53 protein-coding genes and 6 tRNA genes (2 of these 59 cut by a window edge) are annotated in these 57671 nt (G+C 59.2%); 18 read left to right on the forward strand and 41 right to left on the reverse strand.

Annotated features, from left to right (window positions below; all coding sequences use genetic code 11):
- Nucleotides 1–279, reverse strand: partial view of an AEC family transporter gene (locus ASG68_RS22300; RefSeq protein WP_062585734.1) — the 5' portion only. The gene continues 699 nt to the left of window position 1, outside the view; only the first 279 of its 978 coding nucleotides appear in the window; the start codon lies at nucleotides 277–279; its stop codon lies off the left edge, out of view.
- A gap of 33 nt (nucleotides 280–312) precedes the next feature.
- Entirely contained in the window at nucleotides 313–1062 is a 750-nt protein-coding gene (locus ASG68_RS22305; RefSeq protein WP_062585870.1) for a cytochrome c biogenesis CcdA family protein, read from the reverse strand.
- A gap of 191 nt (nucleotides 1063–1253) precedes the next feature.
- Between ASG68_RS22305 and ASG68_RS22310 the strand changes: the two genes are divergently transcribed.
- Nucleotides 1254–1329: transfer RNA gene (locus tag ASG68_RS22310), tRNA-Lys, on the forward strand.
- Nucleotides 1330–1570: 241 nt separating this feature from the next.
- On the opposite strand, the gene ASG68_RS22315 is transcribed toward ASG68_RS22310, so the two are convergent.
- A complete protein-coding gene (locus ASG68_RS22315) occupies nucleotides 1571–2344 on the reverse strand; it encodes an ABC transporter permease (RefSeq protein ID WP_062585732.1) in 774 nt (257 codons plus the stop codon).
- Nucleotides 2345–2539: 195 nt separating this feature from the next.
- The gene (locus tag ASG68_RS22320; RefSeq protein WP_062585730.1) at nucleotides 2540–3517 is read right to left on the reverse strand and encodes a GlxA family transcriptional regulator; all 978 of its coding nucleotides are present in this window, start codon (nucleotides 3515–3517) and stop codon (nucleotides 2540–2542) included.
- Here ASG68_RS22320 and ASG68_RS31760 point away from each other — a divergent pair.
- Nucleotides 3447–3698, forward strand: a complete 252-nt coding sequence (locus tag ASG68_RS31760) for a hypothetical protein (protein ID WP_162243549.1) — start codon at nucleotides 3447–3449, stop codon at nucleotides 3696–3698. The genes ASG68_RS22320 and ASG68_RS31760 overlap by 71 nt on opposite strands.
- Here the strand turns inward: ASG68_RS31760 and ASG68_RS22325 are convergent.
- On the reverse strand, nucleotides 3695–4231 hold the full coding sequence (locus ASG68_RS22325) for an MgtC/SapB family protein (RefSeq protein ID WP_062585727.1): 537 nt from the start codon (nucleotides 4229–4231) through the stop codon (nucleotides 3695–3697). The genes ASG68_RS31760 and ASG68_RS22325 overlap by 4 nt on opposite strands.
- A 214-nt stretch (nucleotides 4232–4445) precedes the next feature.
- On the opposite strand from ASG68_RS22325, the gene ASG68_RS31590 reads away from it, so the two are divergent.
- Nucleotides 4446–4592 (forward strand): hypothetical protein, encoded by a 147-nt coding sequence (locus tag ASG68_RS31590; RefSeq protein WP_156373670.1) that lies wholly within the window; start codon nucleotides 4446–4448, stop codon nucleotides 4590–4592.
- Between the two features lie 28 nt (nucleotides 4593–4620).
- On the opposite strand, the gene ASG68_RS22330 is transcribed toward ASG68_RS31590, so the two are convergent.
- The 5 genes from ASG68_RS22330 to ASG68_RS22350 all read right to left on the reverse strand — a co-directional run bounded on the left by ASG68_RS22330 (nucleotide 4621) and on the right by ASG68_RS22350 (nucleotide 6514).
- Nucleotides 4621–4697: transfer RNA gene (locus ASG68_RS22330), tRNA-Arg, on the reverse strand.
- A gap of 43 nt (nucleotides 4698–4740) precedes the next feature.
- On the reverse strand, nucleotides 4741–5046 hold the full coding sequence (locus ASG68_RS22335) for an ETC complex I subunit (protein WP_062585725.1): 306 nt from the start codon (nucleotides 5044–5046) through the stop codon (nucleotides 4741–4743).
- A gap of 233 nt (nucleotides 5047–5279) precedes the next feature.
- Nucleotides 5280–5356, reverse strand: a tRNA-Pro gene (locus tag ASG68_RS22340).
- Between the two features lie 85 nt (nucleotides 5357–5441).
- Nucleotides 5442–5936, reverse strand: coding sequence for a DUF192 domain-containing protein (locus ASG68_RS22345; RefSeq protein ID WP_062585724.1), 495 nt, complete (start codon nucleotides 5934–5936; stop codon nucleotides 5442–5444).
- Complete coding sequence (locus tag ASG68_RS22350; protein ID WP_062585722.1) at nucleotides 5936–6514, reverse strand: cold-shock protein; 579 nt, start codon at nucleotides 6512–6514, stop codon at nucleotides 5936–5938. The genes ASG68_RS22345 and ASG68_RS22350 overlap by 1 nt, the downstream gene beginning before the upstream one ends.
- 196 nt (nucleotides 6515–6710) lie before the next feature.
- On the opposite strand from ASG68_RS22350, the gene ASG68_RS22355 reads away from it, so the two are divergent.
- The 4 genes from ASG68_RS22355 (at nucleotide 6711) to ASG68_RS22370 (ending at nucleotide 9409) form a co-directional block, all read left to right on the forward strand.
- The gene (locus ASG68_RS22355) at nucleotides 6711–7151 is read left to right on the forward strand and encodes a VOC family protein (protein ID WP_062585720.1); all 441 of its coding nucleotides are present in this window, start codon (nucleotides 6711–6713) and stop codon (nucleotides 7149–7151) included.
- Between the two features lie 321 nt (nucleotides 7152–7472).
- A complete protein-coding gene (locus ASG68_RS22360; protein WP_244484311.1) occupies nucleotides 7473–8933 on the forward strand; it encodes a D-Ala-D-Ala carboxypeptidase family metallohydrolase in 1461 nt (486 codons plus the stop codon).
- A gap of 138 nt (nucleotides 8934–9071) precedes the next feature.
- A tRNA-Glu gene (locus ASG68_RS22365) sits at nucleotides 9072–9146 on the forward strand.
- 188 nt (nucleotides 9147–9334) lie between these two features.
- Nucleotides 9335–9409, forward strand: a tRNA-Lys gene (locus tag ASG68_RS22370).
- 57 nt (nucleotides 9410–9466) lie between these two features.
- Here ASG68_RS22370 and recJ read toward each other — a convergent pair.
- The 4 genes from recJ to ASG68_RS22390 form a co-directional block, all read right to left on the reverse strand.
- The gene (gene recJ / locus ASG68_RS22375; protein ID WP_062585716.1) at nucleotides 9467–11269 is read right to left on the reverse strand and encodes a single-stranded-DNA-specific exonuclease RecJ; all 1803 of its coding nucleotides are present in this window, start codon (nucleotides 11267–11269) and stop codon (nucleotides 9467–9469) included.
- Between the two features lie 128 nt (nucleotides 11270–11397).
- On the reverse strand, nucleotides 11398–12720 hold the full coding sequence (locus tag ASG68_RS22380) for a homoserine dehydrogenase (RefSeq protein WP_062585714.1): 1323 nt from the start codon (nucleotides 12718–12720) through the stop codon (nucleotides 11398–11400).
- 76 nt (nucleotides 12721–12796) lie between these two features.
- Complete coding sequence (locus tag ASG68_RS22385; protein ID WP_062585712.1) at nucleotides 12797–14014, reverse strand: LL-diaminopimelate aminotransferase; 1218 nt, start codon at nucleotides 14012–14014, stop codon at nucleotides 12797–12799.
- A 125-nt stretch (nucleotides 14015–14139) separates the two neighbouring features.
- Nucleotides 14140–14499, reverse strand: a complete 360-nt coding sequence (locus ASG68_RS22390) for an SHOCT domain-containing protein (RefSeq protein WP_244484316.1) — start codon at nucleotides 14497–14499, stop codon at nucleotides 14140–14142.
- A gap of 150 nt (nucleotides 14500–14649) precedes the next feature.
- Between ASG68_RS22390 and phaC the strand changes: the two genes are divergently transcribed.
- The 4 genes from phaC to radC are packed head-to-tail and all read left to right on the forward strand — an operon-like array spanning nucleotide 14650 to nucleotide 18900.
- The gene (gene phaC / locus ASG68_RS22395; RefSeq protein WP_062585710.1) at nucleotides 14650–16503 is read left to right on the forward strand and encodes a poly(3-hydroxyalkanoate) polymerase subunit PhaC; all 1854 of its coding nucleotides are present in this window, start codon (nucleotides 14650–14652) and stop codon (nucleotides 16501–16503) included.
- A 24-nt stretch (nucleotides 16504–16527) separates the two neighbouring features.
- Entirely contained in the window at nucleotides 16528–17247 is a 720-nt protein-coding gene (gene sfsA / locus ASG68_RS22400; protein WP_062585709.1) for a DNA/RNA nuclease SfsA, read from the forward strand.
- 28 nt (nucleotides 17248–17275) lie between these two features.
- Entirely contained in the window at nucleotides 17276–18103 is an 828-nt protein-coding gene (map, locus tag ASG68_RS22405) for a type I methionyl aminopeptidase (RefSeq protein ID WP_062585707.1), read from the forward strand.
- A gap of 8 nt (nucleotides 18104–18111) precedes the next feature.
- Nucleotides 18112–18900: a RadC family protein gene (gene radC / locus ASG68_RS22410; protein ID WP_062585705.1), complete on the forward strand. Its 789-nt coding sequence runs from the start codon at nucleotides 18112–18114 to the stop codon at nucleotides 18898–18900.
- A 12-nt stretch (nucleotides 18901–18912) separates the two neighbouring features.
- Here radC and ASG68_RS22415 read toward each other — a convergent pair whose 3' ends face one another.
- Nucleotides 18913–19977 carry a magnesium and cobalt transport protein CorA gene (locus ASG68_RS22415; RefSeq protein ID WP_082478034.1) on the reverse strand — a complete coding sequence of 355 codons (1065 nt, stop codon included), beginning with the start codon at nucleotides 19975–19977 and terminating at the stop codon, nucleotides 18913–18915.
- Nucleotides 19978–20219: 242 nt separating this feature from the next.
- On the opposite strand from ASG68_RS22415, the gene sthA reads away from it, so the two are divergent.
- Nucleotides 20220–21626 (forward strand): Si-specific NAD(P)(+) transhydrogenase, encoded by a 1407-nt coding sequence (sthA, locus tag ASG68_RS22420; protein WP_062585703.1) that lies wholly within the window; start codon nucleotides 20220–20222, stop codon nucleotides 21624–21626.
- Between the two features lie 188 nt (nucleotides 21627–21814).
- On the opposite strand, the gene ASG68_RS31595 is transcribed toward sthA, so the two are convergent.
- Nucleotides 21815–22087, reverse strand: coding sequence for a hypothetical protein (locus tag ASG68_RS31595; RefSeq protein WP_156373661.1), 273 nt, complete (start codon nucleotides 22085–22087; stop codon nucleotides 21815–21817).
- Nucleotides 22088–22602: 515 nt separating this feature from the next.
- Here ASG68_RS31595 and ASG68_RS22425 point away from each other — a divergent pair.
- Nucleotides 22603–25683, forward strand: a complete 3081-nt coding sequence (locus ASG68_RS22425) for a M10 family metallopeptidase (protein WP_062585701.1) — start codon at nucleotides 22603–22605, stop codon at nucleotides 25681–25683.
- Between the two features lie 155 nt (nucleotides 25684–25838).
- Here ASG68_RS22425 and tig read toward each other — a convergent pair whose 3' ends face one another.
- From tig to ASG68_RS22445, 4 genes are all read right to left on the reverse strand, one after another.
- Entirely contained in the window at nucleotides 25839–27308 is a 1470-nt protein-coding gene (tig, locus tag ASG68_RS22430; protein ID WP_062585699.1) for a trigger factor, read from the reverse strand.
- Between the two features lie 173 nt (nucleotides 27309–27481).
- A tRNA-Leu gene (locus ASG68_RS22435) sits at nucleotides 27482–27566 on the reverse strand.
- Nucleotides 27567–27757: 191 nt separating this feature from the next.
- Entirely contained in the window at nucleotides 27758–28339 is a 582-nt protein-coding gene (locus ASG68_RS22440) for a GDYXXLXY domain-containing protein (protein ID WP_062585697.1), read from the reverse strand.
- 1 nt (nucleotide 28340) lies between these two features.
- On the reverse strand, nucleotides 28341–29462 hold the full coding sequence (locus tag ASG68_RS22445) for a DUF2157 domain-containing protein (protein WP_062585696.1): 1122 nt from the start codon (nucleotides 29460–29462) through the stop codon (nucleotides 28341–28343).
- A gap of 998 nt (nucleotides 29463–30460) precedes the next feature.
- On the opposite strand from ASG68_RS22445, the gene ASG68_RS30890 reads away from it, so the two are divergent.
- From ASG68_RS30890 to trmFO, 3 genes are all read left to right on the forward strand, one after another.
- On the forward strand, nucleotides 30461–30604 hold the full coding sequence (locus tag ASG68_RS30890; protein ID WP_082478033.1) for a DUF1127 domain-containing protein: 144 nt from the start codon (nucleotides 30461–30463) through the stop codon (nucleotides 30602–30604).
- A gap of 483 nt (nucleotides 30605–31087) precedes the next feature.
- On the forward strand, nucleotides 31088–31231 hold the full coding sequence (locus ASG68_RS30895) for a DUF1127 domain-containing protein (protein WP_081927849.1): 144 nt from the start codon (nucleotides 31088–31090) through the stop codon (nucleotides 31229–31231).
- A 129-nt stretch (nucleotides 31232–31360) separates the two neighbouring features.
- Nucleotides 31361–32773, forward strand: coding sequence for a methylenetetrahydrofolate--tRNA-(uracil(54)-C(5))-methyltransferase (FADH(2)-oxidizing) TrmFO (trmFO, locus tag ASG68_RS22450; protein ID WP_062585694.1), 1413 nt, complete (start codon nucleotides 31361–31363; stop codon nucleotides 32771–32773).
- 7 nt (nucleotides 32774–32780) lie between these two features.
- Here the strand turns inward: trmFO and ASG68_RS22455 are convergent, their stop codons facing one another.
- The 5 genes from ASG68_RS22455 to yajC all read right to left on the reverse strand — a co-directional run bounded on the left by ASG68_RS22455 (nucleotide 32781) and on the right by yajC (nucleotide 37564).
- Nucleotides 32781–33221: a hypothetical protein gene (locus ASG68_RS22455; protein ID WP_062585692.1), complete on the reverse strand. Its 441-nt coding sequence runs from the start codon at nucleotides 33219–33221 to the stop codon at nucleotides 32781–32783.
- Nucleotides 33222–33350: 129 nt separating this feature from the next.
- Entirely contained in the window at nucleotides 33351–34226 is an 876-nt protein-coding gene (locus ASG68_RS22460) for a phytoene/squalene synthase family protein (protein ID WP_062585691.1), read from the reverse strand.
- Nucleotides 34227–34230: 4 nt separating this feature from the next.
- A complete protein-coding gene (locus tag ASG68_RS22465) occupies nucleotides 34231–34626 on the reverse strand; it encodes an Mth938-like domain-containing protein (protein ID WP_062585689.1) in 396 nt (131 codons plus the stop codon).
- A complete protein-coding gene (secDF, locus tag ASG68_RS22470; protein WP_062585688.1) occupies nucleotides 34623–37166 on the reverse strand; it encodes a protein translocase subunit SecDF in 2544 nt (847 codons plus the stop codon). The genes ASG68_RS22465 and secDF overlap by 4 nt, the downstream gene beginning before the upstream one ends.
- 59 nt (nucleotides 37167–37225) lie before the next feature.
- Nucleotides 37226–37564: a preprotein translocase subunit YajC gene (gene yajC / locus ASG68_RS22475; RefSeq protein ID WP_062585684.1), complete on the reverse strand. Its 339-nt coding sequence runs from the start codon at nucleotides 37562–37564 to the stop codon at nucleotides 37226–37228.
- Nucleotides 37565–37823: 259 nt separating this feature from the next.
- Here yajC and ASG68_RS22480 point away from each other — a divergent pair, with 259 nt between their 5' ends.
- A complete protein-coding gene (locus ASG68_RS22480) occupies nucleotides 37824–38696 on the forward strand; it encodes an ATP-binding protein (RefSeq protein ID WP_062585682.1) in 873 nt (290 codons plus the stop codon).
- A gap of 60 nt (nucleotides 38697–38756) precedes the next feature.
- Here the strand turns inward: ASG68_RS22480 and ASG68_RS22485 are convergent, their stop codons facing one another.
- The 15 genes from ASG68_RS22485 to ASG68_RS22555 form a co-directional block, all read right to left on the reverse strand.
- The gene (locus ASG68_RS22485; protein WP_062585679.1) at nucleotides 38757–40289 is read right to left on the reverse strand and encodes a LysM peptidoglycan-binding domain-containing M23 family metallopeptidase; all 1533 of its coding nucleotides are present in this window, start codon (nucleotides 40287–40289) and stop codon (nucleotides 38757–38759) included.
- A 283-nt stretch (nucleotides 40290–40572) separates the two neighbouring features.
- A complete protein-coding gene (locus tag ASG68_RS22490) occupies nucleotides 40573–41229 on the reverse strand; it encodes a hypothetical protein (RefSeq protein WP_062585677.1) in 657 nt (218 codons plus the stop codon).
- Nucleotides 41230–41463: 234 nt separating this feature from the next.
- Nucleotides 41464–42195, reverse strand: coding sequence for a class I SAM-dependent methyltransferase (locus ASG68_RS22495; protein WP_062585675.1), 732 nt, complete (start codon nucleotides 42193–42195; stop codon nucleotides 41464–41466).
- 5 nt (nucleotides 42196–42200) lie between these two features.
- On the reverse strand, nucleotides 42201–42854 hold the full coding sequence (locus ASG68_RS22500) for a protein-L-isoaspartate(D-aspartate) O-methyltransferase (protein WP_062585673.1): 654 nt from the start codon (nucleotides 42852–42854) through the stop codon (nucleotides 42201–42203).
- Nucleotides 42851–43621: a 5'/3'-nucleotidase SurE gene (surE, locus tag ASG68_RS22505; RefSeq protein WP_062585671.1), complete on the reverse strand. Its 771-nt coding sequence runs from the start codon at nucleotides 43619–43621 to the stop codon at nucleotides 42851–42853. The genes ASG68_RS22500 and surE overlap by 4 nt, the downstream gene beginning before the upstream one ends.
- A 25-nt stretch (nucleotides 43622–43646) precedes the next feature.
- On the reverse strand, nucleotides 43647–44930 hold the full coding sequence (serS, locus tag ASG68_RS22510) for a serine--tRNA ligase (protein ID WP_062585669.1): 1284 nt from the start codon (nucleotides 44928–44930) through the stop codon (nucleotides 43647–43649).
- A 70-nt stretch (nucleotides 44931–45000) separates the two neighbouring features.
- A complete protein-coding gene (tatC, locus tag ASG68_RS22515) occupies nucleotides 45001–45819 on the reverse strand; it encodes a twin-arginine translocase subunit TatC (protein ID WP_062585666.1) in 819 nt (272 codons plus the stop codon).
- Entirely contained in the window at nucleotides 45816–46472 is a 657-nt protein-coding gene (gene tatB / locus ASG68_RS22520) for a Sec-independent protein translocase protein TatB (RefSeq protein ID WP_062585664.1), read from the reverse strand. Before tatB ends, tatC begins: the two co-directional genes overlap by 4 nt.
- 74 nt (nucleotides 46473–46546) lie before the next feature.
- Nucleotides 46547–46753 (reverse strand): twin-arginine translocase TatA/TatE family subunit, encoded by a 207-nt coding sequence (locus ASG68_RS22525; RefSeq protein ID WP_062585662.1) that lies wholly within the window; start codon nucleotides 46751–46753, stop codon nucleotides 46547–46549.
- Between the two features lie 251 nt (nucleotides 46754–47004).
- Complete coding sequence (gene scpB, locus ASG68_RS22530; protein ID WP_244484317.1) at nucleotides 47005–47655, reverse strand: SMC-Scp complex subunit ScpB; 651 nt, start codon at nucleotides 47653–47655, stop codon at nucleotides 47005–47007.
- A gap of 76 nt (nucleotides 47656–47731) precedes the next feature.
- Nucleotides 47732–48550: a segregation and condensation protein A gene (locus ASG68_RS22535; RefSeq protein WP_062585861.1), complete on the reverse strand. Its 819-nt coding sequence runs from the start codon at nucleotides 48548–48550 to the stop codon at nucleotides 47732–47734.
- Nucleotides 48551–48630: 80 nt separating this feature from the next.
- The gene (gene nagZ, locus ASG68_RS22540) at nucleotides 48631–49647 is read right to left on the reverse strand and encodes a beta-N-acetylhexosaminidase (protein WP_062585859.1); all 1017 of its coding nucleotides are present in this window, start codon (nucleotides 49645–49647) and stop codon (nucleotides 48631–48633) included.
- A 149-nt stretch (nucleotides 49648–49796) separates the two neighbouring features.
- On the reverse strand, nucleotides 49797–52742 hold the full coding sequence (locus ASG68_RS22545) for an SPOR domain-containing protein (protein WP_062602163.1): 2946 nt from the start codon (nucleotides 52740–52742) through the stop codon (nucleotides 49797–49799).
- Between the two features lie 63 nt (nucleotides 52743–52805).
- Nucleotides 52806–54566 (reverse strand): arginine--tRNA ligase, encoded by a 1761-nt coding sequence (gene argS / locus ASG68_RS22550; RefSeq protein WP_062585857.1) that lies wholly within the window; start codon nucleotides 54564–54566, stop codon nucleotides 52806–52808.
- A 106-nt stretch (nucleotides 54567–54672) separates the two neighbouring features.
- Nucleotides 54673–55890: a deoxyguanosinetriphosphate triphosphohydrolase gene (locus tag ASG68_RS22555; protein WP_062585657.1), complete on the reverse strand. Its 1218-nt coding sequence runs from the start codon at nucleotides 55888–55890 to the stop codon at nucleotides 54673–54675.
- Nucleotides 55891–56099: 209 nt separating this feature from the next.
- Here ASG68_RS22555 and erpA point away from each other — a divergent pair, with 209 nt between their 5' ends.
- A complete protein-coding gene (gene erpA, locus ASG68_RS22560) occupies nucleotides 56100–56432 on the forward strand; it encodes an iron-sulfur cluster insertion protein ErpA (RefSeq protein ID WP_062585655.1) in 333 nt (110 codons plus the stop codon).
- A gap of 22 nt (nucleotides 56433–56454) precedes the next feature.
- Here the strand turns inward: erpA and ASG68_RS22565 are convergent, their stop codons facing one another.
- Nucleotides 56455–57671, reverse strand: partial view of a phospholipase D-like domain-containing protein gene (locus ASG68_RS22565; protein ID WP_062585654.1) — the 3' portion only. Its footprint extends 241 nt past the window's final position; the window shows 1217 of its 1458 coding nt (coding positions 242–1458); the start codon falls outside the window, past its right edge; it ends in the stop codon at nucleotides 56455–56457.

The raw sequence follows: 57671 nt of genomic DNA on the forward strand, positions 1-57671 counted from the left end.
GCGAATGACATAGCCGGCTGCGAAAACGAGACCGAAGATCGTGTAGGTTACGCCCATTGAAGTGAAGACGAAATCAAATCGGGTCAGTTGCTCGATCGGCGTCTTCGATACCAGTTTGAAGAACAAGGCCGGCAGGGCGAGGTAGATGATGAAGGTATTGAGCCAGCCCATCGCATCGCCGGCGCCCTCGCCGGCCGCGTGCGGCCTCAGCCGGGCCGTCAGGTAACCGAGGAAGATCAGGCCGAAGAACGGCAGCACCAATCCGGATATTTCAGCCATTTTTTACGCGCGAGCCTCTGATGAAGCCCGTGCTTAACCGATTTGCATCAGCACGGGAAAGGTTTCCTGAAACCAGATCGCCATTGAACTGATGAAACCGAAGACGAAAGCGAGCCCGGCCAACACCAGAAAAACGCCCATCAGCTTTTCCACAAGGCCAAGATGACGTCGGAAACGGGACAGGAAGGCCATGAAGGCGCCGGAGAAACCGGCTGCGATCCAGAAGGGGATGGCGAGCCCCAGCGAATAGACCGCAAGCAGCAGAGCGCCATCGGTCACGGTATCGCGGGCTGCCGCGACGCCGAGGATCGTGCCGAGCACCGGGCCGATGCAGGGCGTCCAGCCGAAGGCAAAGGCAAGGCCCATGATGTAGGCGCCCGAAAGCGTCGCCGGCTTGCCGCCGCCCTGGAACCGCGCTTCGCGGCCGAGAATGCCGATCCGGAAGACGCCAAGGAAATGCAGCCCCATGATGATGATGATGATGCCGCCGACGCGGGAGAGAATGTCGATATGCTGGCGCAGCACCAGTCCGATGGACGACGCACCCGCCCCCAGCGCTACGAAGACCGTGGCGAAACCAAGCGTGAAGAAAAAGGCCGCTCCAAAAACTGCGCGGCGCGTTCCCGCCACAGCAACCTGAGCCTCGCCGCCCCGAAACTGATCGACCGAGATACCCGCCATGTAACAAAGATAGGGCGGCACAAGTGGCAAAACGCAGGGCGACAGGAACGACAAGGCACCGGCCAGGACAGCGGTCCAGATGGAAATATCAGCGATCGACACCCGTTCAAAACTCCAGCTTGCACCAAGCCGCGTCGTCTTAGCGCCGATGTATCCGCCGATACCAATCACCTTTTGGCGATCATCACGTCAATCGCTGAATTTCTGTTTTCATCCGATTTTTGGGTTGACCGGAACGAAACCACTGTGCATATGTCCGCCCACTTCCGCCGGGCAAGATTACCCGGTTCTGGGAGAGCGTAGCTCAGCCGGTAGAGCAACTGACTTTTAATCAGTAGGTCCAGGGTTCGAATCCCTGCGCTCTCACCACATAACTTCTGTCCATACCTAGACATAGGTAGCATTTCGTACCTAAGACATGGGTGACAACCTCGTGCCGAACGGATTATCGACGGCTTGCAAAGTCTCCTCCGCCGGATCGATATATCCGAGATCATATCGTGCAAGAGGCTAAAGGGCCAAATACGTCAGCCGCGTCCTTGAGGCCGAGTTTCTGCCTCACCAGAACGACGTTTGATCTTCTTTCGGCGAATGCAAAGCCTTCCGCAGCCTAGATCCTGTCTTCCCGCAGCGACCGCGACATCGTGAACAGCGTCAGCCCAATCATCACCAGGGCGATGGCGAATTCGATGACATAGGTCTTGTCGAGGCCGGTGGCCGTGTATTCCGGATAAATGGCAGTGCGGAACCACATTGTGACATGCGACAGCGGATTCCAAAGGAGAATGTCGCTGTAGGGGCGCGGCATCATATCCGGCAGGAAGAGGACGCCCGACATCATGAAAATCGGCCGATTGAGAAGCGTGAAAATCTTCTCGTAAAGCGGAAAATCGTTGAAAAGGGCGACATTGGCCATGCCGACGCCGACACCCAGCATGGATGCGAGCATAACCACGAGCACTGCATTTCCTGCATCCAGTTGACCCAAACGCTGAGGTTCGGACGTGCAGATCGCAAAAACCACGATCATCACCAGAACCGAGGTGACCAGTTGAAGGATGTAACGGCCAACCACTGCATCAAAGGGGGAAACGACCGGATAGGAGAACAGGTTCTTGTTCGCCCGGATCGCGCTCGAGACAAATGAGGACATCTGCTGGTAGACAGAAAACGGAAGATATCCCGAAGCGAAGAACAGCGAAAAGTCCGTTCCCAGGGCCGGTGTCCTTGCCAGCGTCTGATAGATCGTCGTCATCATCAGGACATGCGCGAGCGGATCGAGCAGCGCCCAGATGTAGCCCCCCGGCTTACTGCCGTAGCGGGCGGCTGTTTCTCGAATCACAAGTGCTGCACTAACGCGGGCATGCTGTATGAACCAGTACAATCAAACTCTCCCCGCGCAACACCGTGCAACCGACAGCCGAATCCTAACGCGCGCAGCCTTCCGCAGGCTTGAAACCAAGATTGTGGCAAATTTCGAACGCCATTAGCAAATTCGCGACGAACTGGAAATCGCGAAGTGGCGATGTCGCGCATTCGCCTCCGTTCGGGGCGTATAGCCGAATCCGCGTCGGCAGGCTCACGTTGTCCGGCTGTGACCTACGCGCAGTTTCAAGGGGCTTTGGCCATAGTGATTTTTGAAGGCACGCGAAAAGGACGACAGACTGTCGAAGCCGCAGCGAAGAGCGATGTCACGCATGGTCAGGCGGGTATCGCTGACCATGCGGTGTGCCGCCTGCAGGCGCAGCCGCAGATAATAGATGCCGGGGCTGATCCCCAGGGTCTTGGCAAAGCGCATTTCGAGCCGGCGCTGCGACTGGCCCGCCCGCACCGCAAGAGCAGCAATCGAAAGTGGCCGGTCGAGTGTCCGCTCCATCAGGCGGATAGCCCGCGCCAGATCCGGATCCAGTGTTTCCACACGCCCAAGTGACACAAGCGGCTGTGCATCCGTTGCGGCATGTGTTTCGTCATAAACAAAGATACTGGCGACATCCAGCGCGATTGTGGAGCCGAATCGCTGCCGGATCATGTGCAGCATCATGTCGAATGTTGGAGACGCGCCACCGGAGGTCCAGAATTTTCCGTCGGTGACAAACCGGTCCGCCCGCACCGAAACGTCCGGAAATGCCATTGCGAAATCTTCGAGCTCCTCCCAATGCGCCGTCGCGGTGCGACCATTGACGAGGCCTGAACGCGCCAGAAGCCAGCAACCCGATTCGATACCGGCCACAACGGCAAAATTGCGCGCTGCGGCCTGTAGGCTGGCAGTGAAGGCCTTGCCGGCGTAACGCTCCAGATTGAAGCCGCCGATGACAAGCAGGAAATCGCCCCCCTCCCGCGCGGAGAATGTTCCATCGACGGCAATGGAGAGTCCACAAGTCAAGGGAACAGCCTGACCGTCTGGGGACCGGATCGTCCAGCGGAACAACGTTCTCCCAGCCACGCGGTTGGCGGCGCGCATGGGATCGAGCACGGAGGCCAGCGACATGATCGATGATTCCGGCAAAACAACAATAACGACATCGACCGGCGCGTCCGCACTCAACTTCGTTGGCATTCGATATATGTCAAATTTCCTGCGCATCATGTCAAATCGTTTATCTTCGATCAGGCATGATGAGGCCGTAAGAGACCTCCCGTTCGCAGCGCTCATCTATCTGCGGATGTCTGGAAATTCCCCTAGCCGACCTTTACCGGACGGGCCGATTGGCAATCATGCCATCGGCCCGTTTTTTTAGTCACCGGATTTGCCGTGCTTGTCCGCTTTCTTTGCCGTAAGGGTCTTCTGTTGCGGTGTTTTTCGCCAGAGTGCCTCCTGAGCCTTGGCGACGGCGTAAAGCACGGTCAATCCCGCAGCGAGAGCGAAAGCCGCTATCAGCCAGTGTCCGAAACCGAGGGCAAGGCCGATTGCGCCGGCCAGCCACATTCCCGCCCCCGTTGTCAGGCCGCGAACCTGCCCACCCGACAGCACGATCGTACCAGCTGCAAGAAATGCAACACCGGCCGTGACGGCTTCGACAACCCGAAGCGGGTCGATTCGTACCTGATCATCCGACAGTCCGGGCATATGTACGCTTTCGATCGAGATGATGGCAAAGACCGCAGCAGCGAGGCTGATCAGGATATGGGTGCGCAGTCCGGCTGCCTTATCCTGCGCCTCTCGCTCGAAACCGATGAGCCCACCGAAAAAGATTGCCCCGCAAAATCGCGCGACGATCACGGGATAGGGAATTTGCGTCGAGGGAAACATGTCGGCGAAAATCTGGTCCATGCCCCCGAACGCAACAGGTGGAGCTTGGTTCCGTCATTTCTTTTCCCGCGTTTATTCATCGGCCCACGACTGGAACGAAAATGCGAACCCGGCGTTAGAGCAGCGATCTTAAAGGATTGACGATCTTCGCGTCGGTGCGTGTTCCGTTTCACAGGCCCTTCGCAAATCGTTGTCATCCTGCCGTTGGATGTTCGTTTCAGCCCTGGAGACTGCCGTGCCCACGCCAAGTTCCCCTATCTCAAATGCCCGCATGTCAACGGCGGATATCGAATATCGGCAGTTCATGATCCGAGAATTGCTGGTCTGGCTGGTCGGCGTCCCGGTGCCAATCGCGGCCGTGATCGGCTTTTTCGTGCTCTGACGTGCCGCGTCGAAACTTCAGGAAGAAATGGCGACCCCTGCTGGATTCGAACCAGCGACAACCTGCTTAGAAGGCAGGTGCTCTATCCAGCTGAGCTAAGGGGCCGTTTGGCGGAGAACACGTCTCCGACATGCTGGTTTTCAGATGATCAATGCGTCCAAGGCTGCGAGCGGGTGAAGCGGAAGTTGTCGCTGTAGGACACGTTCTTGCGGGTCGGCTCCTTCGGCGCGATGACCCGGTATTCGATACCGTTGCGCTCGGCATAGGCAACCGCCTGCTCCGCCGTCTCGAAGGTCAGCTTCACCTGCTGGCGGGTGTCTCCCGAACTCGTATAGCCCATGATCGGATCGATCGTGCGCGGCGTTTCCTGATCGAACTCCAGCACCCACAAATGCGTCTTGGCCTTACCAGACTGCATGGCGGTTTTTGCGGGTCGATAGATTTTCGCGGACATGTTTCGAGCGGGCTCCACAGGTTTTCGTTGCGGCGGCGCTGCGCCGTCGATTGCTGCGCATTGCCATAGCGCAGAATGGATTAAAACGGAATGACTTTCCGGCATTTCCCGGCAATTTTGCGAATACGCCGTATTTCCGGCGACATGGCCATTCGTTCACCGGAAACAGCCATTCGGCACCGCCACGCCTTGCCTGCGGACGTCCAACAATTAATTTGAGGAGGGAAAATCAATGGTCGGAGTGGAGAGATTCGAACTCCCGACCCTCTGGTCCCAAACCAGATGCGCTACCAGGCTGCGCTACACTCCGTGACCTGTCGATGGCGGGGAGATACACGCTTCCCCCTGCCCCTGCAACAGCTAAATTGCACAATCCCTCCGATCTGCTTCAGGGGTTATGGCTTGGATGCAGGAACGGTAGCGGCGATGCGCGGTGCATCGACACGGTCTCCCTCTGCAATGCCAAGGCGCGCGACCACACCGGCATTCAATTCAAGCACGAACGCGACGGGTACGCGGGAATCGATGATCGTTTCGGAGAACGGTACGGCATTTTCACGAACAGTCATCACCCGGCCATCACGCGCGATGAACAGCATGTCGAGCGGCAGATAGGTGTTTTTCATCCACATCATTACCTGCCGCGTCGTGCCGAAATCGAACAGCATGCCCGCGTCCTTGGCCATCGTGCGGCGAAACATCAGCCCGTGCGCACGCTGCTCGTTATCCAGAGCCAGCTCGACGGTAAAGGTATGAACCTTGCCATTCGCAGCAGTGATCGTCAGGGGGACGCGGTCAAAGACGACCTCGGCATTGGCCAGAAACGGAACAAGACACAAAAAAAGCGCCACAAGGGCGCTTCCTGTGCGGCGCAAGACGCGCCCTTCCATCAGTGTGCCCGCCCAATCGGGGCAGGAACATCCGGGTGGATTTCCGCCGCCATCAGGCCCTTGTCGCCATCTCCGAAACGGACCAGTACCGTCTGTCCCGGACGCAGTTCCGTCAGACCGAAACGGCGCAGGGTTTCCATATGGATGAAGATATCCTCGGTACCGTCACCGCGGGTCAGGAAGCCAAAACCCTTGGTGCGGTTGAACCATTTCACCAGGCAACGTTCCAGGCCACTGGTCGGCGTCACCTGCACATGGGTCTTGACCGGAGGCAGTTGGGATGGATGAACCGCCGTCGACTGATCCATGGAAAGAATGCGGAAGGCCTGGTAGCCGCGATCACGCTTCTGGATGAGGGCGACGACGCGGGCACCTTCGAGAACCGTCTGATAGCCGTCGCGGCGCAGGCAGGTCACATGGACCAGAACATCCTGCATGCCATTGTCAGGGACGATGAAACCGAAACCCTTGGCAACATCGAACCACTTGATCACGCCGGTGATTTCAACCAGATCGAGCGCATCGCTGCCGAAGTCGTCTTCCGGCGTAACGCCCTTCGCTGAAATCCTGTCCGCCATTGCCTGTCCAGCCCCTCGATTACGCGTCACAATCATTACGGTTAACTGATTCTTGACAGTCAGAATAACATCGTCCCGCCGCAATTGTGCAAGCCCTCGGATGAAATTTGACTTTGGTCGAGACTAGCGCGCGAGCCTTGCCTCTGGCTGGCTGTGAGCTACATATAGCCATCTTCCGCAAAACAGGGGCATTACAATGCGTTATCTGCACACGATGGTTCGCGTCAAAGATCTCGACGCTTCACTTCACTTCTGGAGCACACTTTTCGGTCTTGTGGAAATCCGTCGCTACGAGAATGAAAAGGGCCGTTTCACCCTGGTTTTCCTTGCAGCGCCAGGCGATCTGGACCGTGCCAAGTCGGAACTCTCTCCCTGCCTCGAACTGACCTATAATTGGGACACCGAGGACTACGCCGGTGGGCGCAATTTCGGCCACCTCGCCTACGAAGTCGACGATATCTATGCGACCTGCCAACACCTGCAGGACAATGGCGTCATCATCAATCGCCCTCCCCGCGACGGCCATATGGCATTTGTGCGTTCACCCGACGGCATTTCGATAGAGATCCTGCAGAAGGGCGAGAACCTGCCCGCGCAGGAACCCTGGGCCTCCATGTCCAATACCGGCGCCTGGTAAGCCCCGCACAACGCGGACAGGCGATATCTGCCGCGTCCTCCGGCTCTTGCGGGCCGGGTTCGAGGATATCGCCTGTTCTTCCTCAAGGCCACCAGCGGTGGAAAACCCGGAAAGCAGGGCGAGGAAATGCCGCCTGCGTCAGCGCAGGTTTACAAATAACGGCGCGTTCACTAATGTTTGAACGAAACGTTAAGGGGATCTGGATGCCAGCGACCGCTTGAGGTTGTCGCATCCTATTCCGGCAAAACCGGTCAAGCCGCAAGGAACCGCACGAATGCCCTCAGAGGGAGCGTGTGGGCCAAGTGTCTGTGTGACTTCCTGATGAATGGCCATGACGGCAACGCGATGTCGCCACGGTCTTTATTGAGTGGGGATCCAACGTTGCGTCATCTTCTGCGAAAAGCAGTGACGATCCGCAGTTTAGGCTGCGCCCTCGCCCTGACAGTATCTGCGCTCAGCCTTTCCGGCTGCGTCAGCGCCGCCAAGGACACGGCGGAGGCGGCGTCGGCTGCCGAACAGGATGTCCCGGAAGTTGCCGGTGCCGATGCGGAGCAGCAACCAGCGGCCGGTCCCTATCAGGACCAACAGGTCGCAGCTGTCGGCTCCAATCCCCAGCAACAGCAGATGCTGCCGCAACAGCAACAGCAGGTCGGCTACCCCCAGCAGAACGCGATGATGCCGATGCCGACCAATGGTGAACCGGGATCGTTGACGATGCAGAGCACAGGGCTCAAAGCAACGTCGAGCAGCATTTTCTCCGTGCAAAATCCTAATGCCGTGCCGGTTCAGGGCCAGGCGGCAACAACGGGTCAGGCGACCGTACCGGTTGCGGCCGGCCAGAACACCGGCGTCAACCCGGCGAGCAACAGTCTTTTCAACAGTGGCCAGCCGGCCGCAAACCCGACGCCTCTTCCGCTCGAAGGTGCAAGCAATACGCAAGGCGTCGTCGACCCAGGTCAGCAGGTCGCGAGCGCCGAGGTCGATAGCGAGGGCACCCCACTTCCGGCGAGTGTTCCCGTCCCTTCCAGCGGCGACACGATGCGTGCGTCCGGCGAATCGCAGCCGGCCGTGCAAACGGCTTTTGCGGAAACAACGCCGGCCCAGCCAGCCATCGTTCCCGACTCCAGCCAGCAACAGAATGAGGGCGACTCAACCGATCAGGCGAAAAAGACGCTGACGCTGGCCGGATTGTTCGCCGCCAAACGCCGCAACAAGAATCAATTCGACAATGACCGCTTCGCCAAGGCACAGGTCAAGAAAACCCAGTTCAGCAGGGAGCAGCCGCAGATCGCCGCGCTGGGCTTCACTGCCCTTCCCGGCGTGCAGACGACATCCATGTTTGCGACCACGGATGATTCCGAGCCGGGCCATGACGACGACAGCCCTGCGATCGAGCAAGCCTCACTGTCCGGCCTTGCACGTCTGGCGCCCAACGGCCTGTGGTTACAAACGAAAAAGGTCGAAACGGGCTGTTTCAAACCGGATCTGTTGCAGGTCCTCAAGGTGGTCGAGAATCATTACGGCCGTAAGATCATGGTCACGTCTGGCCTGAGGGACGTACAGCACAATCGCCGCGCCGGCGGTCGTCCGCATTCACGACACACGACCTGCGAAGCCGCTGATATCCAAGTGCCAGGCGTCAGCAAGTGGGATCTGGCCCAATATCTGCGCACCATTCCGGGGCGCGGTGGCGTCGGTACATATTGCCATACGGAATCCGTCCACATTGATACGGGCGAGGCCCGCGACTGGAACTGGCGCTGCCGCCGTCGCAGGGGATGATCCGTAAACAACTGTTTTTGCTATGAAATTTCTCGTCCTCGGAAAGATTTTTCCATAGCATGACTTTTTTACAGGAAAATGAAATTTGCCGCTTGCGGTAATCAAAAGCCCTGACTATAAGACGCCCACACAACGGCTGCGCCCTTCGTCTATCGGTTAGGACACCAGATTTTCATTCTGGGAAGAGGGGTTCGACTCCCCTAGGGCGTACCATTGTGAACCTCTCCCCGACATCGGTATTCATGGCATTTGCGGTAAAAGCCGTCCGTGTGAGGGCGATTTTGCGCGCCGGAATCGATCTTTCTCCGGCGCTGATTTTATTGCGAAAAATCATCGAAAAAATGCGATTTAGCGCTTGCAGCATCCGAAGCCTCTGACTATAAGACGCCCACACAACGGCTGCGCCCTTCGTCTATCGGTTAGGACACCAGATTTTTATTCTGGGAAGAGGGGTTCGACTCCCCTAGGGCGTACCATTGTGGTTCTCAAATCCCGACATTGATGAATGTTTGCGACGGCTCAACAATAGCCGATCAAAGCGCCTTGGCAGCATCGATGATGCGCAATTGTACACGGCGCGTTCCCTGCCACATATCGGCTGAAATCGACGCAGCGACATGGATGGATGACCCACGCTCCGACAGAAGAAGATCGCCGAGCGGCGTCTCCAGCGCGCGGAAGGCTATGCCTTCGACGCGAGAGCCGTCCTGGCCTTCCAGTGTGACCTTGATGTGATTGGCGCCCACCTGGCGAGAATCGCGAATCCGGTGGGCCGGCAAGGCGAAGATGGGCTGCGGATGCCCTGCCCCATATGGTCCGGCATGCTCCAACTGATCGATCAGCGGGAGATTCGCACCGGCAGCGCCAAGCGCGCCGTCAATCTTCAGGGTTTCATTGGAAACGAGATCCTTGACCGCGTCTGCAGCCCTTTCGTCGAAGAAATGCCTGAGCTTGCCGAGGTTGGCGCGCTCGACCGTCAAACCTGCCGCCATCGCATGACCGCCACCCTTGACCAGAAGCCCGGCATCGACCGCAGCCCGGACGACCTTGCCGATGTCGAACCCGCTGATGGAGCGGCCGGACCCGGTTCCCCGTCCGTTCGGATCGAAGGCAACCGCGAAAGCGGGGCGGCGGAATTTCTCCTTCAGGCGTGCGGCCAGCAGTCCAACGATTCCCGGATGCCAGTTTTCGTGCGCGGTGACGATGATCGATGCCGATTGGCCGTCCCCGTATTCAGCCAGCGCCTCGGCCTCAGCCTCGGCCAGCATGGCGATCTCCATCACCTGGCGTTCGCGGTTGAGTTCGTCCAGCCGCGCGGCGATCTGCTCCGCAGTGTTTTCATCGTCCAGCGTAAGCAGGCGGCTACCGAGTGCGGCATCGCCGATTCGTCCCCCGGCATTGATGCGTGGGCCGATCAGGAAGCCGAAATGATAAGGCGTGACAGGCCCACCAAGCCCAGCCTTGCGAAACAGGGCCGATAGTCCCGGGTTCTGCATGTGGCGGGCAGCAACCAGGCCCTTGACGACATAGGCCCGGTTCAAACCCTTCAACGGCACAACGTCGCAGACGGTCGCCAAGGCGACGAGATCGAGCAACGCCAGCAGATCAAACGACGCAACCCGGCGATCGCCGCTTTCGCGCAACTGCCGCATGGTGTTGACGAGGACAAGGAAAACGACGCCGGCGGCGCACAGATGCCCCTGCCCTGACAGATCGTCTTCCCGGTTCGGATTGACCAAAGCCACACACGGCGGCAACTGCGCGCCAACCTGATGATGATCGATGACGACGACATCGATGCCGCGCGATTCAGCGACAGCAAGCGATTCCTGGCTGGTCGAGCCGCAGTCGACGGTGACGATCAGTTGCGCGCCGTTGTCGATCAACTGGTTGATCGCGGCCGGATTCGGGCCGTAGCCTTCGAAGATGCGGTCCGGAATGTAGATCTCGGCATCGACGCCGAAATGGCGCAGGAAACGGAACATCAGCGCCGAGGACGCAGCACCATCCACGTCATAGTCGCCGAAGATGGCGACTTTCTCTTGCGCTGCAATCGCCTTGACGATGCGGGCGGCCGCCTTGCTGCAATCGGTCAGCGTATCGGGATCCGGCATCAGCGAGCGGATCGTGGGATCGAGGAAGGCGACAGCATCGTCCATGGTGACACCGCGCCCGGCCAGCACCCGGGCAATGAGATCGGAAAAGCCATGAACCTGACTGATGGCAAGCGCCCGGTTCTGCCCGGCCTGATCGAGCCGAGAAATCCAGCGCTGTCCTGTTGCCGAGTGCTCGACATTGAGAAAGGCCCGCTGGACCGGATCCGGTAATTCAATCATGGCACACCTTTGGCTTCACGCGCCTGTTGGTACGCGGGTTTCGCTTTTCACGCAAACCGCAACAAAAACAGCCCCACCCGGATATGAAACCGGATGGGGCCGCAGAAGAAGATCAACACGTTTCTATGTCAGGCGGTCTTCGGACGCTCGATGCGGATGACCTGCGGTTCGCCGACCAGGTAGCCTTCGCCTTTGATCGACGCCACGGCCTTGCGCACCGAATCTTCAGTCGTCGCATGGGTGACGAGAATGATCGTCTGCGGCCCGTCGGTTTCGACATGCTGCTTGGAATGCTGGACGATCGATTCCAGCGAGATGCGGTTTTCCGCCATGCGGGTGGCGATGCTGGCGAAGACACCGGTCTTGTCCTGCACCTTCAGGCGAATGAAATATCCGCCTTCGTGGCTCTGGATTTGCGCCTGCTTGTAGGGAAGCAGCGCAGTGACCGGACGGCCAAAGGCCGGAACGTGCTGGGCGCCCGGTCGGCTCTTGGCGATATCAGCGATATCGCCAAGCACAGCAGACGCCGTCGCATTGCCGCCGGCACCGGGGCCGACCATCAGCAATTCGCCGAGAATGTCGGATTCGATCGCGACAGCATTGGTCACGCCATCCACCTGCGCGATCACCGAATCGAGCGGCACCATGGTCGGATGGACGCGCTGTTCGATGCCGCTCTCGGTGCGCTGGGCAACGCCGAGCAACTTGATGCGATAGCCGAGATCGGCGGCCGCATGAATGTCGTCGATCGAGATATTGGTAATGCCTTCGAGATAGATGTCATCGGCCGCAATGGCCGTCCCGAAGGCAAGGCTGGTCAGGATCGACAGCTTGTGGGCGGTATCATTGCCCTCAATGTCGAAGGCCGGATCGGCTTCGGCGTAACCGAGGCGCTGGGCTTCCTTCAGGCAGGCTTCGAAGGAAAGCCCTTCCTTTTCCATCTTGGTCAGGATGTAATTGCAGGTGCCGTTCATGATGCCGTAAACGCGCGAAATCGTGTTGCCCGTGAGCGATTCACGCAGCGCCTTGATGACGGGAATACCGCCGGCGACGGCGGCTTCGTAGTTCAGCAGAGCACCATGCTCCTCGGCAAGGCCGGCCAACTTGATGCCGTGCGAAGCCAGCAGCGCCTTGTTGGCGGTCACCACATGCACACCGCGCGACAAAGCTGCCGTCACGGCGGACAGAGCCGGCTCACCGGCACCGCCCATCAGTTCGACGAAAACGTCGATATCGGCGTTCCTTGCCAGCGACAGGGCATCATCGTGCCATTCGATCGCTGACAGATCGACGCCACGATCACGGTTTTTGTCGCGTGCCGTCACGGCGGTAATCTCGATAGCCCGGCCGCATGTTGTCGCCAGCGCCTCATGGCGTTCCTGGAGAATACGCACGAGCGAGGCACCAACAGTTCCCAAGCCCGCAATGCCGATTTTAAGGGCATCTGCCATACATGAATCCTAACATGTCGAGAGCGCTCCGCCTGCACGGCGGAGCAGATTTTAGAAATTGCCGGAAAACCGACGCTTAGCGATGTGCGTTCAGCGAGATGACGTTGTGCAACGTATCGTCGGCCGTCGACAGGAACTTCTTGATGCTGCGCGCAGCCTGCCGGATGCGGTGCTCGTTCTCGACGAGTGCCAGACGCACATAGTCGTCGCCCATTTCGCCGAAGCCGATACCCGGCGCCACGGCCACATCGGCCTTTTCGACCAGGAGCTTGGAGAATTCCAGCGAACCGAGATGACGAAATTTTTCCGGAATCTTTGCCCACGCGAACATGGTGGCTGCCGGCGGCGGCACTTCGAAGCCCGCCTTGCCGAAGCTTTCGACCATGACATCGCGGCGGCGCTTGTAGACATTACGCACTTCGGCAATGTCGGAACCGTCGCCATTCAGCGCATGGGTCGCGGCAACCTGGATCGGCGTGAATGCACCATAGTCGAGGTAGGACTTGACGCGTGTCAGGGCGGCGATCAGGCGCTCGTTGCCGACGGCAAAGCCCATACGCCAGCCTGGCATCGAAAAGGTCTTCGACATCGAAGTAAACTCGACGGTGTTGTCCATCGCACCCGGCACTTCGAGAACCGACGGCGGCGGCGCGCCGTCGAAATAGATTTCCGAATAGGCGAGGTCTGACAGAATGACGATGTCATGCTTCTTCGCAAAGGCAACGACGTCCTTATAGAAATCCAACGACGCGACCTTGGCAGTCGGGTTCGACGGATAATTGATGATCAGCGCGATCGGCTTGGGGATCGAATGGCGAACGGCACGCTCGAGCGGCGGGAAGAACGTTTCGTCCGGCTCGACCGAGATCGAGCGGATGACGCCGCCGGTCATCAGGAATCCGAACGCATGGATCGGATAGGTCGGGTTTGGGCACAGGATCACGTCGCCGGGCGCTGTGATCGCTTGCGCCATATTGGCAAAGCCTTCCTTGGAGCCCAGCGTCGCCACAACCTGCGTATCGGGATTGAGCTTCACATTGAAGCGGCGAGCGTAATAGGCAGCCTGCGCACGGCGCAGACCGGGAATGCCCTTCGACGATGAATAGCGGTGCGTGCGCGGATCCTGGACGGCTTCGCACAGCTTATCGACTATCGACTGCGGCGTCGGAAGGTCCGGATTGCCCATGCCGAGGTCGATGATATCAGCTCCACCCGCTCGCGCGCTCGCTTTCAAACGGTTGACCTGTTCGAAAACGTAAGGCGGCAGACGCCGGACTTTGTGAAACTCTTCCATCTCTAAACCTCGTCTTGCGCGGTCTCCATGCCTTAGGAATCATGCGTGCAAGGAGACATGCGCGGTGCAATCAGGCCCACGCGGCCATGAAACGCTTTGCGTCCAAATCAGTCGAAACGCAAGTGCTAATTCTGTATCTCTTTCAGCGTATCGCTGCCGTGGTTCTCAGCGAGCAGGCGAAGCTCTCGCAGCCGGCGTTGGTATTCGGCTTCAGAAATTTTACCGGAGGAACGGGCGGCTCCGAGTGCGGTCAGCCGGGCCGACTGGTTCGCGGCCTCCTCGTTGCTCATCTGGGTGCTCGCCACCGGCAATTTGCCTTCGATCACCGGATAGACATCCGTGGAAATGGGCTTGGCCATCGTCGCCGAATAGATGGATGGCTGTTCTTCCCGCGTGGCGGAACTGCAGGCGGCCAACGCCAGCATCAAACCCGCCACCCCAAGAGCCGTCACAATCCGCGCCATCGCTGCTTTCCCCGACTTCATCTTCACGCCATATCCCGCGCATACCATGCCATCACTGCCCGAAGCTGGCCATGGGCCAGACTTGCGAGTCCAACATGCGCTGGCACTTGTAATCATTTTAAGGCAGAATGTAAAAAGACAAAACAAACAAACATCTGTGGAGGAAACGGGGTGGCAGAAGACAGGAAGGCCGAGGGCCAGACCGGCGGCAGCACGGATGGTTTTCCCGGTTTCGACCCGAAATCCGTCGAGCCCTATATCGTCAAGGACCCGGAAGCCCTCACAGTCAATCTCGCGCGCACACTTGAACAGATCGGCAAGGCCGCCTCAGCTTGGCTCGCTCCGCGCGAAAGTGGTGAAAAGACCGACATGGTCGCCACGCCGGCCGTCGACATGGTCAAGACGCTCTCTAAAGTTTCCGAATACTGGCTATCCGATCCGCGCCGCACGCTGGAAGCGCAAACCCATCTGATGGGCAGCTTCTTTGCCATGTGGACGCGCACGATGCAGCGGATGAGCGGCGAGACCGTCAGCGACCCCGCCGAGGTGCCGCGTAACGACAAACGCTTCTCCGACGCAGACTGGATCGCAAACCCCTTCTTCGATTTCCTGCGGCAGGCCTATTTCATCACATCGAACTGGGCGGACCGGATGGTCAATGAGGCGCAAGGGCTTGATGAGCATACTAAACACAAGGCTGCATTTTACGTTCGCCAGATTTCCAGCGCGCTGTCTCCCGCCAATTTCGTCACGACAAACCCGCAACTCTATCGTGAGACAGTCGCCAGCAGCGGCGCCAATCTGGTCAAGGGCATGCAGATGCTGGCCGAGGATATTGCCGCCGGCAAGGGCGACCTGAAACTGCGCCAGACGGATACGAGCAAGTTCGCCGTCGGCGAAAACATCGCCGTCACGCCCGGCAAGGTGATCGGCCAGAGCGATGTCTGCCAGATCCTGCAATACGATGCCTCGACGGAGACCGTTCTGAAGCGGCCTCTGCTGATCTGCCCGCCCTGGATCAACAAGTTCTACGTACTCGACCTCAACCCGCAAAAATCCTTCATCAAATGGTGCGTCGATCAGGGGCATACCGTTTTCGTCATCTCCTGGGTCAATCCGGACGAACGCCACGCGGCCAAGGATTGGGAATCCTATGCCCGTGAAGGCATCGGTTACGCGCTCGATATCATCAAGCAGGCGACCGGCGAGGAAGAAGTCAACGCGATAGGCTATTGCGTCGGCGGAACGCTGCTGGCCGCAACGCTCGCCCTGCATGCGCAAGAAGGCGACCGCCGCATTAGCTCAGCGACGCTATTCACCACACAGGTGGATTTTACTCATGCCGGCGATCTCAAGGTTTTCGCGGATGAGGATCAGATTGCCCAGATCGAAGAGGGAATGAAGGAGACCGGTTATCTCGACGGCTCGAAGATGGCCATGGCCTTCAACATGCTGCGTGCTTCCGAGCTCATCTGGCCCTATTTCGTCAATAACTACCTGAAGGGTCAGGAGCCGTCGGCCTTCGACCTGCTCTACTGGAACTCCGATTCCACCCGCATGCCGGCGGCGAACCATTCCTTCTACCTGCGCAACTGCTATCTCGAAAACAACCTGACCAAGGGCAAGATGGTGCTCGCGGGCAAGCAAATCTCGCTCGGCGACGTCACCATCCCGATCTACAATCTCGCGACCAGGGAAGATCACATCGCGCCTGCGAAATCGGTGTTCGTCGGCAGTACGTTCTTCAGCGGCAACGTAACCTATGTCATGGCCGGGTCGGGACATATTGCCGGTGTCGTCAACCCCCCGGACAGGGGAAAATACCAGTTCTGGACCGGCGGACCGGTCGAGGGAACATTCGAGGATTGGGTCGAAGGTGCCAAGGAAACGCCTGGCTCCTGGTGGCCCCACTGGCAGGCCTGGATCGAGACGCTCGATGGCGAACGCGTGCCGGCGCGCAAGACCGGCGGCAAGCTCAATTCGCTGGAAGAGGCGCCGGGCTCCTATGTCCGCGCGCGCGCCTGATCGTTCGCCGGACAATCACCGCCCATGATCTTCGACAGGCCGCTCGTGCCCGCCGTTCTCGTCCAGCGCTACAAGCGCTTCCTGTTCGATGCCGTTCTTCAGAACGGTAGCGCGATTACAGGGTTTTGTCCCAATACCGGATCGATGCGTGGCTTGACGGCACCGGGCTCCAGGATTTGGCTGTCCGAGCACGATAGCCCGACGCGAAAATATCCACATATGCTGGAAATGGTGGAGGTTGGTGGCACGGTCGTGGGCGTCAATACCGGCCTGCCCAACAGGCTGGCGGAGGAAGCCATTCTGGCCGGACAGGTATCGAATCTTCATCTTTACGCGACACTGCGGCGCGAGCAGAAATACGGCCGCAACTCACGCATCGACATGCTGTTGACCGATCCTGATCGCAAGCGCGCCTATGTCGAGGTGAAGAACGTTCACTTCAGCCGAACACTTGGCCTTGGCGAATTTCCCGACAGCCCGACCGTTCGGGGTGCAAAGCATCTCGAGGAATTGGGCGACATGGTCGAGGCCGGCCATCGCGGCATCATGATTTACCTGATCCAGCGCGATGATTGTTCGACATTCCGCGTCTGCGACGACCTCGACCCAGCCTACGCGCAGGCGTTCGAGCGGGCCAGACAGCGCGGCGTCGAAGCTTTTGCATTAAAATGCCGAGTTTCGCCGCAGCAAATCTTGCCTGACGGGTTGATCCCGATAGACGAACCCGCCCGTGCTGATCTATGACATCAGAAAGACAACCGAAAGTTCTGTAATGGTCACCTATATCGAGGCAGCGTCAGCGCCCCTAAAGAATACAGGCGTCATCCGTCTCTATACGCCGGAAGATTTCGCCGGGATCAAGCGCGCCTGCCAGGTGACGGCGCTGTGCCTCGACGAACTGGCCAGCCGCGTGAAGCCGGGCGTGACGACCGACGAGATCGACCGTTTCGTCTTCGATTTCGGAATGGACCATGGCGCCCTGCCCGCGACCTTGAACTATCGCGGCTATACGAAGTCTTCCTGCACCTCGATCAACCATGTCGTCTGTCACGGCATCCCCAACAACAAGCCGCTGCGTGAAGGCGATATCGTCAACATCGACGTCACCTATATCATCGATGGCTGGCACGGCGATTCCAGCCGCATGTATCCAGTCGGCGAAATCAAGCGCGCCGCCCAGCGGCTGCTGGAAGTTACCCATGAATGCCTGATGCGCGGGATTGCCGCGGTCAAGCCCGGCGCCCGCACCGGCGCGATCGGCGAGGCGATCCAGACCTATGCCGAGGCGGAGCGTTGCTCCGTGGTTCGCGACTTCTGCGGCCATGGCGTCGGCCGCCTCTTCCATGACGCGCCGAATATCCTGCATTACGGTCGTGCCAATGAAGGCCCGGAAATGCGCGAAGGCATGATCTTTACCATCGAGCCGATGATCAATCTCGGCCGCCCGCATGTGAAGGTTCTGGCCGACGGCTGGACGGCCGTCACGCGCGACCGGTCGCTTTCGGCGCAATATGAGCATGCCGTCGGCGTTACGGCCACCGGCTGCGAAATCTTCACATTGTCGCCGGGCGGCCTCGACCGTCCCGGGCTGCCTGCATAAGGTTTTCGATGACCAAGCCCCCTTCTTCCGACGGCGACATTTCGCAACCGGCTGACGAAAGGGGCTTTTTCGCCGAGCAGCAGCCCAAGCGCCAAGGGTTGGGACTTATGGCCGTCCCACAAGACGAAGCGCACTACCACGGTCACCGTGATCGCCTTCGGACACGCTACAAAGACCATGGCGATACGGCGCTCGCCGACTACGAAATCCTCGAACTGCTGTTGTTCCGGCTCATCCCCCGCCGCGATACCAAGCCGATCGCCAAGGCGCTGCTGGAACGCTTCGGCACGCTCGCCGGCGTGTTCGGCGCGTCTCCGGCCCTGTTGCAGGAGGTCAAGGGCATCGGCGAGGCCGTTGCCTTCGACTTGAAGCTGATCTCGACTGTCGCGCATCGCACTTTGAAGAGCGGCCTGAAGGGCAAGCAGGTGCTCGCCTCCTGGTCATCGGTCATCGACTATTGCCACGCCGCCATGGCGCACGAGTCGATCGAACAGTTCCGTATTCTCTTTCTCGATAAGCGCAATGCGCTGATTGCCGACGAGGTGCAGCAGACGGGCACGGTCGATCACACACCCGTCTATCCACGCGAAGTCGTCAAGCGTGCGCTGGAACTGTCCGCCACCGCGCTTATATTGGTCCACAACCACCCGTCCGGCGATCCGACACCGTCGCGGGCAGATATCGAAATGACCAAGATGATCGTCGACACGGCCAAGCCGCTGGGGATCACCGTCCACGACCACATCATCATCGGCAAGGATGGCCATGCCAGCCTCAAGGGCCTGAGGCTGATCTGAACGCCATTGGTATCAGAGCCATTTCGCCTTGCGGAACATCCGGTACAGCATGCTGCAGATAAAGACGATGATCATCAGCACAACGAAGTAACCGTATCGGAACTTCAACTCCGGCATGTCGTCGAAATTCATGCCGTAGATGCCGGCGATCGCTGTCGGCACCGCCAGAATCGCCGCCCAGGACGCCAACTTTCGCGAAATCTCCGTTTGCTCGGATTGGCCGATCATCAGGCTGGCCTCGAAGGTGAAGGCCAACACCTCTCGCAACGTATCGATATCTTCCTGCACGCGACGGACATGGTCCGTCACATCCCGGAAGAGGGTATGGAGCGTCGCATCCATGCCCGGCAATTCCAGATGTTCGTGACGACGGCAGACATCGACAAGCGGCACCACAGCATTGCGAAGCCGAAGCAGACTGCGGCGCAAGAAATAAAGCCTCTCGATATCCCTCTTGTCCAACCGGTCCCGGAGAACCCGTTCCTCCAGTTCTTCGACCTCGGCATGAATGCCCTCGACGACCGGCATGTAATTGTCGACGATGAAATCTAGAATGGAATAGAGGATGTAATTCTCGCCGTGCGCCAAGGCTGCCGGCGAGGCTTCGCAGCGCTGGCGTACGAGATTGTATGACGTAGACGGTCCATGGCGAACGGACACGACATAGCCTTGGCCGACGAAGAGATGGGTTTCGCCGAAAACGATCTCCTCGCCGCCCATATGCGCCGTGCGGGCCACAACAAAGATCGAATCTCCGTAGATTTCCAGTTTCGGCCGCTGATGGGCGTGATTGGCATCTTCGATCGCCAGTTCCGGCAGATTGAATTCCGCTTGAACCTCACGCAGCAGCGCCTCGTCGGGTTCATGAAGACCGATCCAGACCACCGCCTTTTCGCGACCGCGCCATTCATGCGCCTGACCAATCTCGATATCATGGGTGCGCTGACCATGCTCATAGACGGCGGCTGCGACAACGCCGGGCCGGCTGCGCGGTTTCTCCCGAGCGGGATTGGTGGGCGTCTCTCGCGAAGAGATCGTTTCCTGCTCGGTTCTGTTTCCAGTTTCCAGCAAAGCCATTGTCACCTCCCGCTACCGGCTCGATACCTTCCGTCGCTCGGATCACATCAAGATGCGCGCGCAGACGACCGACATCCAATCATATTGGAATAATTATAATCGCTTTTCGTGAAATACACATCAGCAGGCGCCGGCAAGCATTTATCGGGCTTTATGAAACTGTAAGATTGACGTTATAGACGCATGCAAGCGACATTTCCCGCAACGCACAATGATTCTCCCTCCATCATCGGAAACGCGTCATGAACCAGTACGATCTCGTGGTTGTCGGCAGTGGCCCCGCAGGCCGAAGAGCCGCCATCCAGGCCGCAAAGCTGGGCAAGAAGGTTCTTGTCGTCGAACAGGGAAAACGCGTCGGCGGCGTATCGGTTCACACGGGCACCATCCCGTCGAAGACATTGCGCGAAACGGCTCTGAACCTCACCGGCTGGCGTGAGCGCGGCTTCTATGGCCGAGCCTACCGCGTCAAGCAGGAGATCCATGCCGACGACCTCCGCCGCCGCCTGTTGATCACGCTGGACCATGAAGTCGAAGTCCTGGAGCACCAGTTCGCCCGCAACCGGGTACAGCACCTGCGCGGCAAGGCAAGCTTCATCGACCCGCAGACATTACAGATCGTCAAGGACGATGGAGAGATCATCCAGGTTAGTGCTGTCAGCATCCTGCTCGCCGTCGGCACCAAACCCTTCCGGCCGAACTACATTCCGTTCGACGGCAAGACGGTGCTGGACAGCGACGAACTTCTCGAGATCGAGGATCTGCCGCGCTCGATGGCCGTTATCGGCGCGGGAGTCATCGGCATCGAATACGCCACGATCTTCAGCGCGCTCGACACACAGGTCACACTGATCGATCCGAAAGCGACGATGCTCGATTTCATCGACAAGGAGATTGTCGAGGACTTCACCTATCAGCTGCGTGACCGCAACATGAAGCTGCATCTGGGCCAGAAGGCCGAAAAGGTCGAGCGCACGCCGGACGGCAAATGCTCGATCACGCTCGACAGCGGCCGCGTCATCCATTGCGAAATGGTGCTGTTCGCCGCCGGTCGTATGGGCGCCACCGACACACTCAACCTGCCGGCCGCCGGGCTTGAAGCCGACAGCCGTGGACGTCTCAGCGTCAATCCGGAAACCTTTCAGACATCGGTTCCGAATATCTACGCGGCCGGTGACGTCGTCGGCTTCCCGAGCCTCGCCTCCACCTCGATGGAACAGGGCCGCATCGCCGCCCGGGTCGCCGTCGGTGCGATCGCCAAGGAACCGCCGAAATTCTTTCCCTACGGCATTTATGCCGTTCCGGAAATTTCGACCTGCGGCCTGACCGAGGAAGAAGTCAAAGAACGTGGTATCCCCTACGAATGCGGCATAGCCCGTTTTCGAGAGACATCGCGCGGCCACATCATGGGCCTCGACTCCGGCCTGCTGAAACTGATCTTCTCGCTGAAGACCCGGCGCCTTCTCGGCGTGCATATCGTCGGCGAAGGTGCGACGGAGCTGGTGCATATCGGCCAGGCCGTCCTCAACCTGAAGGGCACAGTCGAGTACTTCGTCGAGAACACCTTCAATTACCCGACACTGGCTGAGGCCTACAAGATTGCGGGGCTCGATGCCAGCAACCGCATGGGTGAGGTTACGCCGAAGACCTAGCTTTTTAGGGCATCCAGTTTCCGGCAGCCCTCGCCCGGGATTTAAACTTTTCGATGGATGCGCCGTTGTCTCGTTTCGGCGCAGGCACACCGCTCCAGACTCCGTGAAACGACCCTCTCGCGTGGCCGTTTTACTCCTTGTTTACCCCTCCACATGAAAGCGATTGGCCTAATCCGCAGGGAATCCGTTCAATTCCCACGCAACCGTTTCAGGTTTCTGCGAGCGTCATCGGCGAGCGGATGATCGGGGTGGCGCGCGACAAACAACTCGAACGCTTCGACCGTCCCTCGTCTTTTTATCTCCGCATATTCCGAAGCCACGGCTTTTTCGGGATCCGGCGGCCTATCCATCATTTCCGGGGCCTCTCCTGTTTGGTTTGCGAGAGTTAAAGGCATTGAAAGCAGGCTAGCCGCCGTAAAGACAACAGGAATTACAACCGTTCCTGGAAGCGTTTTTTTCATCGCATGTCACTCCACATGCAGAAGACCGATAAGCTATCTCTCACCCTTGGCACGCCAGCGATTTTTTGTCGCAATCGACGCCCCTCAAAACACACCGCAACGGAGTGAGAGGGATATTAGTCTTGTTCGTTTAATTAATTTAGCGTAGACTAATTACAAGTAGCCGCGAACATGATTGAACGGCGATCGCCGTTCATTGCGAATATATTACCTGAACTACGCGGTATTTAAGTTCATCTTTGGGGTTGCGTTTTGCGTCGGATAAAACCGTGGGGCGAATTCCATGGCACTTACCCAACGACCTCAAGTTCATTTTGAAAGAGAACGACCGTTCACCCCAATCTGGGTAACGCGGCCAGCAGAGTGCAGTTTTGCAGTTGATGTTCCGATGATCGCGTGAAGCGACCGTCGGCGAGGGCATTTGTGCGCATTGCAGTGCAGTTTCGTAACTAAACCTCAAATCACCGAGCGCGTTGCATCACCTTTTTGCGGGTCGTGCAACTAGGGAGGCATTCATGGCAATGAAGCTGAAAATCACGTCACTCACCGATGCCGCGGCATCGGAACCCGGCCGTACAACCGGCTATTCGGGCCTTGATCGAGCCGCAAGCCTGGCAGGCTTTTCCATCGGCAATACTGCACCCGGTGTGGCGGACATCTGGACACCGGCAAAATCCGTCGTCCTGCCACTGCTGACATCGTCGGACGCCCTTTGGGCTCCGGAACCCGCGCCAGCAAACAGCGGATCCAGTAACGTCCCACAGGAGAATGGCGACGCTTCCGTGACAATCGCGGTTGCCGCCACAGGCAACGCCCTGATCGATGGCGTGCTCAGCGGCGTGCGCTGGAACGAAACCTTCATCACCTACAGCGATACGGATGCTTCGGGGGACTATCAGGCCGGTTATTCGTCCGACCAGAACGCGAACGGCATCAGCGCACAGAATGAGGCTTTTTCGCAGTTTACCGCGGCGCAGATGATCGCTTTCCACGCAGCGTTGAACCAAGCCATTTACACCCAGCTCGGCGGCTCTGGCGGCTTCTCCGTCGAGGGCTTCACCAATCTCACCATTGACTACAATGGTGCGGGAACCAGCAATTCTACAATTCGCGCCGCGAATTCCGGCGATGCCGGAACCGCCTATGCATTCTATCCGAACAACAGCATCTATGGCGGCGATACCTTCTTCGGGAACACCTATGACGGGACGAGCAACAGCCTGAAAAACCCCGTGGCCGGCAACTATGCCTGGCATACGATGATTCACGAACTGGGTCATTCGCTCGGGTTGAAGCATGGCCATGAAACCGGTGGACCGGGTAACACTGCCGTTCCGGCTGCGTACAATTCGATCGAATTCACGGTCATGACCTACGCCAGCTTCATCGGCGACAATTCGGGTGGTTATGACTACGAGCAATGGGGCGCGCCACAGACCTACATGATGATCGACATCCTCGCCCTCCAGACAATGTATGGCGCGGATTTCACCGTCAACAGCGGAAATACTGTCTATACTTGGGATCCGACCAACGGCAATTCCTACGTTGCCGGAGTGTTGGCGATCGACCCCGGCGCCAACCGAATTTTCTCGACGATCTGGGATGGCAACGGTATCGATACCTACGATCTGTCGAACTACGCGACCAATCTGCGGCTCGATCTTCGTCCTGGCGAAAGCTCGACATTCTCCACCGCCCAGCTTGCCTATCTCGGTGGTGGCCCGAATGGCGGCTATGCCCGCGGCAACGTCTTCAACGCATTCCAGTTCAACGGCGACAGCCGTTCGCTCATCGAAAACGCCATCGGTGGCTCGGGCAATGACAGCATTACCGGAAACAATGCTAACAACACCCTGACGGGGAATGGCGGAAACGATACCCTGCTCGCCGGCTCAGGCATCGACATCATTGATGGCGGAGACGGCAATGACTGGATTGAGGGCGGCTTCTCGACCGATACGGTGAACGGCAATGCCGGCAACGACACGTTCTATGTCCGCGATGGCGAGTTTGGCGACAATACCGACGGTGGTTCCGGCGACGACGTGCTGGATGTCAGCAATTATACGTCGAGAGGTGCGATCGTTAATCTCGGCGCGAACACCTACGACTTTTCGCCAACCTTTGGCGGTCCCTATTCGATCGTGAATGTCGAAAACGTGCGGGGCACCCAGGTCGCCGACACGATTACAGGCGACGCTCTCGGCAATATTCTCGTCGGCAACGGAGGCAACGACACCATCAGCGGAGCCGCAGGCAACGACACACTGGACGGTGGCAACGGCAACGACACACTGCTGGGCGGGGATGGCAACGATACGCTTACCGCCGGATCCGGTGTCGATCTCGTCTACGGCAATAACGGCAACGATCGATTCTACCTCATGCAGGGCTGGCAAGGCGGCGTAGGCGAAGCCTACTTTGGCGGTGCCGGCTATGACACGTTCGACACGTCTACGGTCATCTTTTCCCCCTTCAGTGTCTACGTGAATCTTCAGGATGGCGAGTTCTATGAAATCGGTTGGGCCGGCTTCTTCGACATCTCGCTTTCAAGCGTTGAAAGGGTTGTCACCGGAGATGGCGAGGACCTCGTCACCGGCTCCGGTGAAGTCAACGGCCTGTTTACCGGCGCCGGAGACGACGTCGTCGAAGGTCTTGGCGGTGACGATACACTGAGTGGCGAAGATGGTGATGACCGTCTGGATGGCGGCTCCGGAGCAGATAACCTTTGGGGCGGCAACGGAACGGATACCGCATCCTATCTGAGCGCGACGGCCGGTGTTATCGCCAGCCTGTCGAGCCCCGGCGCGAACACCGGAGACGCAGCCGGCGATACCTACAGCCTGATCGAAAATCTGGCTGGATCGAACTACGCTGACTTCCTGTATGGAACCGGCGGCAACAACCGGATCGTTGCCTATGACGGCAACGACACGGTCAAGGGATATTCCGGCAACGATGAGTTGCTCGGCCTCGACGGCAATGACATCCTGATCGGTGGGATTGGCGCCGACTACATGAGCGGCGGCAATGGCAGGGATACTGCCTCCTATGACGGTGCTGGGTCAGGTGTTATCGCCAATCTGTCCAGCCCGGGGGGCAATACCGGCGAAGCCACCGGCGACACCTACAACTCCATCGAGAACATGATCGGCTCGGGCTTCAACGATGAGCTCTATGCGGATAATGACGACAACAACATCAATGGCGGGGGCGGCGACGACCTCATCAAGGGTTACAACGGCAATGACGTTCTGACCGGCGGAACGGGCGATGATGAATTCAACTTCAACACGGCTTTGAACGCCGCAACGAATCTGGACCGCATCCTCGACTTCAACGTCGCCGATGACATCATCTCTCTGGAAAATGCAATCTTCACCCAGGTCGGTGCGCTCGGCGTACTGGCAGCGGCAGCTTTCAAGGCCAATACCAGCGGGCTTGCCACAGATGCCAGCGATCGCATCATCTATGAGACCGACACCGGCGATCTCCTCTACGATTCGGACGGGACCGGCGCCACGGCCGGAATCCAGTTCGCGAGGATAACCGCAGGACTGGCACTGACAAACACGGACTTCCTTGTTGTCTGAATACGCCGATGAATGAAATCCGCCTCGGCCCGTACCGAGGCGGGTTTCATTTGATAAATTACCAATATGGTGCCGTTGCCGCCAAGTTGGCTGACACTGCAAACAAAAAAGCCGCCTCTTTCGGGGCGGCTTTTTCATTGTCGATCAAAAGCGGATTACTCGGCGCTGTCGTCAGCAGCCTTCTTCTTGGCCGGAGCCTTCTTCTTCGGTGCAGCGGCTTCTTCGCCTTCCGCGGCCTCAGCCTTGGCAGCCTTCTTCTTCGGAGCCTTCTTCGTTTCCGAAGCGTCGTCCTCGTCGTCAGCCAGCAGTTCTTCCTTGCTGACGGTCTTGTCGGTGACCTTTACTTCGGACAGGAGATGATCGACGACCTTCTCTTCGAAGATCGGTGCGCGCAGCGAAGCGGCGGCACCCGGGGTCTTCTGGAAGTAGTCGATGATCTGCTTTTCCTGGCCCGGGAACTGGCGCAGCTGTTCGAACAGCGAGCGCTGCATTTCTTCGTCGCTTACGGTAACGCCGGCCTTTTCGCCGATTTCCGAGAGAACGAGGCCGAGGCGAACGCGGCGTTCAGCCAGCTTGCGATATTCGCCGCGGGCTTCTTCTTCCGTCGTGTCTTCGTCAGCGAAGGTCTTGCCGGCCTGCTCGAGGTCGGTGTTGATCTGGCGCCAGATGTTGTCGAACTCGGCGTCGACGAGACGCGAAGGCGTGTCGAACTGGTAGAGTTCGTCCAGCTGGTCGAGGATCTGACGCTTGACCTTCTGGCGGGTCATCGAGCCGTACTGGCTTTCGATCTGGCCGCGAACGACTTCCTTCAGCTTGTCGGCCGATTCGAGGCCGAGCTTCGTTGCGAGGTCGTCGTTGATTTCGACTTCGGCAGCAGCAGCAACATCCTTGACGTTGATGTCGAAGGTGGCTTCCTTGCCGGCGAGGTTTGCAGCCGGGTATTCAGCCGGGAAAGTAACGGTGATAACCTTCTCGTCGCCAGCCTTCAGGCCGACCAGCTGCTCTTCGAAGCCCGGGATGAAGCGGTTCGAACCGAGAACCAGCTCAGCGTCTTCGTCCTTGCCGCCGTCGAAGGCAATGCCGTCGACCTTGCCGAGGTAATCGATGGTAACGCGGTCGCCGTTGGCAGCCTTGCCCTTCTTGGTTTCGTAGGTACGGGCGTTTTCAGCGATCTTGAGGATCTGCTCGGTCACTTCGGATTCGTCGATATCGACGACTTCGCGCGTGACCTTGATGCCGCTGACGTCCTTGAGTTCGATCGCCGGGATGACTTCGTAAGCGAGCGTGAATTCGAAATCGGCTTCGGCGTTGAGAATTTTGTCCGCTTCTGCTTCGTTCTCGGTCATCGCGATTTCCGGCTGGGTCGCCGACTTTTCGCCGCGCTCCGACAAGATTTCGGTCGGCTTTTCGCGAACCAGCTCGTTGACCAGCTCAGCCATGATCGACTTGCCGTACATTTTCTTGAGATGGGCGAAAGGCACCTTGCCCGGGCGGAAACCGTTGATACGGACCTTGCCCTTGGCATCTTCAAGACGCTCGTTCATCCGAGCTTCCATGTCCTTGGCCGGAATGACGACCTTGAGTTCGCGCTTCAGCCCTTCAGCGAGCGTTTCGATAACCTGCATGTTCAAACCTTCACTTCACGTTGACAGGGCTCTGTCGCTGTTCTTCTGCACGAGCAATTGAGCCGATCCATTTGCCGGGAGTGGCTTTACGCAAATCGGTCGCCGTTTTGCAAGCAAAATGGCGCCGTCATTCCGGTTGACGCCAGGGGCCAGCCCAAGGCATCGCTTCATTCTGGTGCGGGTAGAGAGACTTGAACTCCCACGCCTTGCGGCACCAGAACCTAAATCTGGCGTGTCTACCAATTTCACCATACCCGCGTTCAGAAAACCGCAGCGCCTGATCGCATCGACGCAGGAAAGTCACGGCCAAAGCGCCACAAACAAGCCTGCACCGGGTTCAGGGCGTTCCCGAGCGCGGCGTCTCTATATCACCCGTTTGCAATGGATCAAAGGAAAAATGCCGATATCCGCGGGTTCTTGTCACATCGATGACAAGTATAGGCCGGAGATCAGTAAAGAGGCTCCTCGTAAAGCGGCTTTCCATCGATCGCGATCGAGCGGATCTGCATCCGGCCATCGCCATCGACACTGGCCGTCACCGACAGGGCGGAAGCATTGCGCGCCTCTTCCAGCACCAGCCCCTCACCCTCCGGCACATAATAGCGCTCGATACCGTATTCGACATTGACGGATGACGCCGGGCTGTCGGGCGTCGGATAGAAGTAGAAGGGCGAACTGCGCGCGATCACCGTCCCTTCCTTCGGGGCCAGTGTTCCAAACGAGGCTTCCGAAATCGTCCAGAAACCATCAGCCTGCTTTTCAAGCCGGACGGAAACCTGCGCATCCGTCGCCTCGGTCGGAAATCCGCCCGTCACCTTGTCGGCAGGAATGTTGGAAATGTCATAGGACAGAACGACATAATCCCCGCGCAGCAGGTCACGCGGATCGACCGGTACGGTCTTCAGCACGACATCGACGCCGTTGCGCAGGATGGAGGCGCGGCTTTCGATCATGTAGCCAAGGACAGCTGTCTGCAGCAGTGCAACGAGAATGGCCGCGAACAAAGGCCGGATCAACGGATTGTTGCTCATGTCACGCTCCCTCCACTGCAGCGGTGGTCAACGCCGTTTTCCCCGAAAGCCGTTTCTCCAGTCGGATGACCAGCCAGGCGATCAGGCCGACGACGACGCCGGAAATCAGGAAGAAGCCGGACGTCCCAAGAATGCTGCCAAGCGTCTCCGAGGCGAGATAAAGCGTCTCTACGGAAAAGACGGTATAGCCAAGAAACCGCACCGCACCATTCAGCCGGCCGGCAATGGCGACACCACCCAACGCGACTGCCAACGTCGTTGCGCCGAGCACGATCTCCTCACCCAGCCCATCGATTTCCGTATGCAGGGCGGCAAGCCCCAGCACGGCCAGCAGGAAGCTGTAGAATGCGGGACCGGCGCCTGCCTCGCGAGCAAAGCGATAGACCGGCGATATGGGCAAGCTGACAGCCAGAAAGCCGACAAGGCCCAGGCCGAACAGAACTGCAGCGAGCCACATCTCACTGATCTCGATATAGAGCCAGCCAAGCCAGGCCAGGGCGAGCAGATAGGCCAGATGGCGCGCCATACCGCCATTGGCATAGCGGACAAGCGCGATGACGATCACAACCAGGGCCGGCACGAGATAGATCAGGCCGTTGCCTTCGAAACTGTAATCATTGTCCATGACAAGCTGTCCGAACACAGCCCAGGCAAGAAATCCGGAAAAAACGGACAAGGCCGCCGAACGGAACGCGACTGTCGCCACGCAGGCGGCGGCAAACCAGACGAGCAGCGCATCAACCGCATCGCCGGAGAGATGATACATCTGCCCGACCAACGCGATCGCACCACCGAAGGACATGGTGGCCATGACAAGCAGTGCGGCACCCAGACCACGGAAACCGCGCGCAAGGCAGAGCGCTGCAGAAAGATAGAAAACCCAGATCAGGCCAACGATACCGAGGACGCGGACCAAACGCGGGATCGCATCCCAGTTGGCGGCGACGAGCAACAAGATGGCAGCTGACAAAAGCACGGCTGCCATGACCAGGAGCACCCTGCCCGCGCTGAACACCGTTTCACGGGCGTCATATTCAGCCAGCATGGCCTTGGCGGCATCAGGCTGCAGCAACCCCTTCGCGATCCAGCTGTTGAAGTCTCTTTCGATCCGCCCCCGGTACATCGAATGCCCTCCTTGAATGCGCATGGTCGCCAACACATATCATAGGCACGGCCAATTCCTAGCCAGCCGCGCCGATCAGTCGGGAACAAGACCCTCCCCAAAAAACGGCACATATTCTTAACGGAATATGAAGATTTTGATGGGATTCTGTAAACAACAGGCAAGGACGGATCGGCAGGTAGGCTTATGCAGAATCCGCATATCATCCATGATGATATTGCACTGCACAAATCGCAGCCGCCGACGTATATTTGGTTTCAAGAAGACGGAGCGAGATCAGCGCAAGCGATCGGGGCCGTCAGCGGCAAGACCAGCCGATTCCACTTAGAAGTGGAAAAGGTCAGCGCGCCGAAAGGTTCGCATCATAGAATTCGGAGTGGCGCACTCCTCCTCCCAGCGCCGCTTCGATCAGATGGGCAACACTCCTCCTCCCGGTTGCCTGTCACTTAAAATGACGCCCGCTGGACCTCCTCCCCCAGCGGGCGCTATTCGTTTATTGGCTCTCAAAAATATTCTTCAATTTCAATATCTTTACCGCACAAGCGCGATAGCTCTGCGAAGCTCACCGAAGCCGAAGCCGATAACCCATGCGCCCGTTACATGGGTGCCATTCCCGATTGGCTCTACACATTCCGCAAGGCAGCGCTTATCTTCAATTCAAGTTCGAGACAGCGCTCTCCTCCTCCCAACGCGCCTCGACGGGATCGACGACACTCCTCCTCCCAAGTTGTCGATCGGAACAGGCAACGCCCGTCGGACCCCCTCCCCCGACGGGTGTTGTTTTTTTTGTTTTCAGCGCATACCTGGCCGACGACACTCCGCACCTCCACGCGCATAGAATTTGGTCATAACAAGACCATCGACCTTGAAAGACCTGCATTAAACGCATGGGTGCGATGCAGCATTGTTTCTGTAATTTCGTAGGGCGGCAGCGTATATTCCGATCATCAGATGAGGGCCAGCAAACGGTGCTGGCAGACCTAGAAAGGACCAGCATCATGAACCTGACACGCTCTTTCAATAACTGGCGCAAGTATCGTCAGACCTGCAACGAACTCGGCCGCATGAGCGACCGCGAACTGAACGACCTCGGCATCGGCCGTGGAGATATCCAGTACGTTGCCCGCCAGGCAGTCAAGTAAGTCTCGTAGCGGCCGGTTTGTCCGGCCCGGTACGTAGCTGCCAAACGCCCTCCGGTTCATTCCGGCGGGCGTTTTTTTTCGTCAAGATTCGAGATAAGCAGTTAGGACCTTAACGCGCATGAAGGCAGCGAAGCTCCGCTTCGCAATGCAACATTCAGAGTTGCTCATTTTCGGTGCAGATTCATGTTGAAGCGCCATTCCATCGTTGCGATCGACGCGTGACTTGGATCACCTCGCGATCGCTGTCAAACCACGTCGGAAAATTAAATAGTTAACAGAAGAATCGCCTGCATAACGCTTCGTTAATGCCTGGCGTCTTTTTGATCAAACACCGAGGATGCCCACGGAAACAGCACCGCAATGCACAAATGCATAGCAGATGCATTTTCTTTGCACTCCATCTTTTCCCGCGTGAGGCGTATAAACATCCCAACGAAGCAGGCAAATCACTGCACTGCTCATTTGTTTTCTGAGGAAAAGATCATGAACCCGATTCGTATCGCAAAAAGCTGGATCAACTATCGCCGTACCGTTGCTGAGTTGGGCAACCTGTCCAATCACGCTCTGACCGACATCGGCATCACCCGCTTCGACATTCGCAACATCGCTTCGCGTTCCTTCCGTTAATCGGACTCGGAATGTCGAGGGACTAAAAACGGCACCACAGGGTGCCGTTTTTGATTCCGGGCCTACCCTGCATGCATATGCCATCCGGAAGCAGTTTCCTTCCGGCCCGCCTTGCTCTAAGAACGGCGCATGACAGACACATCTTCCCTTTCCCCCATTCACGTCATCGGCGGCGGCCTCGCCGGTTCAGAATCCGCCTGGCAGATCGCCAGCGCCGGAATCCCGGTCATCCTGCACGAAATGCGCGGCGTGCGCGGCACGGATGCCCACAAAACCGACGGCCTTGCCGAACTGGTCTGCTCGAACTCCTTCCGCTCTGACGACGCGACCAGCAATGCCGTCGGTGTCCTGCATGCCGAGATGCGCCTTGCCGGCTCGCTGATCATGTCCTGCGCCGACAAGAACCAGGTTCCGGCCGGCGGTGCGCTCGCCGTCGATCGTGACGGGTTTTCCGATGCAGTGACCACAGCGATCAACAGTCATCCGCTCATCACCGTCGTACGCGAGGAAGTGGCCGGCCTGCCGCCGAAGGATTGGGATCTCGCCATCATCGCCACCGGCCCGCTCACCGCGCCGTCGCTCGCAAGCGCCATCCAGGCGGAAACCGGCGCCGACGCCTTGGCCTTCTTCGACGCCATCGCGCCGATCATCCATACCGAAAGCATCGACATGGATGTCTGCTGGTTCCAGTCCCGCTACGACAAGGTCGGGCCGGGCGGAACGGGCAAGGACTATATCAACTGCCCGATGGATGAAGCGCAGTACAATGCCTTCGTCGATGCCCTGATCGCCGGCGACAAGACGGGTTTCAAGGAATGGGAAGGCACACCCTATTTCGATGGCTGCTTGCCGATCGAGGTCATGGCCGAGCGCGGACGTGAAACGCTGCGCCACGGCCCGATGAAGCCTATGGGCTTGACCAACGCGCACAATCCGACAGTGAAACCTTACGCTGTCGTCCAGCTGCGCCAGGACAATGCGCTCGGCACACTCTACAACATGGTCGGTTTCCAGACAAAGCTGAAGTATGGCGCGCAGGCAGAGGTGATCCGGATGATTCCGGGACTGCAGAATGCCGAGTTCGCCCGTCTCGGCGGTTTGCACCGAAACACCTATATCAATTCGCCGGTCCTTCTCGACGGCTCGCTGACGCTAAAGTCTCGCCCGGGCCTGCGGTTCGCCGGCCAGATCACCGGCTGCGAAGGTTATGTCGAGAGCGCCAGCATCGGCCTGCTTGCCGGACGCTTCGCCGCCGCCGAGCGCAAGGGCGAGACCTTGCCGCTTCCACCGGCGACGACAGCGTTCGGTTCGCTGCTCAACCACATCACCGGCGGGCATATCGTCTCCGACGACGAACCGGGAAAGCGGTCGTTCCAGCCGATGAACATCAATTTTGGCCTGTTTCCCCTGCTGGAGCCGGGCGCAGTCGTCAAGCCGGACGGCGTGAAGCGCTTTCGCGGCAAGGACAAGACGGTGATGAAGAAGCAACTCGTCGCCGCGCGGGCTCTCGAGGATTGTGCCGCCTGGCTGAAAGCAGTCTGACGCGTCTTCAGGTTGCTGGGATGACCTTGAAGTCTGACTGCGGATTGAAGCTGCCGAGCAGCCAGAGCGAAACCTCGGCAGCAATTTCCGCGCTCGGAAATTCATAGGTCCCGTCGAGATAGGAAAAATCGGCGAAATGCACCGCCAGGCCCCGGCCGCCCGGTGCGTTGGTCGTGTTGACCTTGCCCGCCTCGATCAGGTGGCAGACGAAATGCGTGCCATGGGCCGCCATGAAGCCGGCCTTGCCGTCATGCAGACGCACGAAATAGGCCTTCTCATCTGCAGTTGCATGAATGGCCCGGATTGCTTCGTCCGGGAAGGCGCGACCAAAATCCAGAATCGCCAGACCGGCATCCGGCTCACGCCGATCCTTTTCCGCCCGCGCTTTCATCCGCGTGTAGAAAATGGCTGCAAGCAACACCACCATAAGGAGGATTGGCCAAATCATATGCCGGTTTCCTTTGACGCCGATCGACAGAATAATACGACGGGGACCCTAAAAGCCCAAGCTTGTGCCAATGTACCGTCAGGTTTCCTCAAATACGATTGATGAAACCTGAATTCCGTTCATATTCGTCTACCAGCGACCACTGCGCGCGGCTTTCCACATCCACCATTGCCTGCGCCACTGAGATGGCTGGATCGATGTCTCGAACAGCCGTGCACCAGCCTTCTCGGCGCGATCAAAAACCGGCTGTGCCAAAGCGACAGGCGTAAACGCGTATCGGTTGTGCGGCGAGATCGCCGTGGCCTCTTTGCGTGCCTTGGCGAGATGATCGCGTCCAAGGCCTGCAAAGGCACGAATCGCCTGACCAAGGGCCTCCTCGTCCTTGCCCGACAGGAAGGCCTCCCGGTCCAGCCCGGTCGCAGCCAACAGTTCCTGCGGAAAATAGACCTGCCCGCGGCGCCGATGCAGAGGCAAGAGCAGCAGCAGACCTGCAATCGTCTGGGCAACACCGGCATGACCGGCGGCGGATGCGGATTGCTGCGCATTGGCCGGATCGAGAATGAGACTGGCGAGTTGGATCAGAGCCGACGCCGTCTCGCCGGCATACCCTTCCAGCGACGACCGGTTTTCCATCGGATCGTCATAGAGATCGAAGATCCGGGCATCAATCATGTTTTGCAAAACAGGAACCGGCAACTTGTAGGCCCTGATGCAGGTCAGCAAGGCCTCGGCAAGCGGGTGTCCCTCGCCCTTCACACCGCTGGGATCATCAAGCACATCGCGCCACCATTGCAGGCGGATTTCTCCGGGCAACGGTTCACGCACGAGATCCCGGATCCTCGCGATTTCTGCATGGAAAGCGTAGAGCGCTGATAGCGGACCGCGTTTGTCTGCAGGTGAAAGCAGGCAGGCAAGATAGCGGTCACGATCACTGTCGCGCAACGCCGACAGGCTGAATTCATAGGCAGCCTCGCTGGGCGCCTTCGGGTCTTGGGAGTTGGCCATGGGATTAAACGGCGATCAGGGCCGCAGCCACCGCACGGGATTCGGCAAGCATGATATTGTAGGTCCGCACGGCGGCTCCTGTGCTCATCGGGTCCGACGAGATCGCATGCTCCTTGAAAAGTGTTTTCAACGCGGCCGGCAACGGACGGATATCCTTGCCGGTTCCGACGAGGATCACCTCGATCTCAGACGCATCCTGGATGACACGCTCGAACTGTTCCGGCGTTAATGGATCGCCTTCCGCCATGTCCCAGCCGTAGATCCCCGATGGCAGCATCAGCAGCGAACCGCGATGCGACATGTCGGCAAAGCGAAACCCGCCATTGCCATAGCTGTCGATCGGCGCCCGGCCCGGGAAATGGGCCTTGCGAATCTCGATCGGTTTGCCGCGCAGGATCATAGCGTCCCCCTTGCTGATGGCGGGCTGCCACCTGTCTTCTCTGCCCCGTGACGCAGCTTGAACAGGATGAGCACAGGACCGGCAACGTAGATCGACGAGAACGTACCGACAGCGACACCGAACAGCATGACGAATGCGAAAGGCTGAACCGCCTCGCCGCCGAAAATGCTCAGCGCGGCGAGCGCCAGCATCGTTGTCGCACCGGTCAATACCGTACGGGACAGTGTCTGGTTGATCGAAGTGTCGATCAAGATCGGCAAAGGCATGCGCGGATAACGCTTCAGGTTTTCGCGCACACGGTCATAGACGACGACGGTGTCGTTCAATGAATAGCCGACGATGGTCAGCAGTGCGGCGATACTTGTCAGGTTGAACTCCATTCCTGTCACGACGAACAATCCGATTGTCAGGAGCACGTCGTGCAGCGTCGCCACGACGGCGCCAGCCGCGAACTGCCATTCGAACCGGATCCAGATATAGACAAGAATCGCCAGAAGCGAACCCATCACACCAATGGTCGCCGCCTTGGTGAGAGCGCCAGAAATGGTCGGTCCGACCACCTCGACGCGGCGGAATTCATAGGCATCCTCCAATTCGCTGCGGATCAGGATGACCGAGGTTTGCTCGGCATTTTCGCCGCCATCGCGTGAATGGACGCGAACCACAACATCTTGCGGCGATCCGAAAGGCTTGACGGTAACATCGCCGAGATTGAGTTCGTAGAGACGCCCGGTGATATCGTCGATATCCGCATTCCCTTCCCGCGCCTTCAGTTCGATGACAGAGCCACCGGAGAAATCGATACCGAGATTGATGCCGAGCGCGCCGAACAGCAGCATGCTGACAACCGAGAGCAGCGTCGTCAGCGAAAAAACGTAGTTTCGGATCGCCATGAACCGGAATGCCGCGCCATCGAAGATGCCTGTGCGAATTCCCGCCGGTAGCTCGGTCGGGCGGCTGCGAGCAAGCCAGACCTCAAGCATCACGCGCGTCAATGTGTAAGCCGTGAACAACGTTGTCACGATACCGATCGCCAGCGTCACTGCAAAACCGCGCACGGCCCCGGTTCCAAGGAACAGCAGGATGATTGCGGCAATCAGGGTGGTGATATTGGCATCGACGATCGCGGAGAAGGCGCGCGAAAATCCGAAGTCGAGCGCTTCGCGAAGCGACCGGCCGTGTTTCACCTCCTCGCGGATGCGCTCGTAGATCAACACATTGGAATCCACGGCCATGCCGATCGTCAGCACGATGCCGGCGATGCCCGGTAACGTCAGCGCCAGGCCGGTCGCGGACAGGACTGCAATGATCATGACGACGTTGAAGGCAACGGCAATGCTCGCGACAGCACCGAACAGCCCATAGAACGCCAGCATGAAAAGCACGACAAGCACGGCGCCGACCGCACCCGCCATCAGGATCGAATGAATCGAATCGGCTCCGCGTCCCGCCCCGATCGAGCGCTCCTCGACGACAGTCAGCGGCGTCGGCAGCGCGCCGGCCCTCAATAGAAGTGCCAGATCGCCGGCGCCTTCACTACTCATGTCGGCAGAAAGCTGAACCGTCCCGTCGGTAATCGCCTTGCGCACCAATGGCGTGGCGATCACGGCCCCATCGAGGACGATGGCGAGCGTCGTTCCGGCACTATCGGCCGTCGCCTTGGCAAAACGCTCCGTTCCCTCAGACCCAAGTCTCAGATTGACGACCGGATTGCCCGACTGCGCATTGATGGCCGCCTGGGCATCGACAATGTCGGCATTGGCAATGATCGGCTGCCTGCGGACCAGATAACCGATCGGTGGATCATCAGCGGAGTAAAGAACTTCGGATGTTACCGGCGGCTGGCCGTTGACGGCGTCTTCGACCGCCATCGACATGTCAATGCTGCGGAAAGACAAGTTGCCGGCCTGGCTCAGGATATATTTGACCTGCTCGGGGTCATACCGGCCGGGAATCTGGACGATGATCCGGTCGGCGCCCTGTCGCCGCAGCTTTGGCTGAAGTGCCCCGAGATCGATCAATCGCTGTTGCAACACGGCGATCGCACCATCGGTCATCGTGGACACACGATAATCGATACCTTCGTTCGTCAGGTCGAGGGTCAGCACACCGTCTGCAGCGACGCCAATGGTGACCTCGCTGACTGGATCCTTGGTCAGACTGCCTTCTTTAACCGGGTCAGCAAGTGGTTTCAGCGCCGCCTGCGACGCGCCCGCTTGAGCCGCATCACGAAGGCGAAGCTGAATGGCCTGCCCGGTTCCGGACAGGCCCGAATAGCCGATATCGGCGGCCCGCAGACGTGTTCCCACCTCGTCGATGGTGGCCTGCAGGCGGGCCTTGATCACATCATCCCGCTCGATCTTCAGCGTGATCTGCGATCCGCCCTGAAGATCGAGGCCGAGCATCACCTGTCTGTTCGGCACCCAATCCGGCAAACTCTCCAACGTGCTGTTGGATACTGCGTTCGGCAGGGCGACCACGATGCTGAGAAGCACGACGAGCCAGACGGTGATGGTTTTCCAGCTGGAAAAATACGGCATGAAGCTCTCAAAGATACGTGGTTACAGGGCGACCGGAACGCTCCGGCCTCCCTGCAGGCTCACTCCTTGACGGGTTCACCCTTTACACGGACTTCGGATACACCACTGCGTACCACACGAATCTTCACGCCGTCAGCAATTTCGACTTCCAGTTCGGTGTCATCGACAACCTTCGTCACCTTGCCGACGATACCACCACCGGTCACGATCTGGTCACCGCGGCGAATGTTCTTCAGCAACTCCTCGCGGCGCTTCATGTTGGCGCGCTGCGGACGGATGATCAGGAAGTACATTACCACGAAGATCAGCAGGAACGGCAGGATCGACATCAGGATATCGGCGCCGCCGGCGGTGGCGCCGGGTGCTGCTGCTTGGGCGAATGCCTCGGTAATGAACATCAATCACTCCTTGAATAGTCTCTGGCAGGCATTTGCCCGCGTTTCGGATCGCCGGAATATAGGAAAGGCTGCCATGAATGCAACAACGCCCTGCCCGGCTTCTGTATCATCTGCCTCATACATGAAATCAGCCGGAGGAGAAGCGCCTATTGATGGATTTCCCGCCTTTTACCGTTACCGCAGCCATGTTACCGCACACTTGGTCTCCTCGGTCGGAACCTCGGGTCAAAACCGATGCCATCATTCAGGATGTTCTTTGATGCAGGATACGAAAATCGACCTTCTGATCGCTGAAATGCGCAAACTATCTGCCGCCATTGAGCGTATTGCCGGTCCGGCCCCCGCCGTCAACGACTGGGATGCAGCCGAATGCTTCGTCTGGTCGCCCCAGCGCCAGCATCTGCAGCCCGTGGCGCGGCCGAACCGGGTCGATCTCAAACTCATTCGTGGCGTCGACCATGTCCGCGATATCCTGTTCGACAACACACTTCGGTTCACACAAGGCTTCCCGGCCAATAATGTGCTGCTTTGGGGGGCGCGCGGCATGGGCAAGTCCTCGCTGGTCAAGGCCGTGCATGCAACCGTCTCGAGGCAAGCCGGCGTTCGGCTGAAACTGGTCGAGGTGCATCGCGAGGATATCGCGACCTTGCCGATCCTCATGGAAATCCTGAAGACGGCACCAGTCCCGGTGATCGTTTTCTGCGACGACCTGTCTTTCGACCATGACGACACATCCTACAAGTCCCTGAAGGCAGTGCTGGATGGTGGCATCGAAGGACGGCCGGGCAATGTGCTTCTCTACGCGACATCCAATCGCCGGCACCTTCTGCCGCGTCACATGATGGAAAACGAGCAATCAACGGCGATCAACCCGTCGGAAGCTGTCGAAGAAAAGGTGTCGCTTTCCGATCGTTTCGGCCTTTGGCTGGGCTTCTACAAATGCAGCCAGGACGACTATCTCGCCATGATCGACGGTTATGCAGACTATTTCGGGCTGGAGACCGATCGGGAGCACCTGCATGCGGATGCGCTGGAATGGAGCACGACGCGCGGCGCGCGTTCCGGCCGCGTCGCCTGGCAATTCATCCAGGATCTGGCCGGACGATCGCAGAAGAAGATCGACACGCTCTGAAATCGGAAAAGCCCCTCAACGGGGCTTTTCCACATCTGTGATGACTGTTTTTGACGCCGACTATTCGAGGAAGGTCGCCGGGTTGACGGCGCTGGCGTTCTTGCGAACCTCGAAGTGCACCTGCGGCTGGGTTGCCGTACCGCTCATGCCGGACGCTGCCAGTGTCTGGCCGCGCTGGATCTTCTGGCCACGCTGGACCTTCAGTTCCGAAGCATTGCCGTAGACGGTCACCGTGCCATCGTCGTGGCGAACCAGGACGGCATTGCCAAGTTCCTTCAGGCTGCTGCCGGAATAGATAACCACACCGTTTTCGGCAGCCTTGATCGGTGTGCCTTCCGGAACGGAGATATTGATGCCCTCGTTGCGGTTGCCTTCGACATTGGCACCATATCCGGCGATGACAGCACCGCGGACCGGCCAGCGATACTTGCTGATACCTGTCCCCTTCGGCGAGGATTCGGATACCTCTTCCTTCGATGCGACCTCGACTGACTTGTTGGCAACCGGAGCCTTGTATTCCGCCGGCTTCTCGGCTTCCGCCTTCGCGACCTTCACTTCGGCCTCCTTATCCGGGACGGAGGCCGTCACGACCTGATCGGGAGCGGAAGCACTGGCCCCGGGCATCTTCAGCGTCTGGCCGACGCGGATGGCAGCCGTGCTCAGACCGTTTTCCTTGCGCAGCGCTTCGACCGAGACATTGTTCGCCTTGGCGATCCGGTTAAGGGAATCGCCAGCCTTGACCGTGTAGGTTCCGTTCTGGCCATTGCCGTCACCCGAGACCGGCTGCTTGCCCGAGGCGAGATCGGCATTCTTGCCGTCTTTTTCACGAGGCTTCGTCTGGCCGGGCAGGATCGCGACTTCGCGGTTATCCTGCTCCAGCGGTGCGTTCCTCTGCTTGTCGATATCGAGGCTGGCAGCCTGATCAGACGCCGAAGCCTTGGCGGCACTGCCGGAAACCGCAAAGGTCGGGATCAGGATGCGCTGGCCGGGCTCGGCATCGGCTCCGGACTTCATGCCGTTTGCCCTGAGAATTTCCTTTTCCGGAACACCGAACCGCTTGGAGAGCGTCGCCACCGTATCACCCTGGCGCATCAGCACGGCCGGCGCATTTGTCGTCGACCAGCCGCCCTTCGTCGTGCCGGTGGTGACCGGATCGGCATTGATCTTCTTCTCGGCCTTTGCGACCTCACGCGCTGCCGGCATCGGCTGTGCAATCGACGTTTTGCGCGCATTCACCGTCGGATCGGCAAGTGCGGTGCGCTGAACGTTGATGGGTGTCGAAACTTCGCGAGCTCGGGAAACAGGCGTCGCCGCAGTATTGACCGGATCCGGGAATGGCTGATCCATGGCCTGCTCGCGATTTTCAGTCGCCATGACCGGCGCCGAAGCAATTCCACCATCCTGAACATCGGTCGCCGGGATCGGAACGCTGCTACGAGAGATGGAGTTGGTCGTCAGGTCGTCCGACCTGGAGAAAAGCCCGCCGAAACGGCTCGCATCCGAGCTGCACCCTGTAGCGGCACTTGCCAGCAATACCGCCGCAGCCAGGCGAACGACGGACTTACTTACACTTGACGAAACTCTAATACGCATGACGCTTTACCCAACTGGAACACAACTCGGTGTAAGATGATTAAAGCGCATTAGAGTTACCGCGCGGTTAAAACCGGCATGCGGGCTTACGATTTTTGATGAATTGATAACCATGATCGCTTGCCGGAGCCAAGCAAATCAGGGGGAAGCGGCCGGGCGGCACACCGAATATGCGGTTGCTCTCGAAAGCCGGTTGCAGCCCCAGTGAATACCTCAGGTTCACATGCAAATCAAATAAGACAGGCTGTTTGTGTTTTTTACGGGGCCGGCGAACGCCCGAATATCAGAAACTTTCCTGATAGAACTTCTCGATCTCGGAGAGCGTGCCACGCGTCTGCGTCACGTCCTCGTAGCTGATCGTGCCCGTATCCCAGCCGAGCATGTCACCGGTGGTCATGCCGCCGGCGCCCTGGCTCTGGCTCAGGTCCGTTGCCGTCTTTTCCGTATCGAGCAAAACGCTCACGAGCGTCTGAAAGCCTGCCCCGCTATCGATGCCACTTTCATCATTGTACTCGACGGAGCGTGCCCCTGCGATAGCGGCATCGCGCGTCCCGAAGTAACGAAGGCTGTTCTGGTCCTCGGGGCGAAGGTTGTCGTAATATTCGATAAAAGCGCGGTAATAGGCCTTATAGTCGCCCGTCTCGCTGTATTTCCCGAAAGCCTGATATTCACGCGCCGCAAGTTGTGGCGAGAGCTTGTTGGCCCATTCGTCCTGTGTCAGGGCCGGAAGCTTCTCCTGTACTTTCTTCGTGCGGCTCAGGAACAACATCGCCTCAGCGGAGAGCGAAACACGCGAGGACGGATCATAGCCGCCAATGAAGGATGGAGCCGCACCGCCGACTTCACGATTTCCTGCTGTTGTCTGGGCAACGGCGCGGCCGGCAAGGTTGCCCATGCCGTCGCCGGTCGGCGTCGAGGTCAATCTGTTTGCGATCTGCATCTGTCGTCTCCTGCGTTTGGACGCCTGGAATGAACTGACAAACACGCATCACGTCAGGGGGTCAGCTCAAAGATATGACTTTTGTGCGCAGATATCCGGTTAGGCCTCGAAACTTGCGCGAGACTGACCATCGTTAATGAAAAGTTAACGTTCTGATTTTGCAATAATAAATTGTGATGCCGCGATCAAACCAATCAATCTCATGCCTCTGCAGCAGAGCCATATCGGGTGGAATCAGCTGGCAATGACGATGATTTCCGGGCTTTCATCGCAAAATGGTGCCCCATCCCAGTTTCCCTGCCACTCCATGTCCGTGAATCCAGCAAGCCGCATCAGCGCGTCGATTTCAGCCCGGTTGCGGAAGGCGAGACGGCTTTCACTCGTCTCTATCCGACCATCTGCAGTCAGATGAGTATGGGTCCGAAAGGTCACTTGCCCGTCGCTGACATCAGTGACGTCATGCCAGGTTTCGACGAGGCCGAAATCCGGATGCTCGACCGTCCGGCGGGAGCGGTCCGGCTCCCAGTTCTCCCACGCACGCGCAGGCGGATTGCGGCTTTCGAACACCAGACGGCCACCCGGCGCGAGGGATTTCTTCACGGCAGACAGAACGGCCACTGTCTCGATATCATCGAGAAAAACCTGAAATACATGGCCGGTCATAAGGGCCAGATCGAAACGGCTGTCGGGCGGCAAGGCCGTGATATCGCCGAGGATCCAGGAGACCTGATCGGCTCCTTCGCGACGACAGGCGATATCGAGCATGGCTTGCGCCGGATCGAGCCCTGTCACCGCATGCCCCTGCGATGCCAGCCGGACAGTCAGCAGTCCCGTGCCGCAGCCGAGATCGAGGATACGGCTCGGTTCTCGGGCAAGGGCGCAGTAGAAGTCGGTATCCGCGCCCGCAGGATTGAGGCTGTCATAGAGAGCAGCAAGAACGCGATCGGTGTAGATTGTGTCGGGCATCCGGCCTACAGGAAAGACGCCAGCTGCGGCTGGATCGGCAGGTAGGGCGCGTCGAACAGATCCTCGCGATCGAAACGGCTGCCGGTGCGGGTCAGCCGAACGATCCGACATTCCGTCTCGCTCATCATGATCGGCACGATAAGCACCCCGCCCGAAACGAGATGATCGGAGAAGACGCGCGGCAGGCTCGGAAAGGCAGAAGTGATCAGGATGCGATCAAAGGTACCCTCGCCCGCCGGTCCGATACTGCCGTCCGCCTGGCGAACGATGACGTTGCGGATACCCGCCTTTTCCAGGTTTTTCTGCGCGGTCGTGACGAGCGTCCTGTAACGGTCGATCGTCAGAACACGCTCTGCCATGCGCCCCATGACGCCAGCGGTGAAACCACTGCCCGTCCCAACTTCGAGAATGCGCTGCCCCGGCTTGATATTCAAGCTGTGCAGCAATCGGACAGCGAAATCGACCCCTTCCATAAACGCACCGCATTCCAGCGGCAGCAATCGGGAAGAGTAAGCGCTGTCCTGATATTGCGGTGGCGTGAAGATGGCACGCGGCGTCTGCTCCACCGCGTTGAGCAGTTCCTTGCTGGAAATCCCCTCGCCCCTCAGCCGCAGCATGAGAGCGGCAAATCCTTCCTGCTCGACGACCCTCGGGCTCAATCGGCCTCTCCGTCCAGCAGCGCGCGTGCCACCCGATCCTGAACGGCATAATCGGTCAGGTCCAGCTTCAGCGGCGTCACGGAAATCTTGTGTTCACGGATCGCGTGAATATCGGTTCCTGCCCGGAAATCGCCGAAACGCTCTCCGAAGCGCAGCCAGAAATAGGGATGGCCGCGCCCGTCTGCGCGTTCATCGATCGTCAGGCCGAAATCCAGTTTCCCCTGCGCGGTCACTTCCGTGCCCTGGACTGTATTAGCTGCACAGTTCGGGAAATTCAGGTTGAGGAACGTGCCATCCGGCAAATCGAGGAACATGAGCTTGCGCAACAGTGCTGGCGCATGCGACTCGACGACATCCCACGGCACCGGCGCACCGCTCACATGGCTGTAGGCCTGGCTGAGCGCGAAGGAACGGACGCCCTGCAGCGTGCCTTCGATCGCACCGGCGATCGTTCCCGAATAGGTGACGTCATCGGCCATGTTAGCGCCGACATTGACTCCGGACAAAACGAGGTCCGGCTTGAAATCCAGCACCTTGCGGATCGCCATGATGACGCAGTCCGTCGGCGTGCCGCGCAATGCGAAACGCTTCTCGGAGACCTGCCGCAGACGCAGCGGTTCTGAAAGCGTCAGCGAATGCGCCAAGCCGCTCTGGTCGGTTTCGGGCGCGACCACCCAGACATCATCCGATATGGTGCGCGCAATCCGTTCGAGAACGGAAAGGCCCTCGGCATGAATGCCATCGTCGTTTGTCAGCAGAATCCGCATGTCTTCCCCTGCCGCAGGACGCGGCTTAGCTGGCCCGTTCGATCTTGGTCCGGCCGCCCATATAGGGCAACAATACGTCCGGGATGGTTACCGATCCGTCTTCATTCAAGTAGTTTTCGATGACGGCGATCAGCGCGCGGCCGACGGCCGTACCGGACCCGTTCAGGGTGTGAACGAACTTCAGGGTCTTGTCGTCCTTGACGCGGTAACGCGCATTCATCCGCCGCGCCTGGAAATCGCCGCAGACCGAGCAGGACGAGATTTCGCGATACGCGTCCTGCCCCGGCAACCAGACTTCGAGATCGTAGGTCTTGCGGGCGCCAAAGCCCATGTCGCCGGTGCAGAGCGTCATGACGCGGTAATGCAGGCCGAGACGCTTGAGCACTTCCTCGGCACAGGCCGTCATGCGCTCGTGCTCGTCGATCGAGCTTTCCGCATCGGTGATCGAAACGAGTTCGACCTTGTTGAACTGGTGCTGGCGCAGCATGCCGCGCGTGTCGCGACCGGCAGAGCCCGCTTCCGAGCGGAAGCACGGCGTCAGCGCGGTCAAGCGCAACGGCAAGGCTTCCGCATCGAGGATTTGCTCGCGGACCATATTGGTCAACGGAACTTCCGCCGTCGGGATCAACCAACGGCCGTCGGTGGTCTTGAACAGGTCTTCCGAAAATTTCGGTAGTTGTCCGGTGCCGTACATCGCATCGTCGCGCGTCATCAACGGCGGCTGGACCTCAAGATAACCGTGCTCGCCGGTGTGCAGGTCGAGCATGAACTGGCCGAGCGCACGCTCAAGCCGGGCCAATTGTCCCTTGACGATGGTAAAGCGCGAACCGGCGATCTTCGCGGCGCCTTCGAAATCCAGCCAGCCGAGCTCCTCGCCGATTTCGAAATGCTCCTTCGGCTTGTGGTTCCAGCCCGGCTTCTGGCCATGGCTGTGCTTGACCACATTGCCATGCTCGTCGCTGCCAACGGGGACGTCGTCGAGCGGAATATTCGGAATGGTCGATAGCGCGTCAGCAAGGGCGGCGTCCGTCTGGCGGCTTTCCTCTTCCAGCGCCGGCATCGTCGTCTTGAGCTCGGCCACTTCGGCCTTCAGCGTCTCGGCAAGGTCGCTGTTCTTCTGCGCCATCGCCGCGCCGATTTCCTTGGACGCTGCGTTTCGGCGCGACTGCATGTCCTGCAACGACTGGACAAGAGAACGACGCTTCTCATCAAGCGAAATCAGTGCCGCCGAGAGGGGCTCGGCGCCGCGCTTTGCAAGCGCCGCGTCCAGGGCTTCGGCATTGTCCCTAATCCATTTGATATCAAGCATGGTCGTTCAGGTCCTGATCGGTCGTATCGAAAATCGGAGCCCGGACACACCGCACTGACGCGGGATCGCGTCAGCTGGCGTTTTCCTCCGCCTCGGCAACCGCGCGTGTCGCCGCATCGCGTTCCCGTTGCCGCTCGATGAGTCGGGCCGTGTAGATGGAAACCTCGTAGAGAAGGATGGCCGGCAGGGCAAGACCGATCTGGGAAACCGGATCCGGCGGGGTGAGGATCGCGGCTGCGATGAACGCAATGACGATCGCGTATTTGCGCTTTTCTTTCAGCCCCTGCGAGGTCACGAAGCCGACACGGGCCAGCAGTGTCGTGATCACCGGCAGCTGGAACACCAGTCCGAAGGCAAAGATCAGCGACATGATCAGGCTCAGATATTCCGAAACCTTCGGCAGAAGCTGGATCGACACCTGCCCCTCGCCACCATCCTGCTGCATGGCCAGGAAGAACCACATCACCATCGGTGTGAAGAAGAAATAGACGAGGCAGCCGCCCATGATGAACAGGATCGGCGACGCGATCAGGAACGGCAGAAAGGCGGCGCGCTCGTTCTTGTAAAGACCGGGTGCCACGAACTTGTAGACCTGCGAGGCGATGACCGGAAAGGCGATGACCAACGCACTGAACATCGCAACCTTCACCTGCGTGAAGAAGAATTCCTGCGGCGCGGTATAGATCAGCTCGACGGATTTATGATTGAGCCCTGCCCATTCGACCGCCCATTTGAACGGTTGAACGAGAACGTTGAAGATGCCCTTGGCGAAATAGAAGCAGACGACGAAAGCGACGAAGAATGCACCGACCGCCCACATCAAGCGCGCGCGCAACTCGATCAGATGCGCCATCAACGGCTGGGGCTTGTCCTCGATATCGCTGCTCATGCGTCACCCTTTTTCCTGGTCGCCTTGGCGGCAGCCTTGCGGGTCTCGGGCTTTGTGCTGTCGGAGACCGTATTCTTCGATTTTTTCGCCGGCGCCTTGGAAACAACGGCTTTCACCGGGGCCACGATCGCAGCGTCGGAGACAGTCACTTTCGGCTTGGAAGCGCGCTTGGCTTTCGGCTTTTCGACCTCGGCAGCGCGATCCAGTTGCTTTGCAGCCGACGCGATCGCAGCAGCAGCGACAGGACTCGGCTTTGATTGCTCCTGTGCCACAACAGGTTCGGCAGCGGGTTCGACCGGAGCCACCGCGACAGGTTCAGCCGGCTTCTGATCGACGGGCTTCTGTTCGACGGCCGTCGCTTTCTGCAGGTCGGCCTTGATCTCGTTGCCCATCTGGCGAAGCGGGTTCATCGCCTCGCGGATGCTGTGCGCTGGATTGAGCTTTTGCGCATCGGCAAGCGTCTTGCGCACATCGTCGAGGTCGGCTTCCTTGAGCGCCTCGTCAAACTGCTGGCGAAACTCGCTCGCCATGCCGCGCATCTTCGTCATCATCTTGCCAAACGTCCGCAACATCGGCGGCAGGTCCTTCGGACCCACCACGATGATCAGGACGATGGCAATCACGACGATCTCGGTCCAGCCGACATCAAGCATTCTCAGAACTCCACGAAACCGGATGGCGCCAGGCCCCGCCCACTAGCGGGCGGGAGCTGTTACCCAATGCATGATCAGCGGACTTCGTCGGATTTGTGTTCGACCGTCTTGCCGTCCAGCCCCTTGTCAGCGGCCGCTGTGTCGTCGTCGGTCATGCCCTTCTTGAAGCTCTTGATGCCCTTGGCAACATCACCCATCAGTTCCGGGATCTTGCCACGGCCGAACAGCAGCAGAACCACGACCAGAACGATCAGCCAGTGCCAGATACTAAAGGAACCCATATCCTTACTCCCTTGAAGTCTTGAACCCCGATTTAAGATGTTCAATCATCTTTTTCAAACGGCAATCTACTCCGCTCGTTAACGGAAAGCCGCACGTCGCGCAATCCTTGCACGGAGTGTTGCGCGGAGATACCGTCAACAGTATGATTTTTCGGACTTTCCAGCCAAATTTCGTGCGATGTCACGCAAGCGTGACGAATGGGCGCAGTCGCTGGTCTCTCCTGCCGGACGAAAATCGCGGGAGTTGAATATTACTCCTCGTCACCACCGGTCGGGGCGAGCAGGCCCAATTCCTCCAGATCGAGCTGGGTGATCGGATCCTCGTCATCGCCCAGGCCATCGTCCCCGAGCGGCACCGGGATCTGGAAATTCGACGGGATACGCCCAGACAGCAACCCTGCGCCTTTCAGTTCCTCAAGACCCGGCAGGTCTCGCAGTTCCTCAAGGCCGAAGTGATCGAGGAAGTCGCGTGTCGTGCCGAACGTGACCGGACGGCCGGGTGTTCGGCGGCGGCCGCGAAACCGGATCCAGCCGGCCTCCATCAGTACGTCGAGCGTGCCCTTCGATGTCTGGACGCCGCGAATGTCCTCGATCTCGGCGCGCGTCACCGGCTGGTGATAGGCAATGATCGCCAAGACTTCGAGCGCGGCGCGCGACAGCTTGCGCACCTCGTTTTCATCGGTCTGGACGACGAAGGAGAGATCGGCCGCGGTACGGAACGCCCAATGGTCAGCCACCTGAACAAGGTTGACACCCCGCTCCGCATAGATGGCCTTGAGCCTGGCCATGATGCGTGGAACGTCACTCCCGCGTGGTAGACGGGACGCGATATAACCTTCTGACACCGGCTGGGCGGAGGCGAAGACAAGCGCTTCGGCGATGCGCTCGGCTTCCAGTTCCATTCGCGGATCGATCGCGGCACGCGTCTCGTCCGCCTCGCCCTCCGGCTCGATGACGCCTGGCAGGTGCTCCTGCGGATCAGTCACGCCCCGCCTCCATATCCGCAAGCGCCTGCGGGGTAATCGGGTTCGGCCCTTGGCGAAGGTAGATCGGTGAAAATGCGCCATCCTGGCGGATCTCCAGACGGCCTTCGCGCACCATTTCGAGCGAGGCGGCAAATGAGCTGGCAATTGCCGTCGCCCGCTCCTTCGGGCTGGTCATGTAACGCAGGAGGAAATGATCGAGCGCCGTCCATTCGACCATGTCTCCGATCAAGCGCGCCAATACGAGCCGCGCATCGGCGAGCGACCAGACCTGCCGCTTTTCGATCGTCACCTGCATCACCGCCTCGCGCTGGCGCAGCGACGCATAGGCATGCAGAAGATCGTAGAGGGAGGCATCGAAGGCTGATTTCTTCTCGACCGGAATATGTTCCGGCGCGCCGCGCGCAAACACGTCGCGACCGAGCCGGTTGCGGTTGATGAGACGGGTCGCGGCCTCCCGCATCGCTTCCAGCCGTTTCAGGCGGAACGCGAGCGCCGACGCCATTTCCTCGCCGGACGGGCCTTCATCCTTGGCCTGCTGCGGAATAAGCAACCGAGACTTCAGGAAGGCGAGCCAAGCGGCCATCACCAGATAGTCGGCGGCAAGCTCGAGCCGAATGCTGCGTGCGCGCTCGATGAAGGCGATATATTGCTCGGCAAGCGCCAGCACGGAAATGCGCGCCAGATCGACGCGCTGGTTGCGGGCGAGATGCAGGAGAAGGTCGAGCGGCCCTTCGAAGCCGGCGATGTCAACGACGAGTTCTTCCTCGTGCAAGCCGCGATCGGCGGGATCGTCTTGCCACAACGGGTCCATCGGCGCACGGGCCGCCGATTTTTTTTGTGTATCGACGGCGTTGTTCACGATTGTCTCGCCCTTGGAACCAGCTCGCACCTTCAAGAAATGGCGAACATGCCGTTGAACTCTTCCCTGAGTGCGGTTTCGTCCGCACCATCCGGCTTTGCGAACCCGGCCTCGACCGCCTTGATGCGGCGCAGCGTATCACCGGCCAGAACCGGCACGACACGCGCCACCTGCAGCATTTCATCCATGATGCCATGGCAATGCAACACCAGATCGAGCCCGGCGGCAACAATACCGCGCGCACGCTGCTCGATATCACCCGCCAGCGCGTTCATCGAGACATCGTCCGACATCAGCAGGCCATCGAAACCGATATGCTCGCGGATGACTTCGCGAACGACCTTGGGTGACGTCGTTGCCGGATTTTCCGGATCGATCGCCGTAAAGACGATATGCGCGGACATCGCCATCAGTTCGTCCTTCATCGCAACGAACGGCAGAAAGTCGCTTTTCGCTAGTTCGTCGAAGGCCACATCGACAACCGGTAGCTTGTGATGGGAATCGACGAAGGCTCGGCCGTGACCCGGCATGTGCTTCATCACCGGCAGCATGCCGCCGGCCTTGAGACCCGCGGAAGCAGCAGCGCCGATCTCTGCGACCGCCTTGGGATCGTATCCGTAAGCACGGTTGCCGATGACGTCACTGCTGCCCCCGATCGGCACGTCAAGCACCGGTAGGCAATCCACCGTGATGCCGAAGCGCATGAGATCGAACGCATGCAGGCGCGACATCAGCCATGCGGCGCGCAGGCCCTGCTCCTGGTCACGGCGATAGATTTCGCCGATGGCGGCGCCATTCGGATATTGCTGGACAATCGGCGGCTTGATGCGCTGCACGCGCCCGCCTTCCTGATCGATCAGCACGGGCGCGTCGGGATTGCCGATGCTGTCGCGCAATGACGCCACGAGATCGGAAATCTGGTTGGGTTCGCCGACATTGCGGCCGAAGAGGATAAAACCCCAAGGGCGTTCCGCGGCAAAGAATGCCTTTTCCTCGGCGGTGATGGTCGGGCCCTTGCAGCCCGAAATGAATGCTTTTGATTCGCTCATGCCGGATATGATAACCGCAGCCATCGGCGGGGCGAATGCTGTTTCTGGACGTGAGGCCATCATTCACAGCTATTGCGGCCGGAAATCGTCTTCACAACGAAAAAGGCGCGACTTTTGCCGCGCCTTCGTCTGTCCATTTGTCCGGGCAATTACTTCGTTACAAGGCAGCTGCCTCCAGCGCTCTTGTACTGGGCGCAGAGCGCGTTGGCCGCCTCGCGGCTGCCAGCGGGAATGCGCACGCGGTAATAGGTGCCCTTGCCGGCGATTTCGGCGCGCTTGATGTCGACGCCTTTGCCACCGATGACACTGCCGAACTTGCCGGAGAGCGTCTTGTAAGACTTCTGGGCCTCGGCTTCGGACGGCAGCGATGCGATCTGGATCACATAACTTCCGGGCGCGATCGAGGCGGTCTCGATCGGCTTTTCATCCGCCGCAGGCTGCGTCTTGTTGATATCCGATGCGAAGGTATCGACGACCTTTGTCGGCTCCTCGACAGGCTTGGCTTGCTGAACCGGTTCGGCATCCGCGACAGCCGTCGTCTTCACCGGGCGAACGGGTGCAGTTTCCTCGACGGTTGCATCGGCGGCTTCAGCCAGGGCGCTCTTTTCCTGAGCAACCGGCTTTGCTTCCGGCAAGGCCTTCGCCGTTTCTGTCTGTGGCGTGATGACCGAGGTCTTCACCGTCTTGACCTGTGGGTCGCCCTGATTGGCAGCAACCTGCGTTTCCGGCTGTGCAACCGTTTCTTCGCGGGCAACGAGCGTGCCGTCAGGCTTGACGATCATCGTGCGCACCTTGCGCGGTGAAACGGCAGGTGTTGCGTCCGACTGTGCGTTGTCGGCCTGCTGATCATCAGGCAGAAGCCTGTCGGCTGCGCCCTCATCATCGATCGGCGTCAAACCGGCTATTTCATCGGAGCGGCCCTCAAGTGGAAGGGTTTCCGGCGTCAGGGTGCGCTGGACGACATCGATCGGCTCTTCGGTCGAGGAGACGAGTGCATCCTGCTGCGGTGCTGTGTCCTGTGCCCCGGCAACGCGGTCATAGACGGCCTTGTCCTGGTTGGGAACGGTCTTGCCACCCTTCTCGGCCGGCACGATCTTGACCGGCGACTTGTCGGCCAAAATGATCTTCGGATCGCCGCTGGAAAGACCCGGAGCGTTACCGCCCATGAATGCGTAGACGCCAACGCCACCGAAGATCGCCAGGCCGGCAACGGCGGCCGCCAGCAATGTCAGGCGGCGCTTCAACGGGCTACGCTGTTCATCGTATCCGTCGTTATCAGCGGCATAGCCGGAACCGACGGCGAGGCGATCCGAAGACGGATCCGTGGGTTGGCGCTGGCTGAGCGACAGGCGGAAGTCCTCCTCCATTGCCTTTTCGAACTCGTCGAAATCTTCCTCGACACGAGCGCCATTGCCGGCAGGCTGGGCAACAGCCGACTGCTGCGGGATACCGAAACCCTGGTCATCGCGAGCGTTTTGAGCCGAGTTGCGGGCGCCGCGCGACGGCGTGCCGAAAAGCTGCGCCATTTCCGCATCGATATCGAGATCATAATCTGGCTGCTGAACGACCGGGCGCTCCTGCTCGACGACAGGGAGCTGCGGCACATGCAGTTCTGCCATGGCCGTCAGGCTTTCTTCAGCCTCGGAGATCAGCGACGGATCGAACGGCAGAACGCCCTCCGGCTCCTGGCTGATCGCCTCCTCAAACTCGGGTGTATCGACAAACGGGGCTTGTTCCCGGGCGACGGGGACTACAGGCTCGGCAACCGGTACGACCGGAGCAGCACCAACGGTTTCCACGGGCGCAAAGGCTGTTTCCTGCGCTGCGATCTCGAACTCAGCCGGATCGATATCCAGATCGATACCGGCAAGATCGAGCTCGAATGTGTCAAGATCGAAATCAGGCTCGTTTTCGACCGCAGGCTTCAAAGCTTCCGCAGCCTCGACGACCACCGGTTCGACCGGTGTTTCGGCCGGCTGGTAGGCCGTCTCGGTCACAACAGCCAAAGGAGCAACAGCGACTGCCGCGGGCAGCGGCGTTGCAAACGCCTTCTGGGACGATGCGCCACCATTGGAGGCAACAGGCGTCGCGCGGCTGAAGGTCGGCGTGAAGGGATAGTTGATCTTGCGGGCGGGTTCCTGTGCCAGCGGAACCTTTACGGCAGCCTTAGGCGGGACAGGAAATCGTTCGATATCGGCCAGCAGGGCATCGATACCATGCGAGTCCGACGGAGAGATAACGACATCGCCGCCAGGGGCAGGCTGTGCAACGGGCAGTTCCGCCTGCGGAGCCTCGTTCACAGGGGCAACATCGACAGGAGCCGGCTCTTCGACGACGATTGCCTGCGACAGTTCTTCGGCGACAGCCGGTCCGAAATCCAGTTCCGGCTCGAAACGCTGCGGCTGCGCGGCGGAGACAATGGCTTCCGGCGCTTCGACCGGAGCCTCGTCATAACCGATGGACAACTCGAGCTCGCGTTCGAGATCGACCCCATCGAATATCAAATCGTCCTGTGGCTCGGCCGGCCAGTCGGCGGCAGGTTCCGCCGAGATAAACTCCGGCGAATGAGCAACCGGTTCAGCCGCCACATGTTCGGCAGCATGGATTTCCGGAGCATCAACCGGCACGAAAACCGGCTCCGGCTGAACATCGACTACTGGCGCGACTGCCTGCACCTGGGGGGCCGACACGAATGCCTCATCGGCATACTCGCCCCAAACGGGCTCGACGGTGTCGTCGAGCGCAAATTCGGGCTCGGCAGCCGGCGGCACGGAAACGACCGGCTCGGCTACACGCGGCAATTCGACGATCTGAGAGGTCGGCTGGGCGACAGCAGGCTCGACGACCGGCGCGTCATAGACATCGAACTCACGCATGAGTTCGCTTTCCAAATCAAGCATCGGCTCGACGTGTGCCGGCACCTCAAGCTCCGGCTCGCGGCTCACCAGTTCACGGTGTCTGGCCAACTCCTGAAGCTGCTGGACCGCAGGCCGATTGTCGTAGCCGACGATGCGCGCGAGTTCGGCCAACGGATCATCATCCGCCAGGATGTCGAATTCCGCAGTCTCGCCACGTACCAATTGTTTCTCTGCCATACGCTCCACTCACAACTTACTAGCCAGTCACTGCCAGTTCATTGTGGGGAAATGTTGACAATACTATCGCATCTCATCCGGCGCTGCGGTGCCTGTAATGGACAGGCCCGATTTCAGTACCGAGGCGACAGCATGCACAAGTCCTAACCTGGCGATGGTCAATTCTCTATTTTTATCGTTAACAAAACGTAATTCAGGAGCATCTTTACCTTTATTCCAGTGCGCATGGAAGGCGCTGGCAAGATCATAGAGGTAAAACGCGATCCTGTGAGGCTCCTGGGACTGTGCCGCAGCCTCCACGATGCGCGGATATTCTGCGAGCTTGGCGATCAGCTGCAACTCATTCGAATCAACGATGTTCCCGGCGATCGCACCAGCCAGATCGATCGTTTCGAAGTCCACGCCCGGAAAGGCTTCCCTCGCCTGACGGAACACAGACATGCAGCGCGCATGGGCGTATTGCACATAGAAGACCGGATTGTCCTTCGACTGTTCTGTCACCTTAGCGAAATCGAAGTCGAGCGGCTCGGAATTCTTCCGATAGATCATCATGAACCGGACGGAATCACGACCGACCTCCTCGACTACGTCACGCAGGGTGACGAAATCGCCGGAGCGCTTGGACATCTTCACCGGTTCGCCATCGCGGTAAAGCTTGACGAGTTGGCAGAGCAGCACCGTCAGCTTCGACGCACCACCGGACACCGCGCGCGCAACGGCCTCCAGGCGCTTGACGTAACCGCCGTGATCAGCGCCGAGCACATAGATCATCTCGTTGAAGCCGCGATCGAACTTGTCCTTGAAGTAGGCAACATCAGCGGCAAAGTAAGTATACGACCCGTCCGACTTGATCAGCGGTCGGTCGATATCGTCCCCCACCTCGGTCGAGCGGAACAGCGTCTGCTCGCGATCCTCCCAGTCCTCCGGCAACTGCCCCTTCGGCGGCGGCAAAGCCCCCTTGTAGACGTGGCCCTTGAAAGTCAGGTCGTTGATGGCGTTGCGAATCCGCCCGGCACCATCTGCATGCAATGTGCGTTCGGAGAAGAACACGTCATGATGAACGTTGAGGGCTGCCAGATCCTCGCGGATCATTACCATCATCGCGTCAATGGTGCGGTCCTTGACGAGCGGCATCCACTTGTCTTCCGGCATGATCCGCAGGCTGGTGCCGAATTCGTCCGCCAAGGCCTTGCCGACCGGAACGAGATAGTCGCCAGGATAAAGTCCGGACGGGATTTCACCGATCTTTTCGCCCAGCGCCTCGCGATACCGTAGGAAGGCGGAACGAGCCAGCGTATCGATCTGCGAGCCCGCATCGTTGATGTAGTATTCCTTGGTCACCTCGTAACCGGCAAAACCCAGAAGATTGGCCAGCGTGTCGCCGACCACGGCGCCACGGCAATGGCCGACATGCATCGGGCCGGTCGGGTTGGCCGAGACATATTCGACATTCACTTTGCGGCCCGCGCCGACGGCGCTCTTGCCGTAATTGATGCCGTCGCCCACCATTACCGCCAGCAGCTTCTGCCAATATGCGACCGAGAGCTTGACGTTGATGAAGCCGGGACCGGCCACCGAGACAGCAGCCACTTCCGGTTCCTGCTGCAACTTTTCGACGATCTGCTCTGCCAAAGCGCGAGGATTGGTGCCGAGCGGTTTTGCCAATACCATGGCGGCATTGGTCGCAACGTCACCATGGCTTGCATCACGCGGTGATTCCACGCTGATTCTGCCGAATTCCACGGAGGATCGGTTTTCACGCACGATATCAAGTGTTTCGAGGACGTTTTTAATTCTTGATTCGAAGTCTGTGAAAATGTTCATTGCATCCATCCGGCCTGCTCGGCCCGAATAGGCGCGAGACCGCGTTAATTTCCCGAGATCGAGGCAGCCCGAAATAGCTCGAATTGCCCCTCAACCGGCGCGGTGACTACCGCAAATCAGGGGTATGGTCAAACAATCGCCTGTGCACGGCGATCGCATAGGTATCGGTCATCCCGGCCAAATAGTCGCCGACATGGCGGGCCTTTGCGGGTTCTGCCATCCCGGCAATCTGGTCGATCCAGTAGTGCTTCTGCATCTCGCGCGGATCGGCCATGAAGGCCTTGTAGAGATCGGTGACGATCAGCGCCGCATTGGCGCGCACGCGCATCACTTCCGGATGGCGATAGATGCGCGTCATCAGCATCTTCTTGATCTGCTGGTCGGTTTCGAACATCGCTGCCGAAAAGCCTGCCATCACCCTGCCTGCGGCCCGCACGTCGGCGGCACTCTGCGGATTGACTTCACGCAGGTTCCTCTGGGCGACGGTGATGACATCCTCGACCATGGCCGTGATCTGGCGGCGCATGATTTCATGGGTGAAGCGATTGGCCTCCAGTCCCGGATAGCGATCACGGACCTCGCGCATCAGCCCGGCCAGGAACGGAATGTCCTCCAGCATCTCGAATTTGAGGTAGCCGGAGCGCAGACCGTCGTCGATGTCATGCGTGTTGTAGGCGATATCGTCCGCGATCGCCGCCACCTGCGCTTCGAGGCTGGCAAAACTCGACAATTCCAGATCGTGCAACTCGCAATAGTCGAGAATGGGCTGCGGAACCGGACCACGAGTCCCCTCGCCGTTCGGCGCCACCAATGGCCCGTTGTGCTTGACCAGACCTTCCAGGCTCTCCCAGGTCAGGTTGAGCCCATCGAACTCGGCATAGCGGCGTTCCAGCTTGGTGACGATGCGTAGCGACTGGGCATTGTGATCGAATCCGCCATAGGGTTTCAGCATCTCGTGCAGCGCGTCTTCGCCGGTATGGCCGAAAGGTGTGTGGCCGAAATCGTGGACCAGCGCCACGCCCTCTGCGAGATCCTCGTCAAGTCGCATGGCTCGGGCCAGCGCGCGGGCGATCTGCGCCACTTCGATCGTGTGGGTCAGGCGCGTGCGGTAATGGTCCCCGTCGGCGGCGATGAAGACCTGGGTCTTGTGCTTCAGCCGACGAAAGGCGGTGGTGTGGACAATGCGGTCGCGGTCGCGCTGGAAATCGGAGCGTGTCGGACTGCTGGTTTCCGGATAAAGCCGTCCCCGGCTCGCCCACGGATCAGAGGCGAAAATCGCGCGTTCACCGGAACCGAAACCAAGCGCATGTCTGTCCAATGTCATTTCCCACTTTGCATCCCATTGACGCGGTCTTAAAGCCTTCATACCTATAGTGTGCGTTGCAGGAAAGCACCGAGTGGAAATCGCTCGTATCCTTGAACAAAAACAAGGATTTGCCGCGCAACTGACCGGGCTCCCGTACAAGCGACGAGACGCGCCGGACGATGGAAACAGCGAATCTCTCCGGATCTTGACCCCGGCAGGAGGTAAACATGACGACAGAAACTGTAACTCTCTCCGACTCGGCAGCAAAACGCATCGCCGTGATCCTCAAATCCGACGCCGAGAAAAAGGCCATGCGCGTCTCCGTCGAAGGCGGCGGATGTTCGGGCTTCTCCTACAAGTTCGATCTGGTGGACGATGCTGACGACGATGACCTGGTCCTTGAAAAAGGCGAAGCGAAGGTGCTGATCGACAGCATGTCGCTGGTCTACATGAGCGGTTCGGAAATCGACTTTGTCGACAACCTGCTCGGCCAGTCCTTCCAGATCAAAAACCCGAACGCAGTCGCAAGCTGTGGTTGCGGCACCAGTTTCTCGATCTGATCATCAGCCGGTCGTCCATCCGTTAAAGATACGGCGACCCCAGCCAGAAGACCTTGTTGAGCAGGCGCGTGGCAAACGGTTTGGCACGCAGGTCCGGCAGCGTGACCGGTTGCGCCTCGCTCAGAACGGACTGGATCCGGTGCCCGAGGCTTCCGGCAAAGCTGGTATCGAGCACTTCCAGATCAATCTCGAAATTCAGCCGCAGCGAACGCGGATCAAGGTTTGATGAGCCGACATAGGCCCAGCGGTCGTCGACCGTCATCAGCTTCGAATGGTTGAACGCGCCGGTCGAGCGCCAGATCCGGCAGCCGCCTTTCAATATCTGATCGAACTGGGCGGTCATCGCCCGGTCCACGAGGACAAGATTGTTTACGGCCGGCACGACGACATCGACCTCGACGCCCCGCAGCGCCGCCGTCACAAGCGCGCTGATCAGTTCCCTGTCCGGCAGGAAATAGGGCGACATGATCCTGATGTTCTGCCGCGCGATCGAGAAGGCGCCCATCATCATCTTGTGATTGGATTCGTTGGCCCGGTCCGGGCCAGACGGGACGGCGCGCATCAGCATGGCCGCATCCGCCTGCGGCGCGGGTGAAATCAGCCAGGCATCCCCCTCCAACACCTCGCGGCTTGCAAACTGCCAGTCTTCCGAAGCAACTTGGAAGAGGTCGGCGACGACAGGGCCGGACACGCGAAAATGCGTATCGCGCGCCTGCGCCTCGCCGGCAAACTCCTGGGTGAAGCCGGAGCGGATGTTCATGCCGCCGGTGAAGGCTACAGAACCATCGACGACTAGAATCTTCCGGTGTGTGCGAAGATTTGCATAGGGCAACCGAAGCCCCATGATAATGTTGCCATTGAACACCTTGACCGTCACGCCACCCGCCTGCAAATGGCCGACAATGCTCGGAACGGAATATCGAGCACCAACGGCATCGATCAGCACACGAACCTCGACACCGCGTTTCACTGCCGATATCAACGCATCGGCGAACCGCAGGCCGATTTCGTCACGGTCGAAGATATAGGTCTCCAGCAGGATGGAGCGGCTGGCGCCATCGATCTGCTGCAGCATCGCCGCATAGGCTGCGTCGCCCCCCTCCAGCAGGGTAATCTGGTTGCCAGTACACATGCGATGACGGCTGACACGGTCCCCAAGCAATTTCATCGCGCCGAACCGCGGCTCGAAGCGGTCGGCAATGGAAGCGATCGTGACATCGTATTTGGCCATGGCGTCAG

The sequence above is a fragment of the Rhizobium sp. Leaf453 genome (assembly GCF_001425605.1).
Lineage (GTDB): Bacteria > Pseudomonadota > Alphaproteobacteria > Rhizobiales > Rhizobiaceae > Pararhizobium.

Coding starts and splice junctions, on each gene's coding strand:
- ASG68_RS31760 (WP_162243549.1), top strand. CDS start 3,447: ATGATCGATGATTCCGGCAAAACAACAATAACGACATCGACCGGCGCG.
- ASG68_RS22320 (WP_062585730.1), bottom strand. CDS start 3,517: ATGCCAACGAAGTTGAGTGCGGACGCGCCGGTCGATGTCGTTATTGTT.
- ASG68_RS22325 (WP_062585727.1), bottom strand. CDS start 4,231: ATGGACCAGATTTTCGCCGACATGTTTCCCTCGACGCAAATTCCCTAT.
- ASG68_RS22335 (WP_062585725.1), bottom strand. CDS start 5,046: ATGTCCGCGAAAATCTATCGACCCGCAAAAACCGCCATGCAGTCTGGT.
- ASG68_RS22345 (WP_062585724.1), bottom strand. CDS start 5,936: ATGGAAGGGCGCGTCTTGCGCCGCACAGGAAGCGCCCTTGTGGCGCTT.
- ASG68_RS22350 (WP_062585722.1), bottom strand. CDS start 6,514: ATGGCGGACAGGATTTCAGCGAAGGGCGTTACGCCGGAAGACGACTTC.
- ASG68_RS22355 (WP_062585720.1), top strand. CDS start 6,711: ATGCGTTATCTGCACACGATGGTTCGCGTCAAAGATCTCGACGCTTCA.
- ASG68_RS22360 (WP_244484311.1), top strand. CDS start 7,473: ATGAATGGCCATGACGGCAACGCGATGTCGCCACGGTCTTTATTGAGT.
- recJ (WP_062585716.1), bottom strand. CDS start 11,269: ATGATTGAATTACCGGATCCGGTCCAGCGGGCCTTTCTCAATGTCGAG.
- ASG68_RS22380 (WP_062585714.1), bottom strand. CDS start 12,720: ATGGCAGATGCCCTTAAAATCGGCATTGCGGGCTTGGGAACTGTTGGT.
- ASG68_RS22385 (WP_062585712.1), bottom strand. CDS start 14,014: ATGGAAGAGTTTCACAAAGTCCGGCGTCTGCCGCCTTACGTTTTCGAA.
- ASG68_RS22390 (WP_244484316.1), bottom strand. CDS start 14,499: ATGAAGTCGGGGAAAGCAGCGATGGCGCGGATTGTGACGGCTCTTGGG.
- sfsA (WP_062585709.1), top strand. CDS start 16,528: ATGATCTTCGACAGGCCGCTCGTGCCCGCCGTTCTCGTCCAGCGCTAC.
- map (WP_062585707.1), top strand. CDS start 17,276: ATGGTCACCTATATCGAGGCAGCGTCAGCGCCCCTAAAGAATACAGGC.
- radC (WP_062585705.1), top strand. CDS start 18,112: ATGACCAAGCCCCCTTCTTCCGACGGCGACATTTCGCAACCGGCTGAC.
- ASG68_RS22415 (WP_082478034.1), bottom strand. CDS start 19,977: ATGGCTTTGCTGGAAACTGGAAACAGAACCGAGCAGGAAACGATCTCT.
- sthA (WP_062585703.1), top strand. CDS start 20,220: ATGAACCAGTACGATCTCGTGGTTGTCGGCAGTGGCCCCGCAGGCCGA.
- ASG68_RS31595 (WP_156373661.1), bottom strand. CDS start 22,087: ATGAAAAAAACGCTTCCAGGAACGGTTGTAATTCCTGTTGTCTTTACG.
- ASG68_RS22425 (WP_062585701.1), top strand. CDS start 22,603: ATGGCAATGAAGCTGAAAATCACGTCACTCACCGATGCCGCGGCATCG.
- tig (WP_062585699.1), bottom strand. CDS start 27,308: ATGCAGGTTATCGAAACGCTCGCTGAAGGGCTGAAGCGCGAACTCAAG.
- ASG68_RS22440 (WP_062585697.1), bottom strand. CDS start 28,339: ATGAGCAACAATCCGTTGATCCGGCCTTTGTTCGCGGCCATTCTCGTT.
- ASG68_RS22445 (WP_062585696.1), bottom strand. CDS start 29,462: ATGTACCGGGGGCGGATCGAAAGAGACTTCAACAGCTGGATCGCGAAG.
- ASG68_RS30890 (WP_082478033.1), top strand. CDS start 30,461: ATGAACCTGACACGCTCTTTCAATAACTGGCGCAAGTATCGTCAGACC.
- ASG68_RS30895 (WP_081927849.1), top strand. CDS start 31,088: ATGAACCCGATTCGTATCGCAAAAAGCTGGATCAACTATCGCCGTACC.
- trmFO (WP_062585694.1), top strand. CDS start 31,361: ATGACAGACACATCTTCCCTTTCCCCCATTCACGTCATCGGCGGCGGC.
- ASG68_RS22455 (WP_062585692.1), bottom strand. CDS start 33,221: ATGATTTGGCCAATCCTCCTTATGGTGGTGTTGCTTGCAGCCATTTTC.
- ASG68_RS22460 (WP_062585691.1), bottom strand. CDS start 34,226: ATGGCCAACTCCCAAGACCCGAAGGCGCCCAGCGAGGCTGCCTATGAA.
- ASG68_RS22465 (WP_062585689.1), bottom strand. CDS start 34,626: ATGATCCTGCGCGGCAAACCGATCGAGATTCGCAAGGCCCATTTCCCG.
- secDF (WP_062585688.1), bottom strand. CDS start 37,166: ATGCCGTATTTTTCCAGCTGGAAAACCATCACCGTCTGGCTCGTCGTG.
- yajC (WP_062585684.1), bottom strand. CDS start 37,564: ATGTTCATTACCGAGGCATTCGCCCAAGCAGCAGCACCCGGCGCCACC.
- ASG68_RS22480 (WP_062585682.1), top strand. CDS start 37,824: ATGCAGGATACGAAAATCGACCTTCTGATCGCTGAAATGCGCAAACTA.
- ASG68_RS22485 (WP_062585679.1), bottom strand. CDS start 40,289: ATGCGTATTAGAGTTTCGTCAAGTGTAAGTAAGTCCGTCGTTCGCCTG.
- ASG68_RS22490 (WP_062585677.1), bottom strand. CDS start 41,229: ATGCAGATCGCAAACAGATTGACCTCGACGCCGACCGGCGACGGCATG.
- ASG68_RS22495 (WP_062585675.1), bottom strand. CDS start 42,195: ATGCCCGACACAATCTACACCGATCGCGTTCTTGCTGCTCTCTATGAC.
- surE (WP_062585671.1), bottom strand. CDS start 43,621: ATGCGGATTCTGCTGACAAACGACGATGGCATTCATGCCGAGGGCCTT.
- serS (WP_062585669.1), bottom strand. CDS start 44,930: ATGCTTGATATCAAATGGATTAGGGACAATGCCGAAGCCCTGGACGCG.
- tatC (WP_062585666.1), bottom strand. CDS start 45,819: ATGAGCAGCGATATCGAGGACAAGCCCCAGCCGTTGATGGCGCATCTG.
- tatB (WP_062585664.1), bottom strand. CDS start 46,472: ATGCTTGATGTCGGCTGGACCGAGATCGTCGTGATTGCCATCGTCCTG.
- ASG68_RS22525 (WP_062585662.1), bottom strand. CDS start 46,753: ATGGGTTCCTTTAGTATCTGGCACTGGCTGATCGTTCTGGTCGTGGTT.
- scpB (WP_244484317.1), bottom strand. CDS start 47,655: ATGGAACTGGAAGCCGAGCGCATCGCCGAAGCGCTTGTCTTCGCCTCC.
- ASG68_RS22535 (WP_062585861.1), bottom strand. CDS start 48,550: ATGGACCCGTTGTGGCAAGACGATCCCGCCGATCGCGGCTTGCACGAG.
- nagZ (WP_062585859.1), bottom strand. CDS start 49,647: ATGAGCGAATCAAAAGCATTCATTTCGGGCTGCAAGGGCCCGACCATC.
- ASG68_RS22545 (WP_062602163.1), bottom strand. CDS start 52,742: ATGGCAGAGAAACAATTGGTACGTGGCGAGACTGCGGAATTCGACATC.
- argS (WP_062585857.1), bottom strand. CDS start 54,566: ATGAACATTTTCACAGACTTCGAATCAAGAATTAAAAACGTCCTCGAA.
- ASG68_RS22555 (WP_062585657.1), bottom strand. CDS start 55,890: ATGACATTGGACAGACATGCGCTTGGTTTCGGTTCCGGTGAACGCGCG.
- erpA (WP_062585655.1), top strand. CDS start 56,100: ATGACGACAGAAACTGTAACTCTCTCCGACTCGGCAGCAAAACGCATC.